Source organism: Mucilaginibacter sp. FW306-07-L (assembly GCF_058782065.1).
This window is the reverse complement of the sequence record NZ_JBYSXI010000003.1, coordinates 285,492-343,162: the sequence shown is the minus strand read 5'-3', so window position 1 is coordinate 343,162 and position 57,671 is coordinate 285,492. Positions and strand designations below refer to the sequence as shown.

The 57,671-nt window shown below is 45.7% G+C and carries 45 protein-coding genes (2 of these 45 cut by a window edge); 29 read left to right on the top strand and 16 right to left on the bottom strand.

Annotated elements, in window-relative coordinates; all coding sequences use genetic code 11:
• From AC3WJC_RS16625 to AC3WJC_RS16595, 7 genes are all read left to right on the top strand, one after another.
• Nucleotides 1-415, top strand: partial view of a DNA-3-methyladenine glycosylase I gene (locus tag AC3WJC_RS16625; RefSeq protein ID WP_492400238.1) — the 3' portion only. Its footprint begins 143 nt before the window's first position; only the last 415 of its 558 coding nucleotides appear in the window; the start codon falls outside the window, past its left edge; it ends in the stop codon at nucleotides 413-415.
• Between the two features lie 214 nt (nucleotides 416-629).
• On the top strand, nucleotides 630-3,440 hold the full coding sequence (polA, locus tag AC3WJC_RS16620; RefSeq protein WP_492400237.1) for a DNA polymerase I: 2,811 nt from the start codon (nucleotides 630-632) through the stop codon (nucleotides 3,438-3,440).
• Between the two features lie 371 nt (nucleotides 3,441-3,811).
• On the top strand, nucleotides 3,812-5,119 hold the full coding sequence (locus AC3WJC_RS16615; protein WP_492400236.1) for a UDP-N-acetylmuramoyl-tripeptide--D-alanyl-D-alanine ligase: 1,308 nt from the start codon (nucleotides 3,812-3,814) through the stop codon (nucleotides 5,117-5,119).
• 95 nt (nucleotides 5,120-5,214) lie between these two features.
• On the top strand, nucleotides 5,215-7,446 hold the full coding sequence (locus AC3WJC_RS16610; RefSeq protein ID WP_492400235.1) for a putative Ig domain-containing protein: 2,232 nt from the start codon (nucleotides 5,215-5,217) through the stop codon (nucleotides 7,444-7,446).
• Between the two features lie 46 nt (nucleotides 7,447-7,492).
• The gene (locus tag AC3WJC_RS16605) at nucleotides 7,493-8,053 is read left to right on the top strand and encodes a phosphotransferase (protein WP_492400234.1); all 561 of its coding nucleotides are present in this window, start codon (nucleotides 7,493-7,495) and stop codon (nucleotides 8,051-8,053) included.
• On the top strand, nucleotides 8,020-8,493 hold the full coding sequence (locus AC3WJC_RS16600; protein ID WP_492400846.1) for a phosphotransferase enzyme family protein: 474 nt from the start codon (nucleotides 8,020-8,022) through the stop codon (nucleotides 8,491-8,493). The genes AC3WJC_RS16605 and AC3WJC_RS16600 overlap by 34 nt, the downstream gene beginning before the upstream one ends.
• Before the next feature lie 72 nt (nucleotides 8,494-8,565).
• Complete coding sequence (locus AC3WJC_RS16595; RefSeq protein WP_492400233.1) at nucleotides 8,566-9,477, top strand: DUF6607 family protein; 912 nt, start codon at nucleotides 8,566-8,568, stop codon at nucleotides 9,475-9,477.
• Nucleotides 9,478-9,570: 93 nt separating this feature from the next.
• Here AC3WJC_RS16595 and AC3WJC_RS16590 read toward each other — a convergent pair whose 3' ends face one another.
• Complete coding sequence (locus tag AC3WJC_RS16590; RefSeq protein WP_492400232.1) at nucleotides 9,571-9,876, bottom strand: YbaB/EbfC family nucleoid-associated protein; 306 nt, start codon at nucleotides 9,874-9,876, stop codon at nucleotides 9,571-9,573.
• Between the two features lie 301 nt (nucleotides 9,877-10,177).
• The gene (locus AC3WJC_RS16585; RefSeq protein WP_492400231.1) at nucleotides 10,178-11,386 is read right to left on the bottom strand and encodes a serine hydrolase domain-containing protein; all 1,209 of its coding nucleotides are present in this window, start codon (nucleotides 11,384-11,386) and stop codon (nucleotides 10,178-10,180) included.
• Nucleotides 11,387-11,574: 188 nt separating this feature from the next.
• Between AC3WJC_RS16585 and AC3WJC_RS16580 the strand changes: the two genes are divergently transcribed.
• Nucleotides 11,575-12,510: a hypothetical protein gene (locus AC3WJC_RS16580; protein ID WP_492400230.1), complete on the top strand. Its 936-nt coding sequence runs from the start codon at nucleotides 11,575-11,577 to the stop codon at nucleotides 12,508-12,510.
• Between the two features lies 1 nt (nucleotide 12,511).
• Here AC3WJC_RS16580 and AC3WJC_RS16575 read toward each other — a convergent pair whose 3' ends face one another.
• Nucleotides 12,512-13,111: a hypothetical protein gene (locus AC3WJC_RS16575; protein ID WP_492400229.1), complete on the bottom strand. Its 600-nt coding sequence runs from the start codon at nucleotides 13,109-13,111 to the stop codon at nucleotides 12,512-12,514.
• Nucleotides 13,112-13,274: 163 nt separating this feature from the next.
• On the opposite strand from AC3WJC_RS16575, the gene fumC reads away from it, so the two are divergent.
• From fumC to AC3WJC_RS16555, 4 genes are all read left to right on the top strand, one after another.
• The gene (fumC, locus tag AC3WJC_RS16570) at nucleotides 13,275-14,672 is read left to right on the top strand and encodes a class II fumarate hydratase (protein ID WP_492400228.1); all 1,398 of its coding nucleotides are present in this window, start codon (nucleotides 13,275-13,277) and stop codon (nucleotides 14,670-14,672) included.
• Nucleotides 14,673-14,739: 67 nt separating this feature from the next.
• Nucleotides 14,740-15,255: a fumarate hydratase gene (locus AC3WJC_RS16565; RefSeq protein WP_492400227.1), complete on the top strand. Its 516-nt coding sequence runs from the start codon at nucleotides 14,740-14,742 to the stop codon at nucleotides 15,253-15,255.
• Between the two features lie 69 nt (nucleotides 15,256-15,324).
• Entirely contained in the window at nucleotides 15,325-16,119 is a 795-nt protein-coding gene (locus AC3WJC_RS16560; protein WP_492400226.1) for a S1/P1 nuclease, read from the top strand.
• A gap of 94 nt (nucleotides 16,120-16,213) precedes the next feature.
• Complete coding sequence (locus AC3WJC_RS16555; RefSeq protein ID WP_492400225.1) at nucleotides 16,214-16,666, top strand: low molecular weight protein-tyrosine-phosphatase; 453 nt, start codon at nucleotides 16,214-16,216, stop codon at nucleotides 16,664-16,666.
• A gap of 54 nt (nucleotides 16,667-16,720) precedes the next feature.
• On the opposite strand, the gene AC3WJC_RS16550 is transcribed toward AC3WJC_RS16555, so the two are convergent.
• From AC3WJC_RS16550 to recQ, 4 genes are all read right to left on the bottom strand, one after another.
• Nucleotides 16,721-16,903, bottom strand: coding sequence for a hypothetical protein (locus tag AC3WJC_RS16550; protein ID WP_492400224.1), 183 nt, complete (start codon nucleotides 16,901-16,903; stop codon nucleotides 16,721-16,723).
• A 161-nt stretch (nucleotides 16,904-17,064) separates the two neighbouring features.
• On the bottom strand, nucleotides 17,065-18,330 hold the full coding sequence (locus tag AC3WJC_RS16545; protein WP_492400223.1) for a glucose-1-phosphate adenylyltransferase: 1,266 nt from the start codon (nucleotides 18,328-18,330) through the stop codon (nucleotides 17,065-17,067).
• Nucleotides 18,327-19,751: a glycogen synthase gene (locus tag AC3WJC_RS16540; RefSeq protein WP_492400222.1), complete on the bottom strand. Its 1,425-nt coding sequence runs from the start codon at nucleotides 19,749-19,751 to the stop codon at nucleotides 18,327-18,329. Before AC3WJC_RS16540 ends, AC3WJC_RS16545 begins: the two co-directional genes overlap by 4 nt.
• Before the next feature lie 144 nt (nucleotides 19,752-19,895).
• Nucleotides 19,896-22,031 (bottom strand): DNA helicase RecQ, encoded by a 2,136-nt coding sequence (gene recQ, locus AC3WJC_RS16535; protein WP_492400221.1) that lies wholly within the window; start codon nucleotides 22,029-22,031, stop codon nucleotides 19,896-19,898.
• 165 nt (nucleotides 22,032-22,196) lie between these two features.
• On the opposite strand from recQ, the gene AC3WJC_RS16530 reads away from it, so the two are divergent.
• The 9 genes from AC3WJC_RS16530 (at nucleotide 22,197) to AC3WJC_RS16490 (ending at nucleotide 40,691) form a co-directional block, all read left to right on the top strand.
• Nucleotides 22,197-24,707 (top strand): M14 family metallopeptidase, encoded by a 2,511-nt coding sequence (locus AC3WJC_RS16530; RefSeq protein ID WP_492400220.1) that lies wholly within the window; start codon nucleotides 22,197-22,199, stop codon nucleotides 24,705-24,707.
• Between the two features lie 281 nt (nucleotides 24,708-24,988).
• A complete protein-coding gene (locus AC3WJC_RS16525; protein WP_492400219.1) occupies nucleotides 24,989-26,527 on the top strand; it encodes an MFS transporter in 1,539 nt (512 codons plus the stop codon).
• 87 nt (nucleotides 26,528-26,614) lie between these two features.
• The gene (gene susR, locus AC3WJC_RS16520; RefSeq protein WP_492400218.1) at nucleotides 26,615-28,255 is read left to right on the top strand and encodes a SusR family glycan utilization regulator; all 1,641 of its coding nucleotides are present in this window, start codon (nucleotides 26,615-26,617) and stop codon (nucleotides 28,253-28,255) included.
• Nucleotides 28,256-28,556: 301 nt separating this feature from the next.
• Nucleotides 28,557-30,416: a glycoside hydrolase family 13 protein gene (locus tag AC3WJC_RS16515; RefSeq protein WP_492400217.1), complete on the top strand. Its 1,860-nt coding sequence runs from the start codon at nucleotides 28,557-28,559 to the stop codon at nucleotides 30,414-30,416.
• Nucleotides 30,417-30,568: 152 nt separating this feature from the next.
• The gene (locus AC3WJC_RS16510) at nucleotides 30,569-33,535 is read left to right on the top strand and encodes a SusC/RagA family TonB-linked outer membrane protein (protein WP_492400216.1); all 2,967 of its coding nucleotides are present in this window, start codon (nucleotides 30,569-30,571) and stop codon (nucleotides 33,533-33,535) included.
• A 22-nt stretch (nucleotides 33,536-33,557) separates the two neighbouring features.
• Entirely contained in the window at nucleotides 33,558-35,132 is a 1,575-nt protein-coding gene (locus tag AC3WJC_RS16505; protein ID WP_492400215.1) for a RagB/SusD family nutrient uptake outer membrane protein, read from the top strand.
• A 25-nt stretch (nucleotides 35,133-35,157) separates the two neighbouring features.
• Entirely contained in the window at nucleotides 35,158-36,246 is a 1,089-nt protein-coding gene (locus AC3WJC_RS16500; RefSeq protein ID WP_492400214.1) for a SusE domain-containing protein, read from the top strand.
• A gap of 91 nt (nucleotides 36,247-36,337) precedes the next feature.
• Nucleotides 36,338-38,791, top strand: a complete 2,454-nt coding sequence (locus AC3WJC_RS16495) for a glycoside hydrolase family 31 protein (protein ID WP_492400213.1) — start codon at nucleotides 36,338-36,340, stop codon at nucleotides 38,789-38,791.
• A 19-nt stretch (nucleotides 38,792-38,810) separates the two neighbouring features.
• Entirely contained in the window at nucleotides 38,811-40,691 is a 1,881-nt protein-coding gene (locus AC3WJC_RS16490; protein ID WP_492400212.1) for an alpha-amylase family glycosyl hydrolase, read from the top strand.
• A 121-nt stretch (nucleotides 40,692-40,812) separates the two neighbouring features.
• Here the strand turns inward: AC3WJC_RS16490 and AC3WJC_RS16485 are convergent, their stop codons facing one another.
• Nucleotides 40,813-41,241, bottom strand: a complete 429-nt coding sequence (locus AC3WJC_RS16485; protein ID WP_492400211.1) for a tail fiber domain-containing protein — start codon at nucleotides 41,239-41,241, stop codon at nucleotides 40,813-40,815.
• A gap of 83 nt (nucleotides 41,242-41,324) precedes the next feature.
• Nucleotides 41,325-41,657, bottom strand: a complete 333-nt coding sequence (locus AC3WJC_RS16480; RefSeq protein ID WP_492400210.1) for a hypothetical protein — start codon at nucleotides 41,655-41,657, stop codon at nucleotides 41,325-41,327.
• A 169-nt stretch (nucleotides 41,658-41,826) separates the two neighbouring features.
• On the opposite strand from AC3WJC_RS16480, the gene AC3WJC_RS16475 reads away from it, so the two are divergent.
• Genes AC3WJC_RS16475 through AC3WJC_RS16465 form a run of 3 tightly spaced genes read left to right on the top strand, consistent with a single transcriptional unit; the run spans nucleotide 41,827 to nucleotide 43,712 of the window.
• Entirely contained in the window at nucleotides 41,827-42,645 is an 819-nt protein-coding gene (locus AC3WJC_RS16475; protein ID WP_492400209.1) for a TerC family protein, read from the top strand.
• Nucleotides 42,645-43,100: a phosphatidylglycerophosphatase A family protein gene (locus tag AC3WJC_RS16470; protein WP_492400208.1), complete on the top strand. Its 456-nt coding sequence runs from the start codon at nucleotides 42,645-42,647 to the stop codon at nucleotides 43,098-43,100. The genes AC3WJC_RS16475 and AC3WJC_RS16470 overlap by 1 nt, the downstream gene beginning before the upstream one ends.
• 45 nt (nucleotides 43,101-43,145) lie before the next feature.
• On the top strand, nucleotides 43,146-43,712 hold the full coding sequence (locus tag AC3WJC_RS16465) for a biliverdin-producing heme oxygenase (protein WP_492400207.1): 567 nt from the start codon (nucleotides 43,146-43,148) through the stop codon (nucleotides 43,710-43,712).
• Here AC3WJC_RS16465 and AC3WJC_RS16460 read toward each other — a convergent pair.
• Nucleotides 43,709-45,928, bottom strand: a complete 2,220-nt coding sequence (locus AC3WJC_RS16460; RefSeq protein WP_492400206.1) for an ATP-binding protein — start codon at nucleotides 45,926-45,928, stop codon at nucleotides 43,709-43,711. The genes AC3WJC_RS16465 and AC3WJC_RS16460 overlap by 4 nt on opposite strands.
• A 251-nt stretch (nucleotides 45,929-46,179) precedes the next feature.
• On the opposite strand from AC3WJC_RS16460, the gene AC3WJC_RS16455 reads away from it, so the two are divergent.
• Nucleotides 46,180-47,328 carry a PQQ-dependent sugar dehydrogenase gene (locus AC3WJC_RS16455; protein ID WP_492400205.1) on the top strand — a complete coding sequence of 383 codons (1,149 nt, stop codon included), beginning with the start codon at nucleotides 46,180-46,182 and terminating at the stop codon, nucleotides 47,326-47,328.
• A 60-nt stretch (nucleotides 47,329-47,388) separates the two neighbouring features.
• Here AC3WJC_RS16455 and gldB read toward each other — a convergent pair whose 3' ends face one another.
• Nucleotides 47,389-48,420: a gliding motility lipoprotein GldB gene (gene gldB / locus AC3WJC_RS16450; RefSeq protein ID WP_492400845.1), complete on the bottom strand. Its 1,032-nt coding sequence runs from the start codon at nucleotides 48,418-48,420 to the stop codon at nucleotides 47,389-47,391.
• A gap of 40 nt (nucleotides 48,421-48,460) precedes the next feature.
• Here gldB and AC3WJC_RS16445 point away from each other — a divergent pair, with 40 nt between their 5' ends.
• Nucleotides 48,461-50,110, top strand: coding sequence for an NAD+ synthase (locus tag AC3WJC_RS16445; RefSeq protein WP_492400204.1), 1,650 nt, complete (start codon nucleotides 48,461-48,463; stop codon nucleotides 50,108-50,110).
• Between the two features lie 70 nt (nucleotides 50,111-50,180).
• Entirely contained in the window at nucleotides 50,181-50,804 is a 624-nt protein-coding gene (locus AC3WJC_RS16440; RefSeq protein ID WP_492400203.1) for a DUF4136 domain-containing protein, read from the top strand.
• A 55-nt stretch (nucleotides 50,805-50,859) separates the two neighbouring features.
• On the opposite strand, the gene AC3WJC_RS16435 is transcribed toward AC3WJC_RS16440, so the two are convergent.
• The 4 genes from AC3WJC_RS16435 to AC3WJC_RS16420 all read right to left on the bottom strand — a co-directional run bounded on the left by AC3WJC_RS16435 (nucleotide 50,860) and on the right by AC3WJC_RS16420 (nucleotide 54,362).
• On the bottom strand, nucleotides 50,860-51,153 hold the full coding sequence (locus AC3WJC_RS16435; RefSeq protein ID WP_492400202.1) for a hypothetical protein: 294 nt from the start codon (nucleotides 51,151-51,153) through the stop codon (nucleotides 50,860-50,862).
• A 25-nt stretch (nucleotides 51,154-51,178) separates the two neighbouring features.
• Nucleotides 51,179-52,186 (bottom strand): NAD(P)H-dependent glycerol-3-phosphate dehydrogenase, encoded by a 1,008-nt coding sequence (locus AC3WJC_RS16430; protein ID WP_492400201.1) that lies wholly within the window; start codon nucleotides 52,184-52,186, stop codon nucleotides 51,179-51,181.
• 239 nt (nucleotides 52,187-52,425) lie between these two features.
• Complete coding sequence (gene serS, locus AC3WJC_RS16425; protein ID WP_492400200.1) at nucleotides 52,426-53,697, bottom strand: serine--tRNA ligase; 1,272 nt, start codon at nucleotides 53,695-53,697, stop codon at nucleotides 52,426-52,428.
• A 32-nt stretch (nucleotides 53,698-53,729) separates the two neighbouring features.
• Nucleotides 53,730-54,362, bottom strand: a complete 633-nt coding sequence (locus AC3WJC_RS16420) for a polysaccharide deacetylase family protein (RefSeq protein ID WP_492400199.1) — start codon at nucleotides 54,360-54,362, stop codon at nucleotides 53,730-53,732.
• Between the two features lie 88 nt (nucleotides 54,363-54,450).
• On the opposite strand from AC3WJC_RS16420, the gene AC3WJC_RS16415 reads away from it, so the two are divergent.
• Both AC3WJC_RS16415 and AC3WJC_RS16410 read left to right on the top strand, forming a co-directional pair.
• Nucleotides 54,451-55,890 carry a TolC family protein gene (locus AC3WJC_RS16415; protein WP_492400198.1) on the top strand — a complete coding sequence of 480 codons (1,440 nt, stop codon included), beginning with the start codon at nucleotides 54,451-54,453 and terminating at the stop codon, nucleotides 55,888-55,890.
• 12 nt (nucleotides 55,891-55,902) lie between these two features.
• Entirely contained in the window at nucleotides 55,903-57,240 is a 1,338-nt protein-coding gene (locus AC3WJC_RS16410) for an efflux RND transporter periplasmic adaptor subunit (protein ID WP_492400197.1), read from the top strand.
• Between the two features lie 118 nt (nucleotides 57,241-57,358).
• On the opposite strand, the gene AC3WJC_RS16405 is transcribed toward AC3WJC_RS16410, so the two are convergent.
• Nucleotides 57,359-57,671: the 3' portion of a hypothetical protein gene (locus AC3WJC_RS16405; protein WP_492400196.1), read on the bottom strand. The gene runs 92 nt beyond the window's last position; 313 of the gene's 405 nt are visible here — the last part of the coding sequence; the start codon falls outside the window, past its right edge; it ends in the stop codon at nucleotides 57,359-57,361.

The window sequence follows — 57,671 nt, the reverse complement described above, 5'->3', positions numbered from 1 at the left end:
AAGCTGGATCACCATACTGCGCCGTCGCGAAAACTACCGCAAGGCGTTCGCCAATTTTGATGTAAAAAAAGTAGCAGCCTTTACGGATGATGATGTTAGCCGTTTGCTGGCTGATGAGGGCATTATCCGCAACCGTTTAAAAATTGCCACCGCTATTACCAATGCCCAACTGTTTTTGGCTATACAAAAAGAGTTCGGCTCGTTTGATAAATACCTGTACAGCTTTATGCCCGGCGGCAAGGCCATCAACAAGCCACCACAAGGCGGCATCCCGGTAAGTACGCCCGAGAGTGACGCGATAAGTAAGGATATGAAAAAGCGTGGCTTCAAATTCTTCGGCACCACCATTTGCTATGCCTTTATGCAGGCTACCGGCATGGTAAATGACCATGTGTTGAGTTGCGATTTCAGATAGGTGATTAGTGGTTAGTAGTCAGTGGTTAGTGATCAGTTACAAGAAAGAGCAGTAAAAGGAACCTACGTTAATCCACTCCTTCTTTGCGCTTGCGCAGAGAGGGATGTCGAGCGCAGCGATGACAGGGTGAGTAAAATATTGTACTTTTGAACCGATCGGTGAAATCATATTGCTGTTAATCATAATAAGCATCGGTGTAATCACTAAAATATTTATGAAAAAACTTTTTTTATTGGATGGCATGGCGCTTATTTACCGCGCCCACTTTGCGTTGAGTAAAAACCCGAGGTTTACTTCGGGTGGCATGAATACATCGGCAGTGATGGGTTTTACCAACACCCTGCTTGATGTTTTGCGTAAAGAAAAACCAACCCATATGGCCGTGGTATTTGATACCGACGCGCCCACCGAACGCCATACCGATTACGAAGCCTACAAGGCGCACCGCGAGGCTATGCCCGAGGATCTGGCTAAGGCGTTGCCTTATGTAATAAAAGTAATATTGGGCTTTAATATCCCGGTGATCACGTCGGATGGCTATGAGGCCGATGACATTATAGGCACCCTGGCCAAAAAAGCCGAGCAAAAAGGTTATCAGGTATATTGCATGACGCCCGATAAGGATTTTGCCCAATTGGTTAGCGAAAACATCTTCATTTATAAACCCGCGCGTATGGGTAACGAGATGGAGATTTTAGGTGTGAAGGAAGTGCTGGCCAAATGGGAGATAGAACGTGTTGAACAGGTGATTGACATACTTGGCCTTTGGGGCGATGCGGTTGATAATATCCCCGGTATTCCCGGCATTGGCGAAAAAACATCAAAAACGCTGATCAAGCAATATGGCTCAATGGAGAATATCATCGCCCATAGTCATGAGTTAAAAGGTAAGCTTCGGGAAAACGTTGAAACCTATGCCGAGCAGGGCCTGCTCTCCAAAAAGCTGGCAACCATAATGCTGAACGCTCCGGTTGAACTTGACGAAGAAGGCCTGGAGATCTGCCTGCCAAGTCGCGACCTGTTGGAGCCTTTGTTTGCCGAACTGGAGTTTCGTACCCTGGGCAGGCGTGTGTTTGGCGAGGAGTACAGCATTACCGAAATGAAAGCGGCATCGGTACAAACGGATCTGTTTGGCAACCCGGTTAATGGCGGTTATACCAGCCTTACCGTTAATGTTACCGACATCAAAGAGCCGGAAACACCGGCCATCGCCAAAAATATAGGTAACACCGAGCATGAGTACCACCTGGCTGATACCTATGAAAAACGTGCGGAACTGATCGCCCTGCTTAAACAGCAAAAGGACATTTGCTTTGATACCGAAACCACCGGTACCGATGCCAATAATTGTGAGCTGGTGGGCTTGTCGTTCGCCGTTAAGGCGGGCCAGGCCTGGTATGTGCCTGTTCCGGCTGATCAGGCGGAAACGCAGGCCATTGTAAACGAATTTAAGGAAGTTTTTGAGAACGAAAATATCGGCAAAACAGGGCAGAACATTAAGTTTGATATTATGGTATTGAAGTGGTACAATATCAATGTTAAGGGCAGCCTGTTTGATACCATGCTGGCGCATTACGTGCTCGACCCGGATACAAGGCATAGTATGGATATACTGGCCGAAAATTACCTCAGCTATACCCCCGTTTCCATTACATCGCTTATTGGCCCCAAGGGGAAGAACCAGGGCAATATGCGCGATGTAGAGATCGAGAAAATAAAGGATTATGCCGCCGAAGATGCCGATGTTACCCTGCAGTTGAAAGAAATATTTAAACCGCAGATCATACAGGCCGAGGCCGAAAAACTGATCGACGAGATAGAGCACCCGCTGGTGTATGTATTGGCCGATATGGAGTGTGAGGGTGTAAAGATTGACCAGGATACGCTAAAGGAATTTTCAAAGGACCTGACCACCGACCTCGCTAAGTTAGAGGCCGTGGTTTACGAAAAGGCGGGCGTTCGTTTCAATATATCATCGCCCAAGCAATTAGGCGAGGTGCTGTTTGAAAAACTACAGCTCGACCCCAAAGCCAAAAAAACCAAGACCGGCCAATACCAAACCGGCGAGGATGTACTGCTTTCGTTAGCTGTTAAAAGCGATATCGTTAAGGATATCCTGGATTTCAGGCAGTTGCTCAAACTCAAATCAACCTATGTAGATGCCTTGCCGCAAATGATCAACCCTAAAACCGGCAGGGTGCATACCTCATACAACCAGGCAGTAGCGGCAACCGGGCGTTTAAGCTCGCAAAACCCTAACCTGCAAAATATACCCATCCGTACCGAGCGTGGTCGTGAAGTGCGCAAGGCATTCATACCGCGAGATAGCGGGCATACCATCATCTCTGCGGATTACTCGCAGATCGAGCTTCGCATCATCGCCGAGATCAGCAAGGATGAGAATATGATGGAGGCCTTTCTGAACAACATCGATATTCACACGGCCACAGCGGCCAATGTTTATGGCGTGCCGGTTACCGAGGTTGATGGCACCCAGCGCCGTAATGCCAAGGCGGTAAACTTTGGTATCATCTACGGGCAGTCGGCTTTTGGGTTATCGCAAAACCTGGGTATTCCACGTAAAGAGGCGGCCGAGACCATTGAGCAATATTTCATCCAGTTCCCCGGTATTAAACGCTACATGGCCGATACCATGAACTTTGCCCGCGAAAACGGTTATGTAAATACGCTGATGGGCCGTCGCCGTTACCTGCGCGATATTAATTCGGCCAATGCAACCGTACGCGGATTCGCGGAGCGAAACGCTATCAACGCCCCAATACAAGGCTCGGCCGCGGATATGATCAAGATAGCCATGATCAACATACACCGCGAACTTAAAGCGCAAAACCTGCAAGGCAAAATGACCATGCAGGTGCATGATGAGTTAGTGTTCGATGTGCCGCACCACGAGGTTGAGCTGATCAAGCCCATCATTATGGAGCACATGAAGAACGCCATAAAAACCGAAGTGCCCATTATTGTAGAAATAGGCAGCGGCAGCAACTGGCTGGAAGCGCATTGATGCTTTGTTAGGTTTATAGCCATGCGTAGCCCTGTCATCCTGAGCTTGTCGAAGGGTGTGTGCGTTGGGGAATAGTTCGCGAATGCTTCGACAGGCTCAGCATGACAAAGTAATTAGGCTTTATGCGTATGAGGAAGCCTGTCACCCTGAGTTTATCGAAGGTGTGCGTAGGGGTATAGTTTGCGAATGCTTCGACAAGCTCAGCATGACATAGTGGTTAGGTTTAGGCGCAAGCCTGTCGCCCTGAGCCTGTCGAAAGGTGTGTGCGTAGGGAGAATTGTTCGCTATACTTCGACAGGGTCAGCATCACATCAACATAAATTTAACTGACGCTGGTTCATTGATTATTAATTTTTATTTACTTTGAAACCATGACCATCGACCATCTATACCAGCTATATACTAAACATCCCGTTATCAGTACCGATACCCGGCGCATCATGCCCGGCAGCCTGTTTTTTGCGCTGAAAGGCGATAAGTTTGATGCCAATGCCTTCGCGGCGCAGGCTATTGAGGCCGGGGCGGCTTACGCGGTGATTGATAACGCGCATTATCGCGTTAGCGAACAATATATACTGGTTAATGACGTGCTGGATACCTTGCAGGATTTGGCCCGCTACCACCGCAAGCAACTGAATATTCCGGTGGTTGGTTTAACAGGTACCAATGGTAAAACCACTACCAAGGAGCTGATCAACGCGGTGCTGTCGCAGCATTTTAACACGTTGGCCACTCAGGGTAACCTGAATAACCATATCGGCGTGCCGCTAACTATTTTAAGCATCACGGCTGAACATGAGGCCGCGGTGATAGAGATGGGCGCCAATCATCAAAAGGAAATCGAAATGCTTTGCACCATTTCGCAGCCTACACATGGGCTGATTACCAACGTGGGCAAGGCGCACCTGGAAGGCTTTGGCGGCGTTGAAGGCGTAAAAATTGCCAAAGGCGAGCTGTATGATTACTTGGCCACGCATGGCGCAAACGTATTTATCAATGCCGATGATGCTACCTTGCAGCAGATGGCCGCCAAGCGTGTATTTAAAAAGCAGTTGCTTTACGGTACGCAAGGCGGGGACAGCCTGATCACCGGTAAGCTGATCGAAAACTCGCCGCACCTGGTGCTGGAATGGCATGAAAAGGGCTCGTCAAAAACACATACGGTAAAATCAAACTTAACGGGTGTTTATAATCTTGATAATATATTGGCCGCTATTTGCATTGGCACTTATTTAGGGCTTAATCCAACTGAGATCAACAAAGGACTTGAGGGTTATCAGCCTAAAAATAACCGGTCGCAAATTGTAAAAACGGCAACCAATACGCTTATTTGCGATTACTACAACGCTAACCCCAGCAGCATGGCCGTAGCCATTGAGAATGTAGACAAGATTGCCGCCGAAAAAAAGGTGCTTATACTAGGTGATATGTTTGAGATGGGCGAAGATGCACCGGCCGAGCACTTAGCTATTATTGAGAAAGCCGAAGCAGCAAACGTGCACGAACGTATTTTTATAGGCACAGAATTTTACGCTGCACGCACCTCACATGCCGGGCAATACTACCAAACGGCCGAAGATGCTATTACTGCTTTGCAGGCTCATCCGATTACCAATGCCACAATCCTGATCAAAGGTTCGCGCGGTATGGCACTGGAGCGGTTGGTGGCTTTATTTTAAGCTTTTGTACAATTCTCGCCTTTATAATTTATCATTCATTTGGTTTGCATTGTTATGTTTAATCCTGTAGTTTAGACATTTCTAAACCACAACCAATGCGTAAACTATTAATTATGACCTGCATAGCGGCTTGCGGATTTTCCGCCCGTGCGCAGCAAAGGATCGATCTGGCTCAGGCCAAATTCAGTAAGGGTAATGAAGCTGCCTGGAGTGATCCTAAATTTAACGATTCATCATGGCAAACCTTAAAAACCAGCTCGTTTTGGGAGAAACAGGGCGTTAATTACAACGGCTATGCCTGGTACCGTATCCATGTTACCATTCCATCGGCATTAAAAACAAAATCGGCACTAAAGGATTCGCTGCTGCTTAACCTGGCTTATATTGATGATTGCGATCAGGTTTACTTTAACGGTAAGCCGGTAGCCAAAACCGGGCGCTTCCCCGAGGAGCAGGGCGGCTACACAACGGCTTACTTTAAAGAGCGCGCCTATCACCTGGCGTTAAAAGATCTGGCCGTTAACTGGGATAAAGAGAATATTATCGCCATAAAAGTATATGATGGCGACGGTGATGGCGGTTTAGGCAACGGCACCCCGTACCTAACCATGCTTGATTATATTGACAACTTATCAATCAACACCAACAACAGCTTTACCTTTGCTAATGGAAAAGTAAAGAAAGCTGTAAAGCTTGTTAACAAAAATAAGGAAGGTGTTAAGGGTTTATTCACTATCAGCGCGAAAGACGAAGAGACGGGGAAGATAGTATACTCAAAAGAACAGGGTGTTGGCTTTTTGCCAAAGAGCGAAACAGCTAAAGACTATGTTGATATTCCTGTGGAAATTGCCGGTAAGCCGGGCATCACCCTTACTTATAAATTTACCGAACAAAGAACAGGCAAAAGCATTACGGCTACTGAGCAGCCGCCATATATACTAACCCCTAAAGTGCCCGCAATGCCGCGTATAAACGGCGCGCAGGTAACCGGTGTAAGACCTAATTCACCATTGATTTATAAAATAGCCGCAACGGGTAAAAAACCACTAGCCTATTCGGCTACGCAATTACCGCAAGGCTTAAAGCTGGATGCCGCTACGGGTATCATCACAGGGGCGGTAGCCAAAGCGGGCGACTATCCGGTTAAGCTCACTGTGAAAAATACGTTGGGTACCACCAGCCGTACACTCACCATAAAGGTTGGCGACCTGCTGGCACTAACCCCGGCCATGGGCTGGAACAGTTGGAACTGCTGGGGCACATCGGTAACGGCCGATAAAGTGAAAAGCTCGGCGCAAGCCTTGATTGATAAAGGCCTGATAGACCACGGCTGGACCTACATTAACGTGGATGATGCCTGGGAAGCCCCCATGCGTGCTGCCGACGGAACAATTGGCACTAACGAGAAATTTCCGGATATGAAGGAACTGGGCGACTGGCTGCATAGCCACGGTTTAAAGTTCGGTGTTTATTCATCACCGGGCAGGCTTACCTGCGGCGGTTACTTAGGGTCGTTAAGCCATGAGTTGCAGGATGCCGAAACGTATAACAAATGGGGTGTTGATTACCTGAAACACGACTGGTGCTCGTACAGTGAAGTGGCTGGCAGCGATACCTCGCTCGAAACTTTTATGAAGCCTTACCGTGTGATGCAAAAGGCCTTGCGTGCACAACCTCGCGATATTTACTACAGCCTTTGCCAGTACGGCATGAAGGATGTTTGGAAATGGGGCCCGGAGGTTGATGCCAATAGCTGGCGTACCACCGGCGATATTACCGATACCTGGGAAAGCCTGCATGAAATAGGTTTCCGCCAGTACAAAATATCCGAGTACGCCAAGCCCGGCCGCTGGAATGATCCGGATATGCTGATCGTGGGCAAGGTAGGCTGGAGCGGCAATTTACGTAATACCCGTTTAACGCCCGATGAGCAGTATACCCACATCAGCCTGTGGAGCCTGCTGGCCTCGCCATTGCTGATTGGTTGCGATATAAGCCAAATGGATGATTTTACCCTTAATCTGCTTACTAATGATGAAGTAATAGCCGTTAACCAGGATGTGCTGGGCAAACAGGCCCGCCGTGTATTGGCTAAGGATGATTACGAGGTTTATGTAAAGGAATTGGCTGGTGGCAGCAAGGCGGTAGGCTTTTTTAACCTTAGCGGTAAATACCGTACTATCTCTGTAAACCCGTCCGAAATTGGTTTAAGCCCGTCGGCGCAGGTGCGCGATGTATGGCGGCAAAAAGACTTGGGTAAGGTTCCGGGTAACTTTAGCTATAAACTGGCTCCGCACGGGGTAATGATGATCAGGGTAAAAGGTTAATAATTATATCACAACGGGCATCATGGGCAAATAGTTATATTTGTGTATGATGCCCGTTTTTCCTACCCAGTATTCAACCCTGTCTGCCGTTGCCTTAAACAACATCTTGCAGCAAAACTATGGTTTATCGGGCACCACATGCCGCCTGCTGATCCGCAATGTGAGCGATACTTACCTGCTGGAAAATGCCGCCAATAAATACATCTTTAAAATATACCGCGACGCGCACCGTAAACAGGCCGAAATAAAGGCCGAGGTAGAGCTGCTCAATATTCTGCATTCTGAAGGGGTAAAGGTATCGTACCCGTTAACAGATAAAAGCGGCCATCAGTTGCAGGAGTTTAATGCTGCCGAGGGCACACGTTACGGCGTATTGTTCAGTTACGCTTATGGCGAGCCGGTTTATGATCTTTCGCCGGAGCATCTGCGCACTCTTGGGCATGAGATGGCGCGTTTTCATAACATCAGCAGCAAAGCCAAACTGCAATACCCGCGGCATGAATTTACTGTTGATACCATGCTTCGGCAACCCGTTGAAGTAGTGGCCCCGGCTTTTAAAAACCTGCCGGATGAATACGCATTGCTGAAGAATTATCGGCCAAAGTAGCCGACAAGATCAGTAGCTATGATATCTCAAAATTTAGCTACGGGTATTGCCATTACGATTTTCTGCCCAAAAACTTCCACTTTGAAAATCCGCATACACTTACCTTTTTTGATTTTGATTTTTGCGGATGGGGAATGCTGGCCAATGATGTAGCCTCGTTTTACGTGCATTACTTTATGGAAACAACCCTTAACAAAATTACCAGGGAAAGGGGTGATGCTGATTTTCAGTTATTTATTGATGCCTACCGTGAAGTGCGCTCTTTTACAGCGGAAGAACTGGCGGCTGTGCCGTACCTGGGTTTTGCATTTTGGGTGTTTTACCTGCGTTTCCAGTTCGACAATTATGATGATTGGTCGAACACGTTTTTTACCGACCGTTTTTTGCGCGAACGTATCAGGATACTAAAGCTATGGGCTGAGCGCCATTTTAGTTTTTAAGGGCTGAGTTCCACCGGTTTGATTAATGGCATTTTCTTGCTTAATTTGTTTATTCAATCTAAATAAACATTCATGAAAAGATTATACATCCTCATATTGGTTCAGTTTATTGTTTTGGCTGCTGTGGCCCAATCAAAACTGGAGCAGGACAGGCAGGCCATCCGCGCGCTGGCGGGCTACTATAAGGTTACCTTTAATTACGCCGAAACCTTCGCGCCTGATACGGCTTACCAATTCCATCCGCGTTACCACTCGTGGGGGTACGAGTGGGCGGTTATTGAAGAGGACTCACCCAAGAAAATTGTGATACAGCACCTGCTGGTAGTGGGCGATAGCATGGTGATAAAACACTGGCGCGAAGACTGGCAATACGAAGAGCCAACGATGCTTACGTTTGAGCAGGGTAATACCTGGAAAAAAGTAACGCTTAAGCCTGCCGGGGTAAAAGGCCGCTGGATACAAAAGGTTTTTCAGGTTGATGATAGTCCGCGGTACGAGAGTATTGGCACCTGGGTACATGTTGATGGCCGCCACCAATGGCAAAGCGAAGCGGATTCGCCGCTGCCACGCCGGGAGTTTACCAAGCGCAGCGATTACAATGTGCTGCGCCGTACAAACCGCGTTTACCTGACACCGGAGGGCTGGATGTTTGAGCAGGATAACAAGAAGATCATCCGCTCCGCAACCGGCGATAAACTGTTAGCGCAAGAAAAAGGCTACGAAGAATTTACCAAAGCTGATGAAAAGGAGTTTGCCTACGCCAAACAATGGTGGGCGAGCCAAAGAGGCTATTGGGCCGACGTACGCAAGGTATGGGATGATCTGTACGCCAAAAACAGTACGGTTAAAATAAACCAAAAGGTGGACGGCAAAATACTATTTGAAAAGCTCTTTGAACTGGGCGATCAATCCGTAAAAGAAAAATGGAATTCAGCCAAAAACAAACAGGAGGCGGAGAAGGCTATTAAAGCACACTTGCTTTAGTAGCAGTGACGGTAGCAGTAGCAATTTAATTATATACTGAATACGTACTGCAACTGCTACCGCAACTTTAAAATAGTGTAATTCAAAAATAATTTATTGCCCAAACATACCGCCAAGCCCGCCGAACATATCTTTGGCGATGGCGGCGGTTTCGGCCTGACTCACATTATCGGCTTGTTCAATGGCCTTGTTGAGGGCAACTACCAGTAGTTCTTCAATTTCTTCCTTATCGGCGTCGGCATAAAAAGCCTCATCAATAGTAACGGATTGTATTACCTTATTGCCATTGGCCATTACAGTAATTTTACCTCCTTCGGCAGTACCGGTAACAGTTATGCCATCTAATCTTTTTTTTACCTCGCCTGCTTTTTGCTGGGCTTCAAATAATTTATCAAACATATGTTCTCAGTTTTTATGCCGTCATTGCGAGGTACGAAGCAATCTCTTTAGGATATTCAATAATGCAAGTCGCTTTAGAGATTGCTTCGTGCCTCGCAATGACGCGGTTTTATATTTTTATTTTGTCATTTCGAGTGATAGCGAGAAATCTGTCTGCGTTTATTACAAAGCGAGAGATTTCTCCTCGTACCTCGCAATGACGAGGTTTTATTTTTTTTATTTTGTCATTCTCCTCGTACCTCGTTCGAAATGACAATGTTGTCAATCATATTCCTGCTCCCCTTTAGGGACCGGGGGCTCACTAATCTTCCGCCGCGTCGCCTTGCCCGGTGTAGGCATTTTTGCGTACAATAGGCATGCCTGTTATTTTAAACAGATCGTCTAACTGGAGTAAACTGCCGTTAGCTAAGTTGGATAACAGCACAATGGTAATATCGTTTTTCAAATCGCGCAAATAAATGTGCCTGAAACCATGCCACCAGCCAGTATGGTAAGCCACTTTTTGGCCGGGGCCATCAAACGTGCGCCAGCCGTAACCGTAGCTAAAGTGTCCGCGCAGTAAAGGGTTATGGGCGGTATAGGCCGAATCCTGTGTTTCTTTTTTCAGCAGAATACCCGCACGCAGCGCGCGATCAAATAAGAACAAGTCGGCAACGGTGCTGTAAATTCCTTTATCCCCTACAGGGCCATCCAAAAAGTTTTGTACTACCGAGTAGCGCCATTGCCCGCGATCGTGCCCAACCACATCCACCGGAATTTTTTCGTAAACCGCTTTTGAATATACCGCGGTATGGTGCATGCCTGCCGGGTTAAAAATATGCTCCTTCATAAAATCAGCATACGTTTTACCGCTTACTTTTTCAATAATGGCACCCAGCACCATGTAGTTTGAGTTGTTGTACAAAAAGCGCTTGTTAGGCGTATTAAACGGCGCGGGCTTGTATTGCGCTATCAGGTCCATAGCCTGCTGGTTGCTCAGGCCTTTGCGCTGGTCGCGGTGCTCTTTACGGTACAGGTCATCAACAAAATAAACGTAATTCATCATGCCCGAACGGTGGGTAAGCAGCAATTTAATAGTAATGCCTGTATACGGAAAGTTTGGAAAAAAATCACGCACATCCTGATCCAGCTTTAATTTACCCTGTTCCATCAGCATCATAATGGCGGTGCCCGTCATGGTTTTGGTAATAGAGGCCAGCTCGAACTTTGAGCCCAGTTCCAGGCTGTCGCGTATCAGGTAATTAGCCCAGCCGAATGATTTTTCGTAAATGATCTTGCCTTTTTTGGCTACCAGCACATTGCCGTTAAAGCCGCGCTTTTTATGCAGCGCCTGCATAAACTCGTCTATTTTTTTATCCTCATTTTTAGGGTCATACTTTAAAAGGGCTACGGTGTCAAAGTTTATCTTTTCGCCATCGCGGGTGGTGGCTTTCTTTTTATCTGATGAACAGGAACCGAATAATAACAGGCACAATGCGGGTATAAAAACGCACTTAATCACAAATCTCATATACAATAAATCCAATCGTTATAACGAGGGCGAAAAATAGAAATTATACCCCAGCTAACTTATAAATGTTTTTAAATATTATTAACATTACTGTAACCTCAGGTTTATTTACCATTTGGCTTTTAAATTATTGTTTATTAAATAAATACCCCAAAACAACTTAAACGCGTTTTTTGTACAATTGCATTATGAATTTTACTAAAGCTCATCAGGGCCTTATCGCTATAATTTTTTTATTTGTTGCTTTAACCGGCTGTTACCAAAAACCAAAGGAAAAGGTGGATGTAAAACCGTCCTTTAAAAAGGTATGGGGTATAAAGTATACCGAGATCAGGCGCTGGCTGGCTAACGGATTGACGTTTGATAAAAGTGGCTACCAGATGGAACCGGAGTGGTTTATGTCTTTTCCTTCGGATGATTCGGCTAATATATACAGCCCGGAGCGCAATGTTTTCTACAACTTCCCGGTAACGTACGATCATGATTCGATAGTAAACATGGCGCGTGCCTGGCTGCGGGTAAAAAAGGTAACTAAGGATAGCCTGGTATTTCAGATACTGAAAGTGGAAGGCACGACCATTTACCTGGAAGAATCTAAAGTATATATGACCCTATATGCTGATGATTACATTAAAAACGTGCTGAAAACGGATGCCAAAACGCTGATGCGGCCCTCAAAAGCGGATACTGCATTTATAATGGAGCGTGCCGAATATGTAAATACCCACCCCGATACGGCTTTTGCCGCGCGTGAGCCAGTGCAGTTCATTAGCAAATCTCCCAACATAAAGGTTGAAAAGGTTGAGGTGCACGCCGAGGCCATCCGGTATGATAATGTTGACCCCGAGGATGCCTATATGTACCCTGAGTATAAAATCACCATAAAAAAAGCCTATAGCGATTTTAATTACACCTTTGCCGCCTTTGTTGATGCCAGCGGTGGCCTGCATTTTGATAAGCCCCTTATGGCCATATTGCCCGACTACTACGAACAAAAAGTAAAGGTAATGAAAGGTGTAATGGATGGCTACTTAAAATTGTATCTTACTACACTGCCCGGCACTACTTTAGGTATACCCCATACCAGCAGGGTAACGCTGCGGGTAAAGGGAATAAAGGGCTAAGCTATTTGCAGTTTTCCAGGTGGGCGGTGTACCCGCCAATAAAGGCATTACGATAGCCCTGGTATTCTGTTGCGGTTTTAAAGTGGCTTTTAGCGGGCTCAATGTTATTAAAGTATATATAAATGATCGTATTGTTTCCCGGGAAAATCACGAAAGTGCCTAATATTTTACCCTCTTTTATATCCGCCCGGCTCAAGCCGTAAGCCTTGTAACCATTATAATCAAGCTCTACTAACTTTCCGGTGGTTTCCATGCCGGTTGACTGTGAGTTAAGATAGTTCAGGTTAGCCAGCACATTCTTTTTGTCCTGCTCGTAATTTTCAGGGTTGCTTAAAATCACTTTTAAATCTACAAATGGCGCTTTCTTTTTATTGGTGTAGATGATGCGGTAACCGTCAGTAACTGTTATTGATACTTCTCCATTCGCGGTGGCGAGTGTACGTGATTTGTCGGCTGTGTCAGGCAAACGTTCGGCAGGTTGCGCCTTTAAAACGCCGGCTTTTTTAAATGACAGGTTGCAGGGCTTAATGCCATCCTGTTGGGCAAAAGCACTAAGGCCAATAAATATAAATAGTGCGATCAATGTTATTGGCTTTTTCATAAAAGAGGTGTAAAATGAGGTGTATTTGCTTAAAGACGAGCGATAGATAAATAACGTTGCACTGATATGTAAAAATTATAAAGTTCGCTATCAAAATTCTGAAAATATATTGCCGGGTAGTTTGGATAAGGGTTAACTTTGCCCAGCAAAAAAATACATCCTTATGAGTTTCAGAATTGAACATGATACCATGGGCGAGGTAAAGGTGCCTGCCGATAAATACTGGGGAGCGCAAACCGAACGCTCACGCAATAACTTTAAAATTGGTCCGGAAGCATCAATGCCGAAGGAAATTATCGAAGCATTCGCTTACCTGAAAAAGGCTGCCGCCTACACCAATACCGACCTGAACGTACTGCCTGCCGAAAAGCGCGACCTGATAGCACAGGTTTGCGATGAGATACTGGAAGGTAAACTGGATAGCGAGTTCCCGCTGGTGATCTGGCAAACAGGTTCGGGTACGCAATCAAACATGAACGTTAACGAGGTGGTGGCCAACCGCGCGCATGTGCTGCAAGGCAATCAACTGGGCGAGGGCAAAACCTTTATCCACCCGAATGATGATGTGAATAAATCGCAATCATCAAATGATACTTACCCAACCGCTATGCACATCGCTGCATACAAAATATTAATGGATGTTACCATCCCGGGTATCGAAAAGCTGCGCGATACGCTGAAAGCAAAATCAGCCGACTTTATGAACGTAGTAAAAATTGGCCGTACCCACCTGATGGATGCTACGCCACTTACCCTGGGGCAGGAGTTTTCGGGCTATGTTTCACAGTTGGATCATGGCTTGCGCGCTTTGCGTAATACCCTGGCGCACCTGAGTGAACTGGCTTTGGGCGGTACTGCCGTAGGTACCGGCATTAACACCCCGCAAGGTTATGATGTTAAGGTGGCCGAATACATTGCTCAATTCACTAACCTGCCATTTATCACGGCCGAAAATAAATTTGAAGCCCTGGCCGCGCATGATGCCATTGTTGAAAGCCACGGCGCCTTAAAGCAAATTGCCGTTGCGTTGATGAAGATCGCTAGCGACATCCGTATGCTGGCTTCGGGACCGCGTTCAGGTATCGGCGAAATTCATATTCCGGATAACGAGCCGGGTTCCTCTATTATGCCGGGCAAGGTTAACCCTACCCAAAATGAGGCGGTAACCATGGTTGCTGCACAAGTGATGGGTAATGATGTAGCGATATCAGTAGGCGGATCAAACGGCCATTACGAACTGAATGTGTTTAAGCCGGTTATGGCCGCTAACTTCCTGCAATCGGCACGCCTGATAGGTGATGCCTGCGTATCATTTAACGATCATTGCGCGGTAGGTATTGAGCCAAACTACGACGGCATCAAAAAGCATCTTGAAAACTCACTGATGCTGGTAACCGCGCTTAATCCACACATTGGTTACGAGAACGCGGCAAAAATTGCCAAAAAAGCGCTAAAAGAAAATAAATCGCTTCGCGAAGCGGCTGTTGAGCTTGAACTGTTAACCAACGAGCAGTTTGACCAATGGGTTCGCCCCGAAAATATGATAGGTAGTATAAAATAATGCTGCTTAATTTTAAATCCTCTCCTGTAATTGCAGGGGAGGATTTTTGTTTATACTATTGTTTAAGATGCTTAGTACAATAAAAGGGTTCGCTTTTCAGCCGGTTATGGCTTTATTACTGTTGGCCGGTTGTTCCATGAACCCGCCTGTGCAGGGCCGCGGGCAGGATTACCTGCAAGGCGAGTGGCAACAGGATAGCCTGCCCGGGCAACAAAAACTGCTCAACTATTCGCAGTCGAAATTTAAGTTCACCTGCGACTCGTTTTATATCGCTATAAGCACCATAAGCCGGGTTAACAGCGGTGCCGACAGTTGCATGAATAAAGGCCGCTGGACAGAATATATTAAAGGCCGGTACGAGCAAACCGGCGACACCCTGCATCTGAGAGGTGTTTTTGCCAATGCTGACGGTACGTTAAAAGATAATAAAGGCTGTTTTCGCTTTGGCCCATACGAGGAATATTACAGCATCAAAAAACAAAGCGACTCGCTGGTTACGCTTAATAGCGCTACGGTGGTTTTGCCGGTGCAATTAAGGCTGATTAAACGCGTAACCTGCACCCCTAAGCAACTGGCTTATTAAACATCGTAACAAAAAATTAACAATCAGTTAGCCAGTATGGCTGCTATCTTTGCAGCAAATTAACGTTCCATGAAAAATAAATTAGTGAAGATACTTTTCGCCTTAATGGCGATAGTTTATATCCCGGTGCAAACCATGGCCTGGGGGCAGCAGGGGCACCGCATAAGCGGACAAATTGCCGACAGCTACCTGAATGCCAAGGCGCGCAAAGCTATACAAGGCATATTAGGTAACGAGAGTATTGCCATGGCCAGCAACTGGGCTGATTTTATTAAATCCGACTCGACGTATAATTATTTGTATAACTGGCATTTTGTTGACTTTGATAAGGATTATACTTATCCTGAAATGCAATCGTACTTAAAAACAGACACATCTGTAAATGCATATACTAAAATACAGTTTCTGGTAGGCGAGCTTAAAAAAAAGAATTTAACCCCAAGGAATAAACTATTGTGCCTGCGTGTGCTTATTCACCTTGTAGAGGATGTGCACCAGCCTTTTCATACCGGGCATGAAAGTGATAAAGGTGGTAATGACATAAAGCTTTTGTGGTTTAATACGCCCACTAACCTACACTCCATTTGGGATTCGCAATTGATAGATTTTCAGCAGCTAAGTTACACGGAGTATACTGCAGCCATAAACCATACTACTGCGGCCCAGCGCGCCGCATGGCAAAAAGCACCGGTATCGGCATGGATTTTTGAATCGCATCAACTTGCCGAAAAACTTTACAGTAAAGTAAAACCTGACAGCAAGTTAAGCTACAGGTATAATTTTGAAAATATTGAAACGGTTAACAGTCAACTGGTAAAAGGCGGCGTTCGCCTGGCAGGTTTGCTAAACCAGATATTTGGATAAGAGAATTTCGAAATTTGGAAGGTTGATTTCGGAATTACAGACATTAAAAAAACACATTCCGAAATCAACCCTCCGAAATTCGCAATAAAAAAAGATGAAGATACTCATGGTATGCCTGGGCAATATATGCCGTTCGCCGCTGGCGGAGGGTGTAATGCAGCACCTGGCCGATAAGAATGGATTGAACTGGACGGTTGATTCAGCCGGAACCGGCAACTGGCACGTAGGTGAAGCCCCCGATCGCCGCTCCATCCGCACGGCGCTTAACCGAGGGGTGGATATTAGTAAGCAGGTATGCAAGCAGTTTACCGTGCGCGATTTTGATGACTTTGACCTCATCATAGTGATGGATAAATTTAACCTGCGCGATGTACTGGCCAAAGCCCGCAACCAGGCCGACCGCGACAAAGTACGCCTGCTGCTTGGCAACGCCGAAGTACCCGATCCCTATTACGACGACTCCAAATTTGAAACCGTTTATGACATGGTTGAACAAGGCTGCCGAGATATCATCAAAGAATTTACAGGTATCGATTTAAGCAAATAAAAACGGCCGACTGGATTACCAGTCGGCCGTTTTTATTTGCTTAAAGAAAGCAGCTTATCTCATTTTCATGGTGTCCTGAGCAGCTTTGGTGCTGTCTTTCTTCATTTTTTTCATTTTCTTTTTCATCTTTTTGGTGCTGTCCTGCTGCATGGTGGCAGTTTTAACAGTAACATCAGCCGCGTAAACGCTGCCGAAAGAGATAGCCGCTAAGGCTAACATTGCAATTGACTTTTTCATAGTGGTTTGTGTTTTGATTAATACTATGTAAAACAGCAATTTAGCATGAAATAAGTTTTACCTGTAGTTAAAATTATTAATTTGTTAATTTGGGCATAACCTTAAAAACAAAAAATGCCGAAGTTTTAATTACCTCGGCATTCTATAGGATGAATGATCAATTATTGAATCACCGATCCGTTTGGAATTACAGATAGCTTTTTAACTACCACAATGCCATCCTGTATGGTGTAGGTACCATAATCGCCGTCGGGCTTGCCGGGTTCGCAATTGATGGTTACATCGTTACCAATAAAGCAGTTTTTATCAATAATGGCGTTTTTGATACAACACCTGTCGCCAATACCCATTATCGGGCGATCGTTAACGCGTGAGTCTTCGATCTGCTCAAGGGTTTGATAAACATCGCTGCCCATTACATAGCAATTTTCAATGGTGGTATCAAAACCTATACGGGTACGTATGCCGATGATGGAGCGTTTGATGTGCTTGGCGTTAACAATACAACCATCGGCCACAATGGCTTTTTCCATCAGTGTGCCTGATATTTTTGACGGCGGCAACATGCGCGCGCGGGTAAATATGTGGTTCTTATCAAACAGGTTAAACTGCGGAATATCATCCGTTAAGCCCAGGTTGGCATCAAAAAAGGATGGGATGGTACCAATATCGGTCCAGTATCCTTCGTACTGATAGCTGGCCACGCGGTGCTCGGTAATAGCCTGCGGGATGATCTCCTTACCAAAATCCGGGTGATCGTTTGATTGCAGTATCTCGAACAGGCGCTTGCGGTTAAACAGGTATATACCCATTGATGCCAGGTAAACACGGCCCTGCGCGGCCATCTCATCACTCACCTCAGATGCCCAGCTTTCAAAATCCTTTTTCGGTTTTTCGATAAAGGAAGTGATCAGGCTATTCTCATCAGTTTTAAGGATGCCGAAACCCGGTACATCATTAGCATGTACAGGTATGGTAGCGATAGATATTTCCGCATTCTGCTCAATGTGCTTGCTGATCATATCCTCAAAGTCCATCTGGTATAACTGATCGCCGGAGAGGATGAGCACATATTCAAACTCATGCACCATCAGGTGGTGCAGGCTTTGCCTTACCGCGTCAGCCGTACCCTGAAACCATGATACGCTTGACGGGGTTTGCTCCGCCGCCAAAATATCAACAAACGCTTCGCTAAAGCTGCTGAAATGGTAGGTATTTTTAATGTGCTTGTTAAGCGATGCCGAGTTGAACTGGGTAAGCACATACATACGCTCAATGCCTGAGTGTAAGCAGTTGGAGATAGGTATATCAACCAAACGGTATTTACCCGCTATAGGCACTGCCGGTTTTGAGCGCGTAGCTGTAAGCGGCGATAAACGGCTGCCCTGGCCGCCTCCAAGCACAATTGCTATTACATTTGAACTCATGATGCTGTTATTATTCGGTTATAAAGGGTTACATATTCAGCGGCCGAACGATCCCAGGAGTGATCGAGCGCCATCATTGTTTTTCGTAATTTTTGCAAGCGTGGCATATCATTGTATAATACAATGACCCTGCTTACTGAGTAGCAAATATCATCAACACTGGCACTGTCAAAACGGATGCCGTAACCGCCCTGGTCGCCAAAATCCTTAACGGTATCTTTTAAACCACCGGTACTGCGCACAACAGGCAACGTGCCGTAACGTAACGAGTACATCTGGTTAAGTCCGCATGGCTCCACGCGCGATGGCATCAGCAAAAAGTCGGCTCCGGCATAAAATAAGTGCGCCAGTGCTTCATCATAACCAATGAATACGTTGTAATGTTCGGTGTATTTTTCTTTTAAGGCGAGTAATTCAGCCTCCGTATTTTTATCACCCGCGCCCAGCATCAAAAAGTTAACCAGTCCGTTGTGCTCCTGCAGGCTGCGCTCAATAGCGGGTGCCAGTAGGTCGGCACCTTTTTCACCAACCAGCCTGCCAATAAAAACAATCAGCGGCAACTCTGTACTCAGGCCAAACCTTTGACAAAGGGCTGCCTTGTTTTTGCTTTTACCCTGGGTAATGCGTGTTGCTGCATATTTTGAGGCGATGAGCTTATCTGTCGCCGGGTTCCATACATCAGTATCTATCCCGTTTAAAATACCTTGGCCTTTATGGCCTTCAATGTAAAACAGGTATTCCAGTCCGTTGGAGTTGATGGTAAGCTCATTGAGGTAACTGGGTGATACGGTGGTGTAGGCTGAGCAGCATTTAACCGCGGTAGCCAGCGGATTGAGCGCGCCGGCCCAATCAAGCAAACCGGTTTTGGTCATGTCTATCTCCGGCAGGTAATGCAGTTTTTCCCAACTGAAAGCGCCATGGTACTGGCCGTTATGTATAGTGAAAACGGTTGGTATGTTAGCCAGCCGCTTATAAGCATTTGAATGTTTAAGTAGGAAGGGTACCAGACCCGAGTGGTGATCGTGGCAGTGAATAACATCCGGCGTTTGGCCGCTCCAGTTTATCCAATCCAAAAAAGCGATCTGGTAAGCGATGAACTGGTCGGTTTCGTCAGGGTAGCAATAAACTTCCTGACGGTCTATCAGCCCCGGTATCTTAATTAAAAAAAGCTCAAAGCCCAAGGCGTTTGTTTTTTCTTTAAGTATCTCAAAGTATAAACGCCTTGTACCTAATAAGGTGAGGCCCTGAAAAACAATGTCGAAATCGTGTTCGCGGGTAAACTTGCGGTCGTAATAAGGTAGCGCTACGGCTGCCTGCAAGCCTGCTGCCACCTGATATTTTGGCAATGCGCCTACCACATCGGCAAGGCCGCCAACCTTGGCAACCGGGAAACATTCGGCACTTAAATGAAATATTCTCATTATAAATATATAAATTGGATTAAGGTACTAACATTAAGCCGTAACAAACAAACCCAATAATTATTAAAATGTGTTGGAATCGTAAAAAAAAGTAAGATTAGTTACCGTAGCTTAACATTTATACCAATTGCATCATATTAGCGGTTAGCCTTCACGCTTTAGCCAGCTAACCACCGCCTTAATTTCGGTGTAGGAGTAATTGTCGCCCAATACTTCTTTTAAAGGCGCCAGCCTGTCGGGGCCGTAACTATCAATAGCATCTTTTATAACAGGTATTTTGTTTTCATCAACAAAGTGGGTAACCTCCAATTCGCCGGTTTGTACGAACTGGGTGAGGTGGCCTTCGACCGTCATGGGGGAGAGGCCGCGTTCGGTGGCTATTTCGGGGATGCTTTTGCCCGCCATAAACAGGTTGAGGCTTTCTTTTTGGGTATTGCTTGTTTTTGCCTCACGCGGCTTAGCCTGGCGTTTTGCTGTGCGCGGTTTTACCTTTGAGGTAAGGCCATGCGCGGCGCTGTAGGCTTTGATCACTTCCAAAAACTCGCGGCCATACCTGGCCAGCTTTACATCGCCAAAGCCGGAGATGTGGCGCAGTTCATCCATGCTTTGCGGCAGGTAGGTGGCCATTTCTAACAGCGTAGCGTCAGACAGAATGATATACGCGGGCAGGTTCTCGTAAGTAGCGAAATTAAGGCGCACGGCTTTGAGCTGATCCAGCAATGCGGCCTCAAACGGCAATGCTTCTTCCGCTTTTTCTTCGATAATCTGCGCTTCGGTCAGTTCAACCTTTTCAAGGCCTTTTAATACCGCCTCGCTTTTGTCCGTCAGCTTAACAATGGGGTAGGCATCATCGGTTATTTGCAGGAAGCCGTGGGCATTCAGTTCGCGCAGGTAGCGTTGCCATTGTGCTTTGCTGATGTCGGGACCTACGCCGTAGGTTTTAAGCTGCTTGTGCTCCTCGCGGATTTTTTCGCTTTTTGATCCGCGTAAAAAATCGATCACATAACCCAGCCCAAAACGCTGGTTAAGCCTGAATACGGCCGACAATGCCTTTTGGGCGATGAGCGTACCATCAAACTTTTTAAACTCGCTGAGGCATATATCGCACGAGCCGCAATGGTCGGCCGCTTCCTCATCAAAATAGTTGAGCAGGTATTTACGGCGGCAGGTATGCAACTCACAATAGGCAACCATATCATTCAGCTTATCAAGCATAATACGGCTTTGCTCCTCGTTGTTCTCCAGGCTAACAAAGCCCTTGAGCTTAATGGCATCACCCGGCGAATAATACAGCATGGCATCTGATGGCAAACCATCACGCCCGGCCCGGCCCGTTTCCTGGTAGTAGCCCTCAATGTTTTTAGGCAGATCCATGTGAACCACGTAGCGCACGTTTGATTTATTGATGCCCATGCCAAAGGCAATAGTAGCCACCATGATCTTCACCTCGTCGCGCAAAAAGGCCTCCTGGTTACGGGCTTTGGTAGCGTGGTCCAGCCCGGCATGGTAGGCTTCGGCACTGTAGCCTTCCGCTTTCAGGTCGATAGCCAGGGCCTCGGTTGATTTACGCGACAGGCAATAGATAATGCCCGAATCATCGCCCCTGTTGTCCAGAAAATTAAGTAGCTGGTTAAAGCTTTTGTTTTTGGGCGATACCCTGTAGGTGATGTTCGCCCGGTTAAATGAGGATACATAGACCGCCGGCTGGTGCAGGTTCAGCTTTTCCAAAATGTCCTTTTGCGTTAGCTTATCGGCAGTTGCGGTAAGGGCAATTACGGGTATGTTGTTAAAATGATCCTTAATATGCGCCAGCATCAGGTACTCCGGACGGAAATCATGCCCCCAGTGCGATATACAATGCGCCTCATCAATAGCGAACAGTGATACCGGCAGCGATTTCAAAAAATCGATCAGCTTATTTTCGGTACCGAACAAGCGCTCCGGTGCCAGGTAAAGTAGTTTTATTTGGTTGCTTTTTAGCCGGGTGATGATGTCACGCTGTTCATCAGGTGTTTGGCTGGAGTTGAAGAACGCCGCGGGGATGCCGTTCACGTTCAGGCTGTCAACCTGGTCCTTCATCAGCGCGATAAGCGGCGATATAACAATGGTAAGCCCCGGCAGTAGCACCGCGGGCAGTTGGTAGCAGAGTGATTTACCGCCGCCGGTTGGCATCAGCGCCATTACATCGTGCCCGTTAAGCACCTGCGCTACAATGGTATCCTGCTGATGCCTGAATTCGCTGTAACCAAAATATTTATGCAGGGCCTGTAGTGGGGTCATGGGTATGTTAATGTGCGGATATACTGATGTGCAAATGTGCGGATTATTGCGTGGGCGGCGATGCCTGTTTCAGGATATTTTACGTAAAAATTTTAGCTATCTTACCTGTAAATTATCGACATTTAACATCTGCGTTAATTAGGTAAACGCTTGCTGCACCATTATATGTTTAAAAAATTATCCACCCTGTTGCTGTGCCTTGGTTTGTTTGTAAATGCACTGGCGCAAAAAATACAATCGCCCGATGAATTTTTGGGTTATAGCCTGGGTTCGCGGTTTACGCACCATGCCCGCATTGCCGAGTATTTCAACTACATAGCCAAAACCGCATCCAACGTAAAGCTGGTGCCTTACGGTACCACCAACGAGGGCCGTCCGCTGATGGCGATGTTCATCGCTTCGGCACAAAACATTGGCAGGCTGGAGGAGATCCGCAAAAATAATTTAAGCATTGCCGGTATGGAAAAAGCCGCCGCATCTATCAACAGCAATACACCGGTAATTGTATGGCTCAGTTTTAACGTACATGGTAATGAGCCCAGCTCGAGCGAGGTATCCATGCAAACGCTGTACGATATGGTCGACCCTGCAAACACCCGCACCCAGGCCTGGCTGAAAAATACGGTAGTGGTAATTGACCCATGCCTTAACCCTGATGGGCGTGAGCGTTATGTTAACTTTTATAATTCGGCCAAAGGCGAAAAGCCGGATGCCAACCCCGCCGCCCGCGAACATTTTGAACCCTGGCCTGCCGGGCGTACCAACCACTATTTTTTTGATTTGAACCGCGACTGGGCGTGGCAGGTACAAAAGGAAACCCAGGGCAGGGTAGCGCTATATAACCAATGGCTGCCGCAAATACACGTTGATTTTCATGAACAAGGCTATAACGCGCCCTACTATTTTGCCCCTGCTGCTGAGCCGGTGCATAAGGATATTACCCCCTGGCAGCGCGAGTTCCAGGTGATTATCGGTAAAAACAATGCGAAGTATTTTGACAAGAATGGTTGGGCTTATTTTACCAAGGAGATATTCGATCTGCTTTATCCGTCGTATGGCGATACTTATCCGCTGTATAATGGTTCCATCGGCATGACGTATGAGCAGGGCGGTATAGCCGCCGGCTTAGCCATACAAACCAATACCGGCGACACCCTCACCCTTGCCGACCGTATAGCCCACCATCACTCCAACAGCCTGAGCACTATAGAGGCGGCATCAGCCAACGCGCAAAAGGCGCTTACAGAGTATAAAAAGTATTTTGACGCAGGCCGTACCAATCCACCCGGAGCGTACAAAACTTTTGTGATACAAAACAGCAATAATGATAAGGTGACCGCCCTTGCTGCCCTGCTTAAACGCAACGGTATCGAGTATGGCTACGGGCTCGACCATTCGGTAAGCGGATTGAACTATATCACTGGTAAAACCGAAACCTATAAACCCGCCGCTAATGATCTGGTGATAAATGCTTATCAACCCAAGGCGGTTTTGCTGAATGTTTTGCTTGAGCCTAAAACCTTTATTGCCGATAGCAATACATACGATATTACGGGCTGGGCCTTGCCCTATGCCTATGGTTTAAAGGCCTGGGCGGTAAAGGAATCGTATAAACCGCAGCGGCAGTCAGCACCCGCTGTTGTTACACCTGCGTACGGTGGCAGCCCGGCTTATGCTTACGTATCAACATGGCAATCGCTAAATGATGTTAAGTTTTTGTCGGCGTTGCTTAAACGCAACATTAAAGTACGCTATTCAGAAAAGCCTTTTGAAGCCGGTGGCAAAAAGTTCTCTGCCGGCTCGCTGCTTATCACCCGGTCGGGCAATACCATTAAGAATTTTGACAAGACCATACAATCCATCGCTGCTGAAAGCAACCATCCGCTGGTGCAGCTTAACTCCGGTTTTGTGGACAAGGGTGCTGATATGGGTTCTGACTATATCAAATATATCCGCCCGATCAGGGTGGTGCTGGTAACGGGTAACGTAACATCATCTGAAGCTGTTGGCGAGGTATGGCACTATTTTGAGCAACAGATTAATTACCCGGTTACGCTGGTTAATTATACCGACCTTAACCGTATGCGCTGGAATGATGTGGACGTAATGATACTGGCCGACGGCAACTACGGCGGTGATTTCCCTGCGGATAAACTACAAGGCTGGGTAACTAATGGCGGCAAACTCATCGCCATGCAAAACGCGGTAGCGCAACTGGCAGATAAGAAACTGTTTAGCATACACCAAAAAGAAGATGCAGCCGATAAAAAGGATGACAAGGGGAAAAATAAGAATAAGGTGATATTATATGCCGACCGTGATAAGGAAGCGCTGAAAAGTAATGTACCCGGCGCGGTTTATAAAATCCATCTGGACAATACCCACCCCTTAGGCTTTGGTATGCCTGCGGATTATTTTACGCTAAAGCTGAATGACGAGGTTTATGATTATTTAGATAACGACAGTGGATGGAACATAGGTGTGCTTAAAAAGGATGGCTATACCTCTGGCTTTATCGGGCAAAACAGCAAGGCAAAGCTGGTTGATGGTATGCTGATCGGTGCGCAATCAGTTGGCAGGGGCAGCGTTGTTTACCTGGCCGATGATCCGCTGTTCCGCAGTTTTTGGGAGAATGGAAAGCTGTTGTTCGGCAACGCGGTATTTATGGTGCAGTAAAAACTGTTAAAATATTCAGCGCCCGGCAGCTAATAGTTGCCGGGCTTTTTTATGAGAAATTTTTAGTTATGCACTGATAGCCTTGCAAATACAAATAATTTGTTTTAAATATGCAATCGATTGCTTTATAAACGGCAATCATGGCTTGTATACTGAACAGCCATACCAATTATACTTTTTAAAATACTGATTTATTAACTGATGTCGATGATGTTAAGCGCGATGCTTAAACACGCATCTATTTTAGTTGATATTAATAACCCATAACCTGATAAATAATTATGAGTACTAAACCCCAAACTGCCGAAGCTCCTAACCGGATGTTATTTCTGGCCTGTTTTGTAGCTATTGTTACCACATCGTTCGGTTTTATTTTGCGCGCGTTAACATTGCCGCAATGGAGTGCCGAATTTAATTTAAGTAACACCCAAACCGGCGAAATTGCGGGTGTGGGCTTATGGCCATTCGCTATCAGTATTGTATTGTTTAGTTTGATAATTGATAAGGTAGGGTACAAAAACTCTATGATATTCGCGTTTATATGCCATATCCTTTCGGCGGCTATTACGTGGTTCGCTACAGGGTACACCATGCTATATATAGGTACATTTATAATGGCGCTGGGCAACGGTACGGTTGAGGCGGTAACTAACCCCGCGGTGGCCAGTATGTTCCCGAAGGAAAAAACCAAATGGCTTAACTTTTTACATGCGGGCTGGCCAACGGGACTGATCTTAGGCGGCGTAATTGCACTGCTTATGGGGCCTGAAACTAATTGGAAACTTAAAATATTACTGGTACTGATACCGGCCCTGGGTTATGGCCTGCTGATGCTGCCCAATAAGTTTCCGCTAAACGAGCGGGTAAAGGCGGGTATCTCTTACCTGGATATGCTCAAAGAGGTGGGCATAGGCGGCGCGCTCATTATAGTAGGCCTCATTATTTTCCAGATAGGATCAGTATTTGGCTGGGCTACATCAGTAAATGTAATTGTTACGCTGGCTATTGTCGCCTTATTCGGGGCGTTTGTGCGCACCTTTGGTCAGCCTTTGTTTGTGCTGATGTTATTAATCATGCTGCCCATGGCCATAACCGAATTAGGTACCGACAGTTGGATATCTGACCTGATGACCCCGGCCATGTCAAAAATAGGGCTGCAGGGCGGCTGGATACTTATTTACACCTCAACCATTATGGTGATACTGCGTTTTTGCGCGGGTAACATCATCCACCGCATATCTCCGCTGGGGTTACTGACCGTTTGTTCTGGTATAGCAGCGCTGGGCTTATTCTTTCTGTCAGGTGCTGATGGGGTGATGATATTGGTTGCCGCCACGATATTCGGTATCGGCAAAAGCTTTTTCTGGCCTACCATGCTGGGCGTAGTGGCCGAGCGTTTCCCCAAAGGCGGCGCGCTTACCATGAATGTAACTGGTGGCGTGGGCATGATAGGCGCGGGCGTACTTGGCGCGGTTATTTTAGGTTTTGTACAGGATAAATCAATTGACAATAAGCTGCAGGCTTATGATCAGAAAAACAAAACCGAACTGCACAGCACTTATGCCACTACACCACGGTCGAGCATGTTTGGTACCTACCGGGCCATTGATGCCGCAAAGCTGGATGCCGCACCCGCCGCCGAAAAAACTACTGTTACCGGCGTACAGGAAACCGCTAAAAAAGAAGCATTAAAAACCGTTGCTCTTTTTCCGCTTGGGCTAATGATTTGTTATGGTGCATTGATGCTCTACTTCCGCTCAAAAGGTGGGTACAAGGCGGTACAGCTTAATGATGATGTTGTATCGCCAACGCCGGTATAATAACAGGTTTGTTGCGTTTTTACCTGGTAATGGCTGTAAGGCAATTTGCTTTTTTATTGCTTACTTTGCAGTCAATTAAACCTGTGTATGCGCACTGCCTTGCTTATAGCCCTGCTTTTTATTGGTCATGCTGTTTTTGCCGCACCCGCTAAAACGGACGAGTTGCTGGATAAGCTGGACGTAGCGCTTAACAGCAAAGGTGAATACGATAGCCGGAAAGAACAGCGGATAAAACAGCTTAAAGTAAAGCTCAACAGCGTTCGCGGCAATGCCGCACGCAGTTTTGACTATTGCAGCCAGGTTTACGAAGAATATAAATCTTACAAATACGATTCGGCTTACGTTTATGCCCACAAGTTGCTGCAATTAAGCGGGCGTTTAAATGATGTTGGCCGCGAGTACACCAGTAAGGTTAAGGTGGGTTTTATCCTGCTGTCATCGGGCATGTTTAAGGAGGCGTTTGATAACCTTTCGGGGATAGACGCGCGCCTGCTTACCGATACCATGCGTTATGAGTATTACCGGCTGATGATGCGTGCCAACTTTGACCTGGCCAATTATGATAACGATAACCAGTACTCGCCACAGTACGTGGAGCAGGCTAATAAATATATCGATTCGGCCATAGCTATCAGTACGCCCGGTTCTTACAATAACCTATACCTCATCGGCTATAAAAAACTAAAGCAAGGTGACCCGAAAGCTGCCGAGGCCGATTTTTTGACACTGCTCAATACCAAAAAGCTTACCGAGCATCAGCATGCCATTGTAGCCTCAACATTGGGCAACATTTATTTAAACAGCAAACAACGCAGCAAGGGTATTGAACTGTTGATACAGGCGGTTACCAGCGATATACAATCATCAACCAAAGAAACCCTGGCTATATTTTGGCTGGCCGAGGTGTTTTACAAGCAGGGCGATATAAAAAATGCCTATAAATACATTCAGCAGGCTATGGCCGATGCTGACTTTTATGGCGCGAGGCAGCGCCGCGCGCAGATCAGTTCCATACTGCCTATCATCGCTGCGGAGAAATTAAAGTACAGCGAGCGCGAGAAAACCCGTTTCCTGATCTTCATCGTTTCCTTATCCATACTGGCGATCTTGGTTATAGTCATATCGGTAATGCTATTCAGGCAACTAAAAAACCTCAAGGCTAAAGAGAAGATTATTGAAGAAACTAATGCCGAGCTGGAAGCCATCAACCTTAAACTACAGGAAGACACGCATATTAAGGAAGAGTATATCGGGTACTTTTTTAATGTGATATCAGGCTATATCCTGAAGCTTGAGAAGCTGAAGCGCTCTGTCGACCTGAAGCTCTCACAAAAGCGGTATGACCATATCCAATTGATCGTAGACAACATCCAGATCAAAAAAGAGCGTGAGGCGCTATTCCATACGTTCGATCATGTATTTATCAAGATATTCCCAAACTTTGTAGCCTCTTTTAACAGCCTGTTTAAAAAAGAAGACCAGATATGGCCTAAAAGCGATGAGGTATTGAGTACCGACCTGCGCATTTTCGCCTTGATACGATTAGGGATCACCGATACCGAAACCATCTCCAAAATATTGGAGTATTCTGAAAAAACCATCTATGTTTATAAAATGCGTTTAAAAGCAAAATCACTTTTTCCGGGTGATGAGTTTGATAAACGCATAATGGAGATCAAGGCGGTTGAGAACACACGAGGCGGTAAAATCCACCCCGAAAGCGTGTAATTAAATCCCGTTTCCTCAGTATTTCCGGCCTTAAAAGTGTTATTTAAGCCTAAATTTATTTAAATTTTTTAAATCCAGGTCAAAATTAAATAATTGATTATCAATTTATTGGGTTTAAATTTATTAGATTATTCTTAAATTTTAACTAAACAAATAGCTAAACGCTTGTAACGTCAGCAAATTTGTATTAGTTAAAACACTAAGCCCCGGCGTTTCGTACAAGTTAAATACCGAGACCCATAGGCAATAGTATTTAGCCATTATAAACCCAAGTACCCGTATTAAATTTATAGCAAGCTGTATGTATAAAACCTATACTAAAAGTTTTGTATTCGTTATTTTTTTGTGTTTAGCTGGCCTTACTGATACATTCGCCCAGGTAAACGTTAACCGTGTTGAGCCTGCTTTTTGGTGGGCAGGCATGAAGAATAAGCAATTGCAGCTTATGGTTAACGGTACCAACATAGGCAAGGCCAAGCCTGTAATTAGCTATCCGGGTGTAAAGGTTACCGAGGTTGCTACTACCGATAATCCAAATTACCTATTCATCTATCTCAATATCTCCGCGGCTGCCAAACCCGGCATTATGCGTATAAAGTTTACCGGCGCGGGCGAAGCAAAATCCATCAGCTATGAACTGAAAGCGCGTACTGACCGCGGTGGTGCCAATGGCTTTAACACCAGCGATGTGCTGTACCTGCTTACACCGGACCGTTTTGCCAATGGCAGTACCGAAAATGATGTGCTTGAAGGCGTACAGGTTGATCGTAAAAACCCGGACGTTCGCCACGGGGGAGACCTGAAAGGCGTGGCCGATCATGTTGAGTATATAAAAGACCTTGGTTTTACTACCGTATGGTTCAACCCGGTTCAGGAAAACCGGATGCCTAATGGCTCGTATCATGGCTATGCCATTACCGATTTTTATAAGATAGACCCGCGTTTTGGTTCAAACGCCCAGTTTAAGGAGCTTACCGCCACCATGCATAACAAGGGCATGAAGGTAGTGATGGATATGATTTTTAACCATTGCGGCCTGGCTCACCCCTGGATGAAGGATAAACCCGCTGCCGACTGGATAAATAATCCCACCAAATACGTACAAACCAACCATGCCAAGCTAACCGCTATGGATCCGCACGCGGCTAAAAAGGAACAGGATATTTTACTTGACGGCTGGTTTGTGCCTGATATGCCCGACCTGAATCAGCGTAACCGCCACCTGGCCACCTACCTCATACAAAACAGCATCTGGTGGATAGAGTATGCCCGTATTGACGGCATCCGCCAGGATACTTACCCTTACCCGGATTATGCCTTTATGGCCCGCTGGTGTAAAGAGGTAATGGCGGAGTACCCAAACTTCAACATCGTAGGCGAATCGTGGTATGGCAAAACCGGCGAGACTGCCTGGTGGCAGCGTAACTCAGCCCTTAACCCTAACAATACGTACCTGAAAACGGTAATGGATTTTCCGTTAACGTTTACCGCCGACTGGGGCTTTAACGAGGATACCAATAAAAACGGCGGCGAGCAATCAGGCATGTACCAGGTCTACGAGGTAATAGCGCAGGACTTTTTATACCCTGACCCCAATAACATCCTGACCTTTTTGGATAACCATGACCTTGGGCGCTTTACCCGCAAGGATGATAAAAACCTGGATCGCTTTAAACAAGCGTTCGCTTTCCTGCTGACCACACGTGGCATTCCGCAAATTTATTACGGCACCGAAATTTTGATGGAAGGTACCAAGAATGAAGGCGACGGGCAGATCCGCAAGGATTTTCCGGGCGGCTGGCCCGGCGATAAAACCGATGCCTTTACCGCTGAGGGCCGTACTGATAAGCAGAATGAGGCCTTCAACTACCTGCGCAAACTGCTTAACTGGCGCAAAACCAGCAAAGCCGTTACCGCAGGCAAGCTGATACATTACGCGCCTTATGATAACGTATATGTATACGCCCGTATTTATGGCGATAAAACTGTGCTGGTTATGCTCAATGGTTCAGGCAAGGATCAAACCCTTGATATGGATCGCTTTACTGATGTTACCGGCAAGCATACCGGTGGTAAAGATGTAATAACGGGCAAACAGATCAGCCTGAACAAAACGGTTACTGTACCCGCCCGGGCGCAGTATATACTCGAACTTAATTAACTGACCATATAAAAAACCAAACAAACATGACGAAGATAACAGTAGAAGGCGCGCCTGCCTGATGGGGAATTGTTTTCAGCAGCTTTTTTAACCCAATTATATTCAGTAAACAACCAATGATTAAAGCTTTACGCATTAAAAACTTAATTTGTATGAGAAGATTTTATCTTAAAAACTATGTGCTTTTGCTTGCCATGATGCTTGTATCGGGCTTGGCATTTGCGCAAACAGGCAGCATAAGCGGTACCGTGCTTGATACCAAGCGCGAAAGCCTGCCGGGGGTATCTGTCACTGTTGACGGTACTACAACCGGTACCGCTACCGATATGAACGGCGCTTTTAAACTAAACAACATAAGCGCCGGTACGCATACCATTACAGCCAAGTATATTGGTTACACAACGCTTTCAAAAACGGTTGCAGTAACTGCCGGGCAGGCAGCAACCGTTGAGTTTTTGCTTACTGCCGAATCGCAATCACTGAACGAGGTGGTGGTTATCGGTTATGGTACCCAGCAAAAAAAGGAGCTTACCGGCTCAATAGCTACTGTAAGCTCAAAAGATTTTCAGAAAGGTACCATTACTTCGCCGGAGCAACTGATCAACGGTAAAGTAGCCGGTGTGCAGATCGTATCAGGCGGTGGCCAACCCGGCGCAGGTAGCGAGATCCGCATTCGTGCGGGTGCATCATTAAATGCCAGTAACGCCCCTTTAATTGTGGTGGATAACGTGCCGTTAAATAACGATGCTATATCAGGTGTGGCTAACCCCCTAACACTGATCAACCCTAATGACATTGAAACTTTTACCGTTTTAAAGGATGCTAACGCAACTGCTATATATGGTTCAAGGGCATCAAACGGCGTAATATTAATTACTACTAAAAAAGGCAGCAGTGGCAAACCGCAGATCAACTTCAGTACCAATAATTCGTTGTCTACAGCTAACCGCAAAGTTAATGTACTATCAACAAACCAACTGCGCGATTATGTAAATACCAATGGCGATGCAGGTCAAAAAGCATTTTTGGGCGATGCGAACACTAACTGGCAGAATGAGATATTCCGTAATGCCTATACAACCGATAATAACATCAGTGTTTCAGGTTCTGCTAAAAATACGCCTTATCGTGTAAACATTGGCTATTTAAATCAGGATGGTATATTGATGCGTGATAACATGAACCGGGTATCGGGTGCTATCGGCATATCGCCTAAGTTTTTTGATAAGCACCTTAAAGTTGATCTGAATATAAAGGGTACTTATTCAAAATCAACCTTCGCCAACCAGGGAGCCATTGGTGCGGCCATTATGTTTGATCCGACCCAAACCGTGCGAGATACCTCAAGCAAATACGGTCAGTATTTTGAGTGGCAAAGCGGTGCGAACCCTAACCCGAATACACCGCGTAACCCGGTGGCCTTAATCAATTTAAAAGATGATAAGGGCCGTGCCGCCCGTAGTTTTGGTAATCTGCAATTAGATTATACCTTCCACTTTTTACCCGAAATGCGTGCTAACTTAAATGTTGGCTATGATGTTTCACGTGGTCAGGGTACAACTGTAGTGCCTGATTTTGCAGCACAAAATTATTCAAACAAGGGTTTAAGGTCACGTTATATGAATGATGTGTCCAATAAAGTATTGGAGTTTTACCTGGCGTACAAAAAAGACTTTAAATCAATAAACAGTAACCTGGACGCGATAGCCGGTTACGGTTATTATGATAACAAACGTACTGTTAACAATTATACAAGCTATCAGTATGATGGTACAACCCCTATTGTAACTCCGATATTTCCTTACGATATACCTCAAAGCAGGTTACTTTCATACTACGGCCGTGCTATTTACACCTATGCCGGTAAGTACATACTTTCAGGTACGATCCGTACCGATGGTTCGTCAAGGTTTAGTCCTGAGGACAGGCGTCGTTGGGGTGTATTCCCTTCAGGTGCATTTACCTGGAGAATAAGCGAAGAGCCGATGCTAAAAAGCAGCAATACCTTATCTGACCTTAAATTACGTATCAGCTACGGTGTAACCGGTCAGCAGGACGGTATCGATAACTACTCGTACATTCCAAGATATGGACAAAGCGCAAATGAATCGCAATATCAGTTTGGTAACCAGTTTTATTACATGTATGCACCATTCGCTTATGACAAGGATTTGAAATGGGAAAGCACTGCAACAAGCAACATCGGTATTGATTATGGTTTCCTTAATGGCCGTATATCAGGTGCTGTAGATGTTTTCTATAAAAAAACCAAAGACCTGTTAGCTGTAGTTAACATTCCGGTGGGCTCAAACTTTAGTAACCAGTTATTAACCAACGTAGGTAACATGGAAAACAGGGGTATTGAGTTAAGCATTAACGGTGCTGCTATCAAATCAAAAACCTTTAATTGGGATTTAGGCTTCAACTTTACTTACCTGGAAAATAAGGTAACCAACCTTACCCTGGTTGATGACCCGAACTACACACAACCGGCACGTTCAATTACCGGAGCAACAGGTAATAACATACAGTTTCATACTATAAACAGGGCACCTTACGGCTTCTACGTTTATAAACAGGTGTATAATGCTGAAGGCAGGCCGCTTGAGGGTGTTTATCAGGATCTGGATGGCGATGGCAGTATAACCGCCAGCGACAGGTATTTCTACAAAAATCCGGCACCAAAGTTCCTGATGGGCTTCACAACTTCGGTAAATTATCAAAAATGGACAGTGGCCACCGTGCTACGTGCAAGCATAGGCAACTATATGTATGATAACATATCATCAAACCTGGCAACCCGGTCAAACATCCTGAATTCAGGCGGAAGTATAAACAATGCCCCGGTTGACTTTTTGAATACCGGTTTTTCAATAAACCAGTACAACAGCGATTACTATGTAAAAAATGCTTCATTCCTGAAAATGGATAACCTGAGCCTCAGCTACAATGCAGGCCGCATAGCCAATACATTTACGCTTAATGTATCAGCAAACGTTCAAAATGTGTTTGTAGTAAGCAAATACAAGGGTCTTGATCCGGAGGTGTTTACCGGTATAGATTATAACCTGTACCCAAGGCCGCGCATTTACACTTTAGGCTTAAACGTAGGTTTTTAACCAATTATAAAGAGATTGTTTTATGAGAAATAGATTAAAAATATATGCAGCCCTGATGGTGATTGCTGTGGCTGCAGCATCATGTGCTAAAGATCTGAACCTGAAGCCAACTAATGATGTAACGGCTGATGTGGTGTATGCTACACCCGCAGGTTATAAAGGCGCTTTAGCGAAAGTTTATGGCAGCTTTGCGCAAACCGGTAACAGCGGTGCGGGCAGTGGCGACTTAGGTGGTATTGATGCCGGTACGTCGGACTTTTTCCGTTTGTATTTCGGCGCTCAGGAATTATCAACCGATGAGGCCGTTTGCGCCTGGCTGGGCGACCCGGGTATCTCTGAAATTGACCAGATGAACTGGTCGTCAACCAACCTGATGCTGCAAGGGCTTTATACCCGTTCTATCTACCAGATCACGCTGGCGAACGAGTTTATCCGCGAAAGCACCGATGCCAAATTGGCTAGCCGTAACATTAGCGGTAATGATGCAAATGAAATTAAATATTATGTTGCCGAAGCTCGTTTTTTACGCGCCTTTCAATACTGGGTATTGTTAGATTTGTACGGTAACCCACCATTTATTACCGAAGCTGATTTGATTGGTAAGGATCTGCCAAAACAAACTACCCGCGCAGCGCTGTTCAGCTACGTAGAATCAGAACTGAAAGCGGTTGAAACCTTGCTGAAAGACCCGCGCACCAATGAGTATGGCCGTGCTGATAAAGCTGCCGCCTGGGCATTGCTTGCCCGCCTGTACCTTAACGCGCAGGTTTACACTGGTACCGAGCATAATGCCGATGCTATTACTTACGCCAACAAGGTTATTGGTGCCGGCTATACATTGCATAGCGATTATAAGAACCTGTTTTTGGCGGATAACAATGTAAATAACCCTGAAACCATTTTCGCTATTGCTTATGATGGTGTTAAAACCCAGAATTACGGTGGTGCAACTTACCTCATCAATGCAGCTATTAACTCGGATATGAAACCTGCCGAATTTGGCGTGCCAAATGGTGGCTGGGGCGGTAACCGCACCCGCCAAAACCTGCCCAACAAGTTTACCAATGCTAATGATAAGCGAGCCATGTTTTTTGGCGCAAAACGTGAGGTGGATGATCTGGCAAAATTTACTGATGGGTTGGCGGTAACCAAATTCAAAAACATCACCCAATCCGGCGCTACGGCTCCGTCTGTGGGTGGTACTTATTGCTCAATGGATATTCCGTTGTTCCGTTTGGCCGAGATGTACATGATCTATGCTGAAGCTACCGCGCGTGGCGGCAGCGGGGGTGTTCAGGCAACGGCCATTCAGTATTTAAATAACCTGCGTGCCCGTGCTTATGGCAATTCATCAGGAAATGTTAATTCATTAGTATTAAATGACCTGATAGATGAGTATAGCCGTGAGTTTTACTGGGAAGGCCATCGCCGTACCGACCTGGTACGTTTTGGTAAATTTACCGATGCCTCATACGTGTGGCCATACAAAGGCGGTGTAAAAGCCGGCCGTGGTGTTGAGGCCTACCGCAACCTGTACCCTATACCATCAACAGATGTTATAGCTAACCCCAATTTAAAACAGAACCCAGGCTATTGATCATTACCAATTATAGATTTTCATCATGAAAAATTTAATAAAAAATATATTGCTGTTAAGCTCAGTTATGCTGATGCTGGCAGCCTGTAAAAAGGACGAGACAAGAATAGTAGCTAAAAGCGATGCCACCGCGCCTGTGCTTAAAGCTACGTATGAAAACCTGGTGCTTAAAGAGGCAGACGCGGCAGCCGAAGCCATTATGTTTAAGTGGAGCAAAGCGGATTACGGCTATAGCGCGGCAGTTAGCTACTCGGTTGAAATAGGTAAAAAGGATAGTAGCTTTGTTAACGCCAGAAGTGTTTCGGCAGGTGCTAATGATGAGGTGGTTTTAACTGTAGGCGCGTTTAATAGTTTGCTTAACCAGCTTAAACTGGTAGGCTTTGCACAAAATGATGTAGAGGTAAGGGTTAAGGCCGAAATCGGCGGCGGTGCTGCACCGGTTTACTCTAACACGATGCCTTTGGTGGTAACGCCTTATCTTGACAAACCGGCTTACCAAACCTTGTACCTGGTAGGCGACGGTACTTTTGGCCAATGGGAGAATACCAAAGCTACCCCCGTTTTCCGTGACCCGGCTAACGCCTTTGTATTTACCTTTACCGGTAATTTTTCAAGCGGAAACATCAAGTTTTTGGGCACTTTGGGGGAGTGGTATCCATCATGGGGTAGCAACGGCAGCGGCGGTGTAATGTTCCGCGAAAAGAATGCTGATCCTGATCCGGCAAACTTCCCGATAACTGCCGGTTACCATAAAGTAACCCTGAATTTGCGTGACAATACTTATACTGAAGAGCCTTACAACGCTACCGGTAAAACTACCTATGCCTCAATAGGTATTATTGGTCCGTTTACTGATTGGAATAGTGTAATCCCAATGTCGGCTACTACACTAAACCCGCACATCTGGACGCTTGACCATACCTTTGCCAGCGATACAGAAATGAAATTCAGAATTCCGGAAGGTTGGAGTACAAGCTGGGGCCCTGCTAATGACGCTACCGCGAGCGATGCCTATGGCGTAGGCACCGGCGGCGGTAACTTCAAAGTTAAAGCCGGCACATACACCATCATATTTAATGATATGACTGCCGAGTACGTTTTCATTAAAAAATAAGGCCTAATAAAATACGGCGCGTGGCTTAACCTGCCACGCGCTGTTTAATGGCCCAAATGCTCCAGGGCATCACCTAAATAATTCAGTTATAATGATAATGCGATATAAGGTACTTGCTACTTTAGGGCTATGCCTTGCGCTAAACTTTGCCGCCCTCAGCCAAAGCGGACCTGTAAAAAGCGTAGGCGAGGTTACCAGGGCTGATGTTAGCGGGCAACAGGTAAACATCACCACCCCAAACGCACATGCCGAGGTAACGGTATACACCCCATCGGTAGTACGGGTGCGTATTGATAAAAAAGAGCTTGCGCCCGATTTTTCGTACGCGGTGATAGCCAAACCACAACAGGTAAAGGCATCTATCACCCAAAACGATAACGAGGTAAGCATTATTACCGACTCGGTTAAACTCATCATCAGCAAAAAACCGTTCGCTGTTACTTTTTATACGCCGGATGGCAAGGTGATTAGTCAGGACGAAAGCGGTTTAACCACCTCATGGGTAAACGAAAACGTAACTACCTACAAAAAAATGCAGGAGGGCGAGCGTTTTGTTGGCCTGGGCGAAAAAACAGGTGGGCTTGATCGCCGTGGTTCGGGCTATACGCACTGGAACTCGGATGTGTTTGGCTACCGTGTTGACCAGGACCCGTTGTATTCTACCATCCCTTTCTACATTGGCATACACCATGGGCTTAACTATGGTATATTTTTAGATAATACCTGGCAAAGCGATTTTAACTTCGGGGCCAGCAACAACCGTTTTTCATCATTCGGTGCGCGTGGCGGCGAAATGAACTATTACTTTATCTACCATAAAAATCTGGTCGATATCATTACCTCGTACACCGCTTTAACCGGCCGCATGAATTTGCCGCCGCTGTGGAGCCTGGGCTACCAGCAAAACCGCTACAGTTATTACCCCGATACCGAAGTATACCGCATCGCTCAAACGCTGCGCGAAAAAAAGATTCCGGCGGATGGGATTACGCTCGACATCCATTATATGGATAAATACAAGGTGTTCACCTGGGATAAAAGCCGTTTTCCTGATCCTGTAAAGATGAACAACCGGCTGAAGGAAATGGGTTTTAAAACCACGGTGATTGTTGATCCGGGTGTAAAAGCAGAACCAGGTTACGGCGTTTACGAACGCGGTAGGAAGGATGACATCTTTATTAAATATGCCGACAATACTAACTATACCGGCGAGGTATGGCCGGGCTGGTGCCATTTTCCTGACTTTACCGGCGCTAAAGGGCGCGATTGGTGGCAAGGCGAAATAAAGCAGTACGCCGCCGACGGTGTTAGCGGTATATGGAATGATATGAACGAGATCGCTACCTGGGGCCAGAAAATGCCCGATAATGTGATCTTTGACTGGGAAGGCCGTAAGGCTGCCCACCCCGAAGCGCGTAACGCTTATGGTATGCAAATGGCACGTGCCAGTTACGAAGGTTTCCGCAAGGCCTTAAATAAGCGTCCGTTTATTTTAAGCCGTTCGGGATATGCGGGCTTGCAGCGCTATTCGGCCCTGTGGACAGGCGATAACCGTGCCGAGGACGACCACATGCTGCAAGGCGTTAGGCTGCTGAGTAGTTTAGGCCTGAGCGGTGTGCCTTTTACCGGTATGGATATTGGCGGTTTTACCGGCAATGCCAGCGTAGCGCTATATACCCGCTGGGTGCAGATCGGCGCATTTAACCCATACTTCCGTAACCATACGGGTGTAAACACCAAATCGGCCGAGCCATGGGCTTTTGGCGAGGAAGCATTAGAGATTGCCCGTAACTATATTAACCTGCGTTACAAACTGCTGCCATACCTGTATTCCACCTTTTATGAGGCTACACAGGATGGTTTACCGGTAGTACGTTCCCTGGCTATTAATTATACGCACGACGCGAAGGTTTACCAGTATCAAAACGAATACCTGTTTGGTAACGCCTTTTTGATAGCACCCTTTGCTGGTGCCGATGCTTACGGAACTATCTATTTGCCTAAAGGCAAATGGTATAATCTGTATTCGGATGAGTTGAGTAACGGCGGTACCGAAACTATGGTTAAGCTGGCCAACAACAAACTGCCGGTTTTTGTAAAGGAGAGTGCCATCATCCCGATGCAATCGCTGATACAAAATACTACTGAAAAACCTACCGATACGCTTAACGTACACATTTACAAAGGCGATGTAAACAACAGTTTTATTTATTACGAGGATGACGGCGAAACGTACGATTACGAAAAGGGCAGTTTTTATAAACGTAATATAAGCTACAACGCGATTAAAAAAACGATCACGTTTGCTAAGGCCGATGGCTCATTCGCTTCAAAATTTAAACACATCCGCTTGTATATGCACGGGTTTGGCAATGCTGATATTGAGGCAGGCGGCAAGCATGTGCAGGCCAAAACAGAATTTGTATCATTCATCAACCCGGTATCAAAGTTTGACCCGCAGGGCGTGGCCGATAAGGCAGAGGGTAGCGATACCCGTACCATAACCCTACCTAATAACAGTGCCGAATTTATCATCAACTATTAAAAAGCGACAAATATCCGTTATGAAAATTATTTATAAACTATCTGTTATCGCATTTTTGCTGGTTAACGTAGCCTGCAAAAAAAGCGACCCGGTAACAACCATTGATCCACCGGCACAAAACACTGAAATACCCGAGAATGCCGGTGACGGGGTAACTTTTATTAACGATGGCAAGTCGGCTATATTTAACTTGTATGCGCCGGGCAAAATATCCGTATCTGTTATTGGTGATTTTAACGATTGGCAACCCACCAAAATGAAAACTACTACCGATGGTACCCGCTGGTGGGTACAGGTAGATGGCCTGGATGCCAATACCGAATATGCCTATCAGTACCTTATCAATGGCAACCTGCGTGTGGCCGACCCTTACACCGAGAAGATACTGGACCCGGATAACGACAAATACATCCCGGCCTCAGTATACCCTAATCTGAAGGCTTACCCTGCCGGGAGAACGACTTCGATAGTGAGCGTGATGCAGGCTAAACAGCCATCATACACCTGGAAAACGAATAATTTTACCCGCCCGGCAAAAAAGGACCTGGTAGTGTATGAGTTACTGGTGCGCGATTTTGTGGCCGACCATAGCTACAAAACCATTATTGATACGCTGGATTATATCAGCCGCCTGGGTGTTAACGCGATTGAGCTGATGCCGGTTGCCGAGTTCGAGGGCAATGAATCATGGGGATATAATGATTCCTTCTTCTTCGCGCCCGATAAATATTACGGTACCAAAAATGCTCTGAAAGCATTGGTTGATGCCTGCCACCAGCGTGGTATTGCCGTAATTATGGATATTGTGCTTAACCATGCCTTCGGCTCATCGCCCATGGTGCGGATGTATTTTGATCAATCATCCGGCAAGCCGACAGCAAGCAACCCGTGGTTTAATGTGGATGCCAAACACCCGTTTAACGTTGGGTTTGATTTTAACCACGAAAGCCCGGCAACCAAAAATTTCTCAAAAAATGTAATGCGACACTGGCTGAAGGAGTACAAGATAGACGGCTACCGTTTTGATCTTTCAAAAGGATTTACGCAAACCAATAATCCTAATGATGTGAACGCATGGTCGGCCTATGATGCCAGCCGGGTAGCTATCTGGAAGGATTATAACAGTTTTATTAAGAGCGTTGACCCCAATGCTTACGTGATACTGGAACATTTTGCCGCCCAGCAGGAAGAGAAAGAGCTGGCTGCCGATGGCATGATGCTATGGAATAATGTGGCTCATGGTTTCCAGGAAGCGAATATGGGTTGGATGAGTTCGTCAGACCTGTCGTGGTTAATGCCTGCCGCGCATACCTTTACCGTATCTGATGCTTTAGTGGGCTATGCCGAAAGCCATGACGAGGAGCGCGTAATGTTTAAAAACATCACCTACGGTAACCAGGATGGCTATAACGCCCGTCTGCTGAATAATAGTTTAAAACGTGGCGCTATGACGGCTGCCTTCCTGATGGCATCGCCAGGACCGAAAATGATATGGCAGTTTGGCGAGCTGGGTTATGATATCAGCATTGACCAAAACGGACGTACCGGCAATAAGCCTATCCTTTGGAATTACCAGAGCGTGCCCGAGCGCAAGGCTTTGTACAACGCTTATGCCAAATACATCAAAATGAAATTGAAGAACCCGGTATTTGGCGCTAACACCGCTACCTATACCCTTACCGGGGCGGTAAAAAACATAACCCTTAGCGGCAGCGGCGTTGATGTGCAGGTGGTAGGCAACTATGATGTAACGGCCCAAACCGCTACCATAGCGTTCAGCAAAACCGGCACCTGGTATGATTATGTTACCGGCAACACCCTTAACGTAACCAATACCAGTATGAGCCTCACCCTGCAACCGGGCGAATACCACATATACAGTTCGGCGCAGTTGCAATAACAAGCTCCTTAATATTAAATTTAGCATGAAGCCTCTCAGCAATGGGAGGCTTTTTTGTTAAATAAAAAAAGCGCCCCGGCTTTTGCCGAAGGCGCTCTCACTATAACTAAAACTCAACTTTTTACTTGCTTTTTAACTGCTGTATGTGGGCGCGCAGCTCGTTTATTTCAGCTTGCTGCTCTTTAATGGCACCTACCAGCAGGGGTATCAGTTTTTCGTAATCAACACTGCCGGTGGTAATGGTGCGTTGGTTGTTTTTACCCGCGGTATACCATTTGTAATCTTTGGTGACCAATTCGGGCAATACCAGTTTTACATCGTCGGCAGAGAAACCGTATTGTGTGCCTGATGGCAGGTTTAGTTGTTTGTACTTGTCTTTGTCAAACTCAAACTTCAGTGGCTCAAGCTGATTTACGTAGCTAAGCGAATTACGGATAGGTTCGCTGTTCTTTTTCAGTTGCTTATCGCTTACAGTTTGCGCCGAAGTGGTATTTAATATAAAAGCGCTTGCAATGGTTGCTAATGCAACACCAATTTTATTGATAGTCATATATTTTTTAAATAAATAGTAAAACAATGTTCGCGGCAAAAAGCGCCGCAAGGCATTAGTTAAATGGGGTTGTTAAAAGATGCTTAGGCTGCTATAACAGCGTTGGGCGGCGGGGTAGGCACCAATGGAAAGTAAGCCAGATGCTCATCACAATCGGCAGGGGCATACGTAAACGGTTCAGCCTTGAAAGCCGGGTCGGGCAGCAGCCATACGGGGTGGCTCAACCAAAATTCACTCACAATTTTTTCTTTACTTTCGGTACGTGATGATGAATTTTCCTCATCATCAGCATAAATTTTTTCAGAAAGTTCGGTGCCGGTATGGCCGATTAAAGAGAGCAGGGAGATACCTGTTTTTTCCATTACGGAAAAAATCAACACGAAGGTGAACAGATATCTTAAAAGGCTTACTCTCATTGTATAATGATGAATATATTTACTATGCAAACATAGCAAAAATGATTTGGTTTTTAAAACTTTTAGGATTATTATATTACGTACACAATATTATCCTTAATGCGTGCTATTACCAAAAAGTTAATTAAATAATTGCGACCTTTATGCGCCGATTTACCGGCATTTTTAAATGGATTTTTTACATACCCTGTTGGGGGAAGATATTAAAGCGGGTTTACTCATCATTTTAAACCTGATTGTTATTGAGAGCTTACTATCGGTTGATAACGCCGCGGTACTGGCTACCATGGTGCTCGATCTGCCTAAGGAGCAGCGTAACAAAGCCCTGCGTTATGGCATTATAGGCGCTTATGTTTTTAGGGGTATATGTTTGTTTTTAGCGGCATGGCTGGTAAAAATATGGTGGCTTAAACCGTTGGGTGGCCTGTATTTACTGTACTTGGCATTCAACTATTTTAAAACTAAAGCCAGCAAATCAGCCGATAAAGAAGATGAGAACGTTGATAAAAGCGAAAGCTGGATCTATAAATCAACCGTTGGTTTAATAGGTAACTTTTGGGCGACTGTAGCGCTGGTTGAGGTGATGGACCTGGCCTTTTCTATCGATAACGTATTCGCGGCGGTAGCTTTTACTGATCATGTGTTTCTGATCTATACGGGTGTATTCATCGGTATACTGGCCATGCGTTTTGTGGCGCAGGCCTTTGTTAAATTGATGGAAAAGTTTACCTTTCTGGAAACCATCGCGTTCATCGTGATCGGTGTGTTGGGGCTTAAATTATCATCATCATTATACACCCACTTTTACCCCGAAACACCATTAGCTCATGCTATCGAGGGTGAGCGTACCGATCTGTTCGTGTCCGTATTCACCGTGGCCATATTTGTAATCCCGGTGTTAACTTCATTACTGTTTAACTTCCCTAAAAGGCATACCATTGAGCCTGAAGTAGCTGAAGATGCTGAGGAGGTATTGAAGAAGAGCTAATGAATAAACTGATCGCGTCCATATTCGGCATAGGGTATCTAAAAGGGGGCGGCACTTACGCCTCGGTAGTTACCTGCGCTGCCTTATACTTTTTATGGCAGGTACCGGCGGTATTACAGCCTTTGCCTAATGTTTTGATCGGTTTGGCCATATTGCTCATTGGTATTTATACCGGCAACAAAGTAGAGCCATTTTGGGGTAAGGATAGTTACCGCGTGGTGATAGATGAGGTAGCCGGTATGTGGATCACCATGCTGTTTGTACCCATTAACAATATCAAACTGCTTATTGCCGGGCTGATACTGTTCCGCTTTTTTGATATGGTAAAGCCCCTTGGCGTGCGCCGCATGGAAGACCTGAAAGGCGGCCTGGGCGTTATGATGGACGATGTGCTGGCCGGAGTTTATGCCAACATCGTTCTGCAGTTAATTGTATTTTCGGGCCTGCTGAACTAAACTTTTACTTTTAAAGTTGTTATACCAATACAATTCACACAATACATGCTTTCAGAAAAATTAAAGGAAGAAACTAAAGCCTATCACCATGAAACTGAGGTGGCGTTGATAGGGCGTATAAAAGCCATTAAAGGGGAGCATGATTATGCCGCGCTGCTAAAAATGTTCTACAGCTATTTTGGCGGGCTTGAAAAACACATCGACTCAGCCATTGATACCAGTCTGATGGATGATTACCATCAACGCCGCAAAACATCAGCCATTGCCGATGATTTGGAAGCACTTAATGCTGATATTCCCGCTGTTGCAACCGAGGATAACCTGCCCCACATAGAAAGTCATTTACAGGCATTAGGCGCGTTGTATGTAATTGAAGGCTCAACACTGGGTGGTAAGATCATCAGCAAAATGATCGGCTCCAAGCTGGATGCATCCAACGGAGAAGCGTTATCATTTTTCAACAGTTATGGCGATGATACGGTAGCGATGTGGAACTCGTTTAAAGACAAAATGAACAGCCAGGCCCAAACTGAAGCCGATCAAGCGGCCGTTATTGAAACAGCCAACAGCACCTTTAAGCATTTTGCCAATTGGATAGCCCGTTATAACTAAGCCGGGTTGCTAAACTCCACAAAAAAGGTGGAGCCTTTTTCCGGTTCGCTGTCTACCCATATTTTGCCGCGGTGTTTTTCAATAATACGCTTAACTATGGCCAGGCCCACACCGCTGCCCTCAATGTCCTTCACATTATCGGTACGGTTAAAAAGCTCAAAAATGCGCGGCAATTGTTTAATATCAATGCCCAGGCCATTATCTTTTATCTGGTAAAGCACACCGTTGTCGGTAATTTTACCCTCAATACCTACCTGTTGCGGGGTTGATTGCTGGGAGTATTTAAAAGCGTTGCTTAACAGGTTGGCAAACACCTGCGACAGCATTACTGCGTCGCCCTGTACATCGGGCATTTCGCCTATAGTTGTCTGTAATTTGGCTGTGTCGTATACCAGGGAAAGGTCTTTGATGATCTCTTTCACCATCGGGCCAACTTCAACATTTACAAAATTAATGTCTGACCGGCCGATGCGCGAGTAATCAAGCACCTCATTTATCATGTAGTTCATTTTGTCGGCACGGTCAATAATGCGGTCAATAACACGCTGCGCTTCCGGCCTGATGGAGCTATCGCGGGTAAGTAGCTGCGCGTAGCTTTTAACCACCGAAATAGGATTTTTCAGATCATGCGATATGGTGAAGCTGAAGGTGTCCAGTTCCTCATAAGCCTGTTTTAATTTTTCGTTGAGTAAGCGTATAGCGCTCGCCTTTTGATTGATGGCGTAAGTAAGCTCTTCTTTAAGGCGGATAACCGCTTTTACTTCCTCATTGCTCCACGCTGCCGAACGTGCCCTGACTGTTTCAGACCAGGCCTCGAATGATTTACGCGGCGATATGTTAAACGCGCCGTTACTATCAACCTCAACGGGTTTTTCCGGATTGCCGGCCCAGGTAATATGCTGTAGCTGCTCTGGCTTAAACCAAATAATATATTCGCCCATCTCTTTTGAAATGGTAGATACAATAACGCCGCTGGCCACATCCTTAAAGGCTAATGCCGGCGGATAGAGTGCAGATAGGTGATCAGTGCAGAAAAAGGTATCGCTTACCTCAGTTTTTATCCAGTTAAGTAAGCCGGTTAAATCATCCCGGGCAGGTACTTTGCCAAACTCGGTGATGTTGTTTTCATAAACAAGTACAGCGCCATCGGCATAAGTAACATCAAGTACGGTAACATCCTGCGCATTCAGGGCATCCTCAATACTATTGCTGCGCTGCATCTGTTTGGAGAGCTTTTCAACACCGGCAAAGAGGTGATCCTGTAGCTGCTGGTTTTCTTCATCCTGCCTGAATTCCAAGGCTGATGAAAGTATCTGTCCCATCAGTTTGGTTGCCTCCCGCGCCTTGTAATCAATAAAACGCGGTGAATAATTGTGGCAGGCTATCAATCCCCAAAGTTCATTTTTATAGATGAGTGATATACTATAGCTCGAGTTCACGCCCATATTTTTGAGATATTGTATATGCACTGGCGATACCGCGCGTAGTTGCGAACAGGTCAGGTCAAGCGGTTGCTGTTCGCCCGCCAATGTAATGATCTTTGACGGCGTGCTGTCCACATCAGCAATTAGACGGGTATGGTTCAGCTTATAAAGTTCGCGGGCTTGCTTGGGTATGTCTGATGCGGGGTAGTGCAAGCCGATCCATGATTCCAGGTCGTTGTTCCTGGCCTCGGCAACAACCTCGCCGTGCCCGTCGGCTGCGAAACGGTAAACCATTACACGGTCATACCCGATTATTTTTTTTACCTGCTCGGCGGAGTTGGTAAGAAGGTTTTGAAGGTTTTTATCAGCCAGCATTTCTGATATCGACCGACCGATCATCCGCTGGATATCAACGGTCATTTCGGCAGCGGCGGGTTCAAACTCCAATATAATCAGGTTATCCGCTTGGTGAATAACCATGTAATAGGTGCTGCCATTCAGTTCAAGCTGAAAGGGGTTGATCTGCTCAAAACTCTTACTGATTTTACCCAGCGTAATAAGCTGGCTGATGTAGCCGGGTTGTTCACTTGGGCTCAGGGCGTATTCAACTTCAAGTAATTCTTTACCCAATAAATTTCCGGGCAGGCCAATAACCACGTTGCCAACGTTTTCACTATGGTAGCGAATAACAAAATCGCCATCAACCGCGATCAAAAAACCATGAGGCTGAATTTGACCGGGAATGTGTATAGGTTCTCTATCACAATTGGTTAGATCAACGTTAAAGGACATAGGGTTATTTACAAGTAAAGAATAATAACAAATATGAAAAAATATTCGATACTATAAAGTCATATCAAATTAAATTGTTTTGCTGTAAACGGGTTAGTTCAATGTTTGATTACGATCGTTATGCGCTTCAAAAATACCTGGAGCGCATGTAGGTAAGTGCGTAATTTGGTTGATACAATAACAGGTTTTGCTAAAATAAACATACGCGGGTATAAATTTTGCTGTAGCTTTATAACATGAAGCATTACCTTATGAAACCTGTTATAAAGAGCGTATTAATGCCCGCCATACTGGCGTTGGCTATTATATTCCTGTCGTGCAGTACCAAGCCTGCCGATAGTGTACAGCATGAAGAAACCACCGTTGCTGATAGCACCGGCTTTACCGTAAAAACCATTTATACCGAATTGAATAACCCATGGGGGATGGTTTGGTTGCCTGATGGCCGTATGCTGGTAACTGAGCGTGCCGGTGAAATACTGGTTTTTAAGAATGATAAATTTACCGGCGAAAAGCTGAAAGGCGTACCTGCCGTATTTAATAAAGGGCAGGGCGGCCTTTTGGATATTAAGCTGCATCCTAATTATAAAAAGAACGGCTGGATATATATTACCTACGCCAAACCGGTTGAAGGTGGCGCTACTACAGCACTGGCCCGCTTTAAGCTAAATGGAAACACCATTACTGACCTTACCGACATTTATACCGCCAAGCCCTATATTACTGCCGATTTTCACTTTGGCAGCCGTGTGGTGTTTGATAAGGATGGCTACCTGTACGTAAGCTCGGGCGAGCGTGGTACGCAGCCAAAGGTGCAGGAGCTGGATAACGATCATGGTAAAATTCACCGTTTGTTTGATGATGGCCGCATTCCGCCCGATAACCCGTTTGTTGGACAGGCCGGCGCGCATGGTTCTATCTGGACGTTAGGGCACCGTAATCCGCAGGGTATGGTTTATGACGCGGTGAATAACCGTATCTGGGAAGTAGAGCACGGCCCCAAAGGCGGTGATGAACTAAACCTGATCGAAAAAGGGAAGAACTATGGCTGGCCAAAAACATCTTATGGTATTAACTATGATGGCACGGTACTTACGCCTAATAAAGAACTACCGGGTATCGAAAACCCTAAGCACTACTGGGTACCATCAATAGCTACCTGCGGTTTAAGCATTGTAACCGGTGATAAGTATCCGGGTTGGAAAGGTAACCTGTTGGTAGGCGCGCTGGCATTAATGCACATTAACCGTGTTATCCTTAATGGTACCGAGTATAAATCAGAGCAACGCCTGCTGCAAAACAAAGGCCGTTTCAGGTACATTACCGAAAGCCCTGATGGCTATATTTACGCCCTGAGCGAAGGCCCGGGCGCATTGATAAAATTGATTCCGGCTAAATAATTAATTAGCCACTATAACAAGAACGGGATGCCCATCAGGCATCCCGTTCTTGTTATAGTACTACGGCCGGTATTTTGATTCATTCAGTATCTTCTGTGCGTCCCGCTCGGCCATTAGTTGTGGCAGGGTAATGTTACTGTGCTTGTCCATGTATTGGCGCACGATCTGCCAGCCCGTCCACACGGCCAACTTGGGTGCCGACTCGTTATTTTCGCCGAGGCCGGGGGTAAAGGGAGCTTCGGTTAAGTACTTTTGTATTTGTAGATAATCGGCATTGTACAGCAAATTCTCATTTAAAAAATAAGCCCAGATATCCTGCTTAAAGGTATTGCACCAGTCCAGTTGCTTGTTGGTATAACCTACTTTGGTGCTATCGGGCGTTTTGGGCAGTACCTTATCCATCAGGTACATGATCTTGCCATTGTAAACCATTTTGGCCAGCAAACTTTTATCCGCCTCGTTTTCCGGGAAAAGATCTTCGCGCACTACAGCTTCCACCACACGCGGCGTAATATTATCCGGTGTAAAACGGCGCGATAAATAATGGGGGTACTGCTGCACCAAAGCCGGGTAAAATTTTGAATTGCCCAAAAACATATCCAGCCCTATGGCTACATAGCCATCGCCAATAGAGGTTTGCGCCTGGAAGCCTGAAAAATAAGCATATACCTTAGGCAGTTTGCTTTGCGGAAAGTAATATTTAATACGCCTGAAGGCATCGGTTAGTTCGGCTTCTTGCAAATCAAGCGTCGGGTAAACCGAGTCTACCTCGTGTTTCAGATCCTGGTAAGCCTTGCCGGTAAATACCTGTTTCAGTGTGCTAAAGTAAGCTGTATCGGTAACGCTACCGGCCTGTAACACCTTTTCAACATAATCCGGGTAAAAGCTGCCGTATTTTTTTTGCAGGTAGATGGCTTGCCGCGGCATGGGTTTTGTACCCATCTCATTAAAATCATGATCAAAACGGCTAATAGCGACATTAAGATCGATATTACTTACATCAACATTTTTGCTGCCGCCGCAAGCGCAAAGCAGTAGCATGATGCTAAAAATTAAGTAAGTTTGTTTTGATTTGTTACCGGCAAAAATCATACTCATCCTGTACAAATTTATAAAATAAGTATACATTCTCATGAAGATCGCGTTAGCACAGCTCAACTATCATATTGGTAATTTTGATTCGAATACAGCCAAGGCCATTGCCGCCATAAAACAAGCCAAAGGCGAGGGTGCCGACCTGGTAGTTTTCGCGGAGCTGAGCGTGTGCGGTTATCCCGCGCGGGATTTTTTGGAGTTCAGGGAATTTATCGGATTGTGTGAAGATGCCGCCCAAAAAATAGCGCTGGAATGTACCGGCATTGCCTGCATAATAGGCCTGCCTACAGAGAACGATAAACCCGAAGGCAAGGACCTGAACAACTCGGCATACTTTATTAATAACGGAAAAATTGAGCACCGGGTTGACAAGGCCCTGCTGCCCAACTACGATGTATTTGATGAATATCGTTACTTTGAGCCGTCGACCACCTTTAATTGTATCGATTTTAAGGGGCAGCGCATTGCATTAACCATTTGCGAGGATTTGTGGAATGACATTGAAAACCCGCTATACATTACCCGCCCGATGGATAAGCTGATTGAGCAGCAGCCCACCGTAATGATCAACATCGCGGCATCGCCGTTTGCTTATAACCATGATGAGGAACGCATCGCTATCCTGAAAGATAACGCTGCCCGTTACAACCTGCCGCTTTTTTACGTGAACCAGGTAGGCGCGCAAACCGAACTGATATTTGACGGCGGATCAATGGTGTTTGACAACCAAGGCAACCTGCTTGATGAGATGCCATACTTTGAAGAAAGCCTAACTTATTATACCCTGAACGATGATGCTTCCGTAACCTTTACACACCAAACCGGCGTAAGGGCCGACAGGGAAAGCGATATCGCGCAGATTCACCAGGGCTTATTGTTAGGCATCCGCGACTATTTTTATAAATCAGGCTTTACGAGGGCAACGCTTGGCCTGTCGGGTGGTATTGATTCGGCCGTAGTATGCGCGTTGGCTGCCGAGGCTTTAGGGCCTGAAAATGTAATGGCGGTGCTGCTACCTTCAAAATACTCTACCGACCATTCGCTTAAAGACGCGGAAGACCTGGTGAACAACCTGGGCTGTAAATCAGAAACAATCGCTATTAAGGATGTTACCGATGCCTTTGAGAATGCTTTGGCCCCGCAATTTAAAAACCTGCCATTCAATATCGCGGAGGAAAATATACAATCGCGCAGCCGTGCGGTTTTGCTGATGGCTATGTGCAACAAGTTCGGCTACATACTACTTAACACATCCAACAAAAGCGAGGCCGCGGTGGGTTATGGCACTTTATATGGCGATATGTGCGGCGGCATCTCTGTTATTGGTGATGTTTATAAAACGCAGGTGTTTGAGCTGGCGCGATACATTAACCGTGAGCGCGAGATCATACCGGAGAATACTATTGTTAAACCACCATCAGCCGAGTTAAGGCCGGACCAAAAAGATACCGACTCGTTGCCGGAATATGATATTTTGGATAGGATATTAGCCGAATACCTGGAAAACCGCTGCTCATCTTCAGAAATTATACAAATGGGTTATGACGAGGCTGTAGTACGTAAAGTGATAAAACTGGTAAATACCGCCGAGCATAAGCGCTACCAAACGCCGCCCATTTTAAGGGTATCGCCAAAGGCATTTGGTATGGGCCGCAGAATGCCGATTGTAGGTAAATATCTGTCATAAAAATATTTAAGATAATATTAAACCATTTTAAGCGTAAATGGTCTAACCAAAAAAGGGAGATATAAGCGTCATGAAAAAATTGATATATGCAGGGCTGGTACTGTTCCTGCTTGCCGGGCTAAGTGCCTGCTCAAACTACCGTTATTATACTGCTGCTAAAAACAAAACCAATTTAAGCACCTACCGCAGCTTTGGCTTTGTTGAAACACCAAAACCAAGCAATAACCCGCGTAAAATTTACGCTAATGATATTGCCGATGCCAATATTAAGGACGCAGCCGTTGAGGCGTTAAAGGCTAAAGGCTTGGTGGAACAACCATCACAGCCTGACCTGCTGGTGAACTATACAACCATGACCGGCCGTGGCTACAAAACCAACTACTACGGTGGTGGCTGGGGCGGCTGGGGTTACCCGGGCTTCGGTTTTGGCTGGGGTGGCTGGGGCTACCGTCCGTTTTATGGCGGTGGCTGGGGCTACGGCGGTTGGGGCGGCGGCGGTTTTGCCGAACGCGTTCCATACCGCGAAGGTACTGTGATCATTGACCTGATCGACCGTAAAACCGGTAAAATGGTGTGGCGCGGTTATGGAGTAGGCGAAGTGCGCAACCCGCAAAAAGCTATTAATGATCTGCCTAAGGTAGTAAGCGGCATTATCGAAAAACTTGACCTGAATGGCCAGCAACGTAAATCATAATTTACGTTAACCAATAAAAAAAACGCCCCGCTGATAATTCAGCGGGGCGTTTTTTTTATTCAACCTTATCTCTCAATTGTTCTTTTGGGATATATACCCTTTTGCCTTTTTTGTTGATATAGTAATAGGCCGAGTTTTTATCAATAAAAATAGTTTCGTTATTTGGCCCGGCTTTGCCGGCATATTTTTTATCAACTACTGACGAAGCACCTTTTGAAGCCACTTCGGCAGTTTTGTTGCCTACTTTTTTGGCCGTCTTTTTTACATCCTGGCCTACACTTTGCGCATAGCTGTATGAGGTAGCAAACAAGCCTGCCGCTACTACAACGGCTTTTATTATATTTTTCATGGTATCAGATAATTAAGTTGTTTTGTTAACTCAATTTCTCTGCCAAATTTTTCATTTCAATAACCGGCGATTTCTTTTGGTACAGGATAGCGTACACCGCATTGCAAATAGGCATATTCACTTTATGCTGCTTGTTTACCTCATGCAGGCAATTAATGGCGTAATAGCCCTCGGCAATCATATTCATTTCTAATTGGGCTGAGGTTACCGTATAGCCTTTGCCGATCATATTACCAAAGGTACGGTTACGGCTAAACTGCGAATAAGCGGTAACCAGCAAATCGCCCAGGTAAGCGCTTTCTTTAATATCACGGTCAATAGGGTGTACCGCATCCAAAAAGTTTTTAAGCTCTTTTATAGCGTTGGATATAAGTACTGCCTGAAAATTATCGCCATAACCTACGCCATGGCAAATACCGCTGGCAATAGCGTAAATGTTTTTTAAAACGGCGGCATATTCAGTACCGTATATATCGTCGGACACGATGGTTTTCAGGTAACGGTTGCTGATCATGCCGGCAAATTCAGTGGCCAGCGCTGTATCCTGCGAAGCAATGGTGAGGTAAGAGAGCTTTTCTAAAGCGACCTCTTCCGCATGGCATGGCCCGCTGATTATTATAATATCGCTTGCCTGCACCATGCAGTGCTGTTGTAAAAATTCGCCGACTATCTGGTTCTCATCCGGCACGATGCCTTTAATGGCTGAGATGATCTTTTTGCCTTTTAAGTCCTCGGCCGAAATACCTTTAAGCGCTTCCTTTAAGAATGCCGCGGGCACGTTAAGCAGTATAAAATCAGCCGAACTTACAATAGCCTTAATATCTGTCGAGATGTTAGCCGCCGGTACCTTTATTTCAACCGAACTTAAATAGTTAGGGTTGTGCCTGAATTTATGAATGTGCTGTACGGCTTCGGTATTGCGCATCCACCAAAAAATCTCTTTAGGTACGGCATTATCGGCCAGCATTTTGATGTTAGCCGTTGCCCAGCTACCACCACCAATAACCGCTATTTTTTTAGGTTGATTTTGCATTTTAAATAAAATGAGCCACCGTTAAAAATGTTTTAACTTTTAATAATTGGGAGAACAAATTAAAGAAATATAATTCAGCATTCAACCCGGCAAGCAGGCTGTAAATGATTGGTTGTTTAGCAAAAAACCACGTCATTGCGAGGTACGAAGCAATCTCTTGAAGCTATCGAACAGGAATGCCCTGAAGAGATTGCTTCGTACCTCGCAATGACGGAAGTTATATATCTATAAACAACAAACTACCTGATCCAGTCAAACTTGGTATAAGGCACCAATACCTCCGGTATTTTTATGCCATCTTCAGTTTGGTTATTTTCTAACAGTGTAGCCACAATTCGCGGAAGAGCCAGGGCACTGCCATTTAGTGTATGGGCGTATTGCGTTTTACCCTCGGCATTGCGGAAACGTAGTTTAAGGCGGTTGCTCTGGAAAGTTTCAAAGTTTGATACGGATGATACTTCCAGCCAGCGTTGTTGCGCCGCGCTCCAGGTTTCCATATCATAAGTTAATGCTGATGCGAAACCCATATCACCGCCACAAAGGCGTAAAACACGGTATGGCAGGCCCAGCTTTTGCAGCAGGCTTTGCACATGGGTGCTCATATCTTCTAAAACGCTGTAAGATGTATCCGGATGTACAATCTGTACGATCTCCACCTTATCAAACTGGTGCAAACGGTTTAATCCGCGTACGTGGGCACCATAAGAGCCCGCCTCGCGGCGAAAACATGGCGTATAGCCGCAGTTTTTTACCGGCAGTTCGTCGGCTTTTAATATAACATCGCGGTACAGGTTGGTAACCGGTACCTCGGCGGTAGGGATCAGGTACAGATTGTCTACACCAACGTAATACATTTGCCCTTCCTTATCAGGTAACTGGCCGGTGCCAAAGCCTGATGCCTCGTTAACCAGTAACGGTACGATCACTTCGCTGTAGGCACCTTTTTCGGCCTCATCTAAAAAGAAAGCGATAAGCGCGCGCTGTAGTTTTGCGCCCTTGCCTTTATATACCGGGAACCCGGCACCGGTAATTTTTACGCCCAGTTCAAAATCGATCAGGTTATATTTGGCAGCCAGCTCCCAATGCGGCAGGGCATTGCCCGGCAGCTCAGGTATTGTGCCGTGCTCCAGCACGATCTCGTTTTCTTCCGGCGTTAAGCCTTTAGGTACAGAGCTATGCGGCAGGTTGGGCAGCAATACCAGCTTTTGTTGCAGCTCGGCCTCAATGGCGGCAAGCTGTTCGCCGTATTGTTTAATATCTTCTTTCCATTTACCGGTGTTAGCCTTAACAGCCTCGGCCTCTTCTTTCTGACCGGTACGCATCAGCTCACCAATTTTTTTGGCGGCGGCATTTGCTTCGGCGGATACACTGTCGGACAGGTTTTGAGTTTGCCTGCGTTTTTCGTCAAGCTCAATAATGTTGTCAACCAGTTCGGGCTGCTTAAAATTTTTAACAGCCAGGCGTTCCAGCACTTGTTCCCTGTTCTCGCGGATGTAGTTTACCTGAAGCATTTTTATATCTAATTTTTGGCAAAGATATAAACTTAATGGGTTTGCACGGGCAGTAACTCGAATGTATAGCCCTGGCTTTTCCACAGGCCTAAAGCCCTTGGCAGCACATACTCCAGCCGGTTAAAGGCTTTCAGGCTATCGTGAAACACCACGATAGAGCCGGGGCCGGTATATTGAGTGGTTTTTTTAAGGCAGCGTTCAGGCTTCAGGGCCATGTCAAAATCGCCGCTTAACACATCCCACATAATAATGTTCAATTCCGGATTTAGTGCTTTCAGCTTTGCAGCCTGCGATCTCCTGATACGCCCATAAGGGGGGCGAAAGAGGTTGCTATGCAGCAGTTCATCCGCTTGTTTAAAGTTTTCGATATAGGTATCATCATCCGTTTTCCAGCCTTTAAGGTGATTAAAGGTGTGGTTGCCAATGGCGTGGCCGTTGTTTTTTAGCTGTTCAAAAATCTCCGGATGTTTGCGTACATTATCGCCGATACAAAAAAAAGTAGCTTTTGCCTGGTACTCCTTTAAAATTTTTAACACATAAGGTGTAACAATAGGTATAGGCCCATCGTCAAAAGTTAAATAAATGCTGCGGCTGCCGGTTTTTATGTCCCAAGTTAAGTTGGGGTACAGTAATTTAAGCAGGCGAGGAGTTTTAAACAGGTACATATAGTACAAATTAAGTTAAATGTTTCATTTAAAGCATACCCGAAATTATGGCAACTCATATTAACTTTAAGCCATGCCTAAACATCCTATGAAACAAACGTTACAATTAAAATTAGGTTTACTTTTTTGCTGGCTCACGGTATTGCCCGCTACCGCTGCATTCGCGCAGGAAAAAATAACCCTGCAACGCGCGGTTGAACTGGCTTTGGAGCGTAACCTCACCATTAAGCAGGCACAGTTTAACGAGGCGCTCACCGGTGAGGACTTAAAACAGTCGAAATACAACCGCCTGCCTGATCTGAATGTAAACTCACAAGGCTCATTTAACTGGGGCCGGAGTTTGGATCAATCTACTTACTCGTTTACCAACCAGCGTATATTTACGGCTTATGGTTCGTTAACATCTCAAGTTGTATTGTACCAGGGTGGGCAATTGCGTAACCAGATCATCCAGAATAAAATTCAACTGGAGGCTGACCGTACCAATACGGCGAAGGTTAAAAATGACCTGATATTAAATGTGGTGACCACCTATCTTACGGTGCTTACCAATCAGGATCTGGTAACGGCCGCTACGCAGCAGATAGATATATCAAAACAAACGCTTAACCGCGCCAACATCAGCTTTAAAGCAGGCAGCCAAACGCTGGCCGACCTATCGCAGGCAAAATCACAACTGGCTACTGCCGAGTTGAATAATACCGATGCCCAAAACCAACTGGAACTATCAGTACTTACGCTTAAACAATATATGGAGATGCCGCCTGATGCTAACATAGTTGTTGAAAAGCCGGATGTTAGCCAGTTATCGGTGAACTCTGTTTTTAATGCGCAGGATGTACTGAACACCGCGCTTACTGTAAACCCTGATGTTCGGCTGGCGGAGTTACAGCGGGATGTGTTAAAGCAGGCGGTAAAAGTGGCCAAAGGCGCTTATTTCCCAAGTTTGGTATTGTTCGCCACGTTAGGTTCAAACTATTCAAGCATTTATCAGCGCCCGGGGCAGCCCTACGCTACCGGCCAGTTTAACCCGATAGGGGTGGTTAATAACGCTACCCGCGATACGGTTGTTTCGCCGGCCTTTGCTACACCGTTTACCAAACCATCGGTTTTCGGGCAGTTGAGCGATAACTTTTACCAGTCGATAGGCGTAAGCTTAACCATACCCATCTTCAGGCGGTTTGCTACGCGTACCGCTGTACGCAAGGCGAAGATACAATATCAAAATGCCGAGGTGCAGGCGCAGCTATCGCGGAATAACCTGAGCAAAATTATTTACCAGGCCGTTTGGGACGCACAGGCTGCCCAAAAGCGCTATACATCGGCACAGCAAACCTACCAGGCTAATAAGGATGCATACAATACTATTTTGCAGCGTTTTAATGTGGGTTTAGTAAATTCGCTTGATCTGAACACCTCGTTAACCAACCTGAACAAAGCGCAGTTTGATATGATACAGGCACGCTACCAAATGGTGTTCAGAAGCAAAGTGATTGATTATTACCTGGGAAATCCTATTACGTTATAACATTATTGAATCATGGGAAAAACTACTAAATATATTCTGATTATTGCCGGGGTGCTGATCGTACTGCTCGTTATCGGCAAAATGACCGGCATTTTAGGCGGGCCGAAAAAAACGCAGGTGGCTACCGAAAAGGCGGCTGAACGTACAATTACCGAATCTGTATCCGCCAGCGGCAAGGTAAAGCCGCATGTTGAAGTAAAAATAAGTGCCGAAGTATCCGGCGAGGTGGTTGACCTGCCGATAAAAGAAGGCGATGTGGTTAAAAAAGGCCAGTTGCTCTGCCGTATCCGTCCGGATATTTTGCAATCAGGTTACGAACGTGCCGTGGCATCATACAATACCCAAAAGGCTACCGTAGGTAACTCCGCGCAAATGCTGAAACAGGCAGAGGCTAACTTTAACAACCAGGCATCCATATACAAACGTAATAAGGAGCTTTATGATAATAAAGTGGTTACCGCGGCTGAGTTTGAAACCGCGAAGGCCAATTATGAAAGCGCCAAAGCCACGTACGAAGCATCAAAACAAAGTGTTATTGGCGCTAAGTTCGGGTTAGATCAATCTCAGGCTTCGGTAAAAGAAGCACAGGACAACCTGGCCAAAACATCCATATATTCTCCGGTAGATGGCGTGGTATCAAAACTATCTATTGAAAAGGGTGAGCGTGTGTTAGGTACCATCCAAATGGCAGGTACGGATATGATGACCATATCTGACGTAAACGCTATGGATGTTAATGTTGATGTGAATGAGAATGATATTAACCGTGTAGCCGTGGGTAACGAGTCGGACATTGAGGTGGATGCCTTTCTAGGTAAAAAATTCAAGGGTAAAGTGATCGAGATCGGCAGTTCAGCCAACGTGGTGGGTACCAATGCCGATCAGGTAACCAACTTTACGGTTAAGGTTCGTATCAACCCGGAATCATATAAATCTTTAATGAACGATAAATCAGGCACGCCATCGCCATTCCGTCCGGGGCTTACTGCAACTGTGGAGATCAAAACCAATAATGTAAAAGGCCTTTCGGTGCCCATACAGTCGGTTACTACCCGTGCAGATGAGAAAAAGGATGCCGCCCCTAAAAAGGACGATGACGACGACGACAAAAAACAACTGACCGAGCCGGTAAAAGAATATGTGTTTGTTTACAATGCAGGTAAAGTAAAACAGGTAGCCGTTAAAACCGGCATCCAGGATGATGCCTACATACAAGTACTATCAGGCCTTAAAGCCGGTGATGAAGTAGTGTCTGCACCTTACTCTTCTATCTCAAAAACACTGAAGGATAACGAAGAGGTAGAGAAGGTAGATAAGTCGAAACTTTTTGGTACTGAGGAAAAGAAATAGTTTTAGTTTATTTTATATATGATGAAGGCCTGCTTTTTACGCAGGCCTTTTTTTATGTTCGGGTTTTTAGTCCATAATATTTAAACGCGCTCTCCCCGGAAGATAGCCGGAAAATAAGTTATCCCGCGTTAGCCACAACCCGCATCAGGGATGCATCCAGTATGGCGGTAAATATGTTTACCTTTTCGGTAGTATCCGTTAGCAAATCCTCAGGGTATATAAAATTATTTACGCCGATGGCTTTTAACAGTTCATCCGTTTCGGTATGTGGTTTTAGCTTATAGCAGCAAATCTTGGTTTTTTTATAAAAAGCGTTCATGCGCAGGCGGCGCACTATGCGCTCAACATCGGCCTTAATATATTCGTAATCAAACAAAATCAGGTCGGGTTTCATTTCAAAGATCACCGGGAAGATACGGGCAGGCTCGGCA

Excerpts from the sequence above, each read along its gene's own strand:
- AC3WJC_RS16540 (WP_492400222.1), bottom strand. The coding sequence starts at position 19,751 with ATGAGAATATTTCATTTAAGTGCCGAATGTTTCCCGGTTGCCAAGGTT.
- recQ (WP_492400221.1), bottom strand. The coding sequence starts at position 22,031 with ATGACCCCACTACAGGCCCTGCATAAATATTTTGGTTACAGCGAATTC.
- AC3WJC_RS16560 (WP_492400226.1), top strand. The coding sequence starts at position 15,325 with ATGAAAAATAAATTAGTGAAGATACTTTTCGCCTTAATGGCGATAGTT.
- AC3WJC_RS16610 (WP_492400235.1), top strand. The coding sequence starts at position 5,215 with ATGCGTAAACTATTAATTATGACCTGCATAGCGGCTTGCGGATTTTCC.
- susR (WP_492400218.1), top strand. The coding sequence starts at position 26,615 with ATGCGCACTGCCTTGCTTATAGCCCTGCTTTTTATTGGTCATGCTGTT.
- AC3WJC_RS16410 (WP_492400197.1), top strand. The coding sequence starts at position 55,903 with ATGGGAAAAACTACTAAATATATTCTGATTATTGCCGGGGTGCTGATC.
- gldB (WP_492400845.1), bottom strand. The coding sequence starts at position 48,420 with ATGATTTTTGCCGGTAACAAATCAAAACAAACTTACTTAATTTTTAGC.
- polA (WP_492400237.1), top strand. The coding sequence starts at position 630 with ATGAAAAAACTTTTTTTATTGGATGGCATGGCGCTTATTTACCGCGCC.
- AC3WJC_RS16510 (WP_492400216.1), top strand. The coding sequence starts at position 30,569 with ATGAGAAGATTTTATCTTAAAAACTATGTGCTTTTGCTTGCCATGATG.
- AC3WJC_RS16495 (WP_492400213.1), top strand. The coding sequence starts at position 36,338 with ATGATAATGCGATATAAGGTACTTGCTACTTTAGGGCTATGCCTTGCG.
- AC3WJC_RS16605 (WP_492400234.1), top strand. The coding sequence starts at position 7,493 with ATGATGCCCGTTTTTCCTACCCAGTATTCAACCCTGTCTGCCGTTGCC.
- AC3WJC_RS16470 (WP_492400208.1), top strand. The coding sequence starts at position 42,645 with ATGAATAAACTGATCGCGTCCATATTCGGCATAGGGTATCTAAAAGGG.
- AC3WJC_RS16430 (WP_492400201.1), bottom strand. The coding sequence starts at position 52,186 with ATGCAAAATCAACCTAAAAAAATAGCGGTTATTGGTGGTGGTAGCTGG.
- AC3WJC_RS16440 (WP_492400203.1), top strand. The coding sequence starts at position 50,181 with ATGAAAAAATTGATATATGCAGGGCTGGTACTGTTCCTGCTTGCCGGG.
- AC3WJC_RS16465 (WP_492400207.1), top strand. The coding sequence starts at position 43,146 with ATGCTTTCAGAAAAATTAAAGGAAGAAACTAAAGCCTATCACCATGAA.
- AC3WJC_RS16575 (WP_492400229.1), bottom strand. The coding sequence starts at position 13,111 with ATGAAAAAGCCAATAACATTGATCGCACTATTTATATTTATTGGCCTT.
- AC3WJC_RS16530 (WP_492400220.1), top strand. The coding sequence starts at position 22,197 with ATGTTTAAAAAATTATCCACCCTGTTGCTGTGCCTTGGTTTGTTTGTA.
- AC3WJC_RS16480 (WP_492400210.1), bottom strand. The coding sequence starts at position 41,657 with ATGAGAGTAAGCCTTTTAAGATATCTGTTCACCTTCGTGTTGATTTTT.
- AC3WJC_RS16555 (WP_492400225.1), top strand. The coding sequence starts at position 16,214 with ATGAAGATACTCATGGTATGCCTGGGCAATATATGCCGTTCGCCGCTG.
- AC3WJC_RS16580 (WP_492400230.1), top strand. The coding sequence starts at position 11,575 with ATGAATTTTACTAAAGCTCATCAGGGCCTTATCGCTATAATTTTTTTA.
- AC3WJC_RS16475 (WP_492400209.1), top strand. The coding sequence starts at position 41,827 with ATGGATTTTTTACATACCCTGTTGGGGGAAGATATTAAAGCGGGTTTA.
- AC3WJC_RS16490 (WP_492400212.1), top strand. The coding sequence starts at position 38,811 with ATGAAAATTATTTATAAACTATCTGTTATCGCATTTTTGCTGGTTAAC.
- AC3WJC_RS16435 (WP_492400202.1), bottom strand. The coding sequence starts at position 51,153 with ATGAAAAATATAATAAAAGCCGTTGTAGTAGCGGCAGGCTTGTTTGCT.
- AC3WJC_RS16565 (WP_492400227.1), top strand. The coding sequence starts at position 14,740 with ATGCTTAGTACAATAAAAGGGTTCGCTTTTCAGCCGGTTATGGCTTTA.
- AC3WJC_RS16550 (WP_492400224.1), bottom strand. The coding sequence starts at position 16,903 with ATGAAAAAGTCAATTGCAATGTTAGCCTTAGCGGCTATCTCTTTCGGC.
- serS (WP_492400200.1), bottom strand. The coding sequence starts at position 53,697 with ATGCTTCAGGTAAACTACATCCGCGAGAACAGGGAACAAGTGCTGGAA.
- AC3WJC_RS16585 (WP_492400231.1), bottom strand. The coding sequence starts at position 11,386 with ATGAGATTTGTGATTAAGTGCGTTTTTATACCCGCATTGTGCCTGTTA.
- AC3WJC_RS16445 (WP_492400204.1), top strand. The coding sequence starts at position 48,461 with ATGAAGATCGCGTTAGCACAGCTCAACTATCATATTGGTAATTTTGAT.
- AC3WJC_RS16515 (WP_492400217.1), top strand. The coding sequence starts at position 28,557 with ATGTATAAAACCTATACTAAAAGTTTTGTATTCGTTATTTTTTTGTGT.
- AC3WJC_RS16505 (WP_492400215.1), top strand. The coding sequence starts at position 33,558 with ATGAGAAATAGATTAAAAATATATGCAGCCCTGATGGTGATTGCTGTG.
- AC3WJC_RS16460 (WP_492400206.1), bottom strand. The coding sequence starts at position 45,928 with ATGTCCTTTAACGTTGATCTAACCAATTGTGATAGAGAACCTATACAC.
- AC3WJC_RS16590 (WP_492400232.1), bottom strand. The coding sequence starts at position 9,876 with ATGTTTGATAAATTATTTGAAGCCCAGCAAAAAGCAGGCGAGGTAAAA.
- fumC (WP_492400228.1), top strand. The coding sequence starts at position 13,275 with ATGAGTTTCAGAATTGAACATGATACCATGGGCGAGGTAAAGGTGCCT.
- AC3WJC_RS16615 (WP_492400236.1), top strand. The coding sequence starts at position 3,812 with ATGACCATCGACCATCTATACCAGCTATATACTAAACATCCCGTTATC.
- AC3WJC_RS16455 (WP_492400205.1), top strand. The coding sequence starts at position 46,180 with ATGAAACCTGTTATAAAGAGCGTATTAATGCCCGCCATACTGGCGTTG.
- AC3WJC_RS16595 (WP_492400233.1), top strand. The coding sequence starts at position 8,566 with ATGAAAAGATTATACATCCTCATATTGGTTCAGTTTATTGTTTTGGCT.
- AC3WJC_RS16500 (WP_492400214.1), top strand. The coding sequence starts at position 35,158 with ATGAAAAATTTAATAAAAAATATATTGCTGTTAAGCTCAGTTATGCTG.
- AC3WJC_RS16420 (WP_492400199.1), bottom strand. The coding sequence starts at position 54,362 with ATGTACCTGTTTAAAACTCCTCGCCTGCTTAAATTACTGTACCCCAAC.
- AC3WJC_RS16545 (WP_492400223.1), bottom strand. The coding sequence starts at position 18,330 with ATGAGTTCAAATGTAATAGCAATTGTGCTTGGAGGCGGCCAGGGCAGC.
- AC3WJC_RS16485 (WP_492400211.1), bottom strand. The coding sequence starts at position 41,241 with ATGACTATCAATAAAATTGGTGTTGCATTAGCAACCATTGCAAGCGCT.
- AC3WJC_RS16525 (WP_492400219.1), top strand. The coding sequence starts at position 24,989 with ATGAGTACTAAACCCCAAACTGCCGAAGCTCCTAACCGGATGTTATTT.
- AC3WJC_RS16415 (WP_492400198.1), top strand. The coding sequence starts at position 54,451 with ATGAAACAAACGTTACAATTAAAATTAGGTTTACTTTTTTGCTGGCTC.